51 protein-coding genes and 1 pseudogene (2 of these 52 cut by a window edge) are annotated in these 56,379 nt (G+C 71.1%); 32 read left to right on the forward strand and 20 right to left on the reverse strand.

Going from position 1 to position 56,379, the window contains the following annotated elements; genetic code table 11:
- On the forward strand, positions 1-1,403 hold the 3' portion of the coding sequence (locus L3Q67_RS22285; protein ID WP_499191300.1) for a sensor histidine kinase. It extends 19 nt beyond the left edge of the window; the window shows 1,403 of its 1,422 coding nt (coding positions 20-1,422); its start codon lies beyond the left edge, outside the window; it ends in the stop codon at positions 1,401-1,403.
- On the opposite strand, the gene L3Q67_RS22290 is transcribed toward L3Q67_RS22285, so the two are convergent.
- On the reverse strand, positions 1,393-2,319 hold the full coding sequence (locus L3Q67_RS22290) for a type 2 periplasmic-binding domain-containing protein (protein ID WP_499191301.1): 927 nt from the start codon (positions 2,317-2,319) through the stop codon (positions 1,393-1,395). The genes L3Q67_RS22285 and L3Q67_RS22290 overlap by 11 nt on opposite strands.
- Positions 2,320-2,414: 95 nt before the next feature.
- Here L3Q67_RS22290 and L3Q67_RS22295 point away from each other — a divergent pair, with 95 nt between their 5' ends.
- From L3Q67_RS22295 to L3Q67_RS22315, 5 genes are all read left to right on the forward strand, one after another.
- Positions 2,415-2,639 carry a DUF8778 family protein gene (locus L3Q67_RS22295; protein WP_209668975.1) on the forward strand — a complete coding sequence of 75 codons (225 nt, stop codon included), beginning with the start codon at positions 2,415-2,417 and terminating at the stop codon, positions 2,637-2,639.
- On the forward strand, positions 2,639-2,986 hold the full coding sequence (locus L3Q67_RS22300; protein ID WP_499191302.1) for a type II toxin-antitoxin system PemK/MazF family toxin: 348 nt from the start codon (positions 2,639-2,641) through the stop codon (positions 2,984-2,986). Before L3Q67_RS22295 ends, L3Q67_RS22300 begins: the two co-directional genes overlap by 1 nt.
- Positions 2,987-3,070: 84 nt before the next feature.
- A complete protein-coding gene (gene miaB / locus L3Q67_RS22305) occupies positions 3,071-4,495 on the forward strand; it encodes a MiaB/RimO family radical SAM methylthiotransferase (protein WP_499191614.1) in 1,425 nt (474 codons plus the stop codon).
- Positions 4,492-4,965 (forward strand): Rv2732c family membrane protein, encoded by a 474-nt coding sequence (locus L3Q67_RS22310; protein WP_499191303.1) that lies wholly within the window; start codon positions 4,492-4,494, stop codon positions 4,963-4,965. The genes miaB and L3Q67_RS22310 overlap by 4 nt, the downstream gene beginning before the upstream one ends.
- A 106-nt stretch (positions 4,966-5,071) precedes the next feature.
- Complete coding sequence (locus L3Q67_RS22315; RefSeq protein ID WP_499191304.1) at positions 5,072-5,533, forward strand: GntR family transcriptional regulator; 462 nt, start codon at positions 5,072-5,074, stop codon at positions 5,531-5,533.
- A gap of 572 nt (positions 5,534-6,105) precedes the next feature.
- On the opposite strand, the gene L3Q67_RS22320 is transcribed toward L3Q67_RS22315, so the two are convergent.
- Positions 6,106-7,440 carry a DUF349 domain-containing protein gene (locus tag L3Q67_RS22320; RefSeq protein WP_499191305.1) on the reverse strand — a complete coding sequence of 445 codons (1,335 nt, stop codon included), beginning with the start codon at positions 7,438-7,440 and terminating at the stop codon, positions 6,106-6,108.
- Between the two features lie 183 nt (positions 7,441-7,623).
- Between L3Q67_RS22320 and L3Q67_RS22325 the strand changes: the two genes are divergently transcribed.
- The 3 genes from L3Q67_RS22325 to dapF are packed head-to-tail and all read left to right on the forward strand — an operon-like array spanning position 7,624 to position 10,122.
- Positions 7,624-8,334, forward strand: coding sequence for a class III extradiol dioxygenase subunit B-like domain-containing protein (locus tag L3Q67_RS22325; protein ID WP_499191306.1), 711 nt, complete (start codon positions 7,624-7,626; stop codon positions 8,332-8,334).
- Positions 8,331-9,260: a tRNA (adenosine(37)-N6)-dimethylallyltransferase gene (gene miaA, locus L3Q67_RS22330; protein WP_499191307.1), complete on the forward strand. Its 930-nt coding sequence runs from the start codon at positions 8,331-8,333 to the stop codon at positions 9,258-9,260. The genes L3Q67_RS22325 and miaA overlap by 4 nt, the downstream gene beginning before the upstream one ends.
- Before the next feature lie 37 nt (positions 9,261-9,297).
- On the forward strand, positions 9,298-10,122 hold the full coding sequence (gene dapF, locus L3Q67_RS22335; RefSeq protein WP_499191308.1) for a diaminopimelate epimerase: 825 nt from the start codon (positions 9,298-9,300) through the stop codon (positions 10,120-10,122).
- Positions 10,123-10,126: 4 nt separating this feature from the next.
- Here the strand turns inward: dapF and L3Q67_RS22340 are convergent, their stop codons facing one another.
- The gene (locus L3Q67_RS22340) at positions 10,127-11,368 is read right to left on the reverse strand and encodes an MFS transporter (protein ID WP_499191309.1); all 1,242 of its coding nucleotides are present in this window, start codon (positions 11,366-11,368) and stop codon (positions 10,127-10,129) included.
- A 64-nt stretch (positions 11,369-11,432) separates the two neighbouring features.
- On the opposite strand from L3Q67_RS22340, the gene L3Q67_RS22345 reads away from it, so the two are divergent.
- The 3 genes from L3Q67_RS22345 to L3Q67_RS22355 all read left to right on the forward strand — a co-directional run bounded on the left by L3Q67_RS22345 (position 11,433) and on the right by L3Q67_RS22355 (position 14,519).
- On the forward strand, positions 11,433-11,933 hold the full coding sequence (locus tag L3Q67_RS22345; protein WP_499191310.1) for an ArsR/SmtB family transcription factor: 501 nt from the start codon (positions 11,433-11,435) through the stop codon (positions 11,931-11,933).
- A 43-nt stretch (positions 11,934-11,976) separates the two neighbouring features.
- On the forward strand, positions 11,977-13,422 hold the full coding sequence (gene hflX, locus L3Q67_RS22350) for an HflX GTPase family protein (protein WP_499191311.1): 1,446 nt from the start codon (positions 11,977-11,979) through the stop codon (positions 13,420-13,422).
- A gap of 89 nt (positions 13,423-13,511) precedes the next feature.
- Positions 13,512-14,519, forward strand: a complete 1,008-nt coding sequence (locus tag L3Q67_RS22355) for an SdiA-regulated/phytase-like domain-containing protein (protein ID WP_499191615.1) — start codon at positions 13,512-13,514, stop codon at positions 14,517-14,519.
- 26 nt (positions 14,520-14,545) lie between these two features.
- Here the strand turns inward: L3Q67_RS22355 and lexA are convergent, their stop codons facing one another.
- Complete coding sequence (gene lexA / locus L3Q67_RS22360; RefSeq protein ID WP_499191312.1) at positions 14,546-15,229, reverse strand: LexA family protein; 684 nt, start codon at positions 15,227-15,229, stop codon at positions 14,546-14,548.
- 291 nt (positions 15,230-15,520) lie between these two features.
- Between lexA and L3Q67_RS22365 the strand changes: the two genes are divergently transcribed.
- From L3Q67_RS22365 to L3Q67_RS22385, 5 genes are all read left to right on the forward strand, one after another.
- Positions 15,521-16,027 (forward strand): LysM peptidoglycan-binding domain-containing protein, encoded by a 507-nt coding sequence (locus tag L3Q67_RS22365; protein WP_499191313.1) that lies wholly within the window; start codon positions 15,521-15,523, stop codon positions 16,025-16,027.
- Between the two features lie 304 nt (positions 16,028-16,331).
- Positions 16,332-16,808, forward strand: coding sequence for a transcriptional regulator NrdR (nrdR, locus tag L3Q67_RS22370; protein ID WP_206809657.1), 477 nt, complete (start codon positions 16,332-16,334; stop codon positions 16,806-16,808).
- A 35-nt stretch (positions 16,809-16,843) separates the two neighbouring features.
- Positions 16,844-20,371 (forward strand): vitamin B12-dependent ribonucleotide reductase, encoded by a 3,528-nt coding sequence (locus L3Q67_RS22375; protein ID WP_499191314.1) that lies wholly within the window; start codon positions 16,844-16,846, stop codon positions 20,369-20,371.
- Between the two features lie 105 nt (positions 20,372-20,476).
- Complete coding sequence (locus L3Q67_RS22380; RefSeq protein WP_499191315.1) at positions 20,477-21,199, forward strand: ferritin-like domain-containing protein; 723 nt, start codon at positions 20,477-20,479, stop codon at positions 21,197-21,199.
- Between the two features lie 34 nt (positions 21,200-21,233).
- Entirely contained in the window at positions 21,234-22,031 is a 798-nt protein-coding gene (locus tag L3Q67_RS22385) for an SDR family oxidoreductase (RefSeq protein WP_499191316.1), read from the forward strand.
- Here the strand turns inward: L3Q67_RS22385 and L3Q67_RS22390 are convergent.
- Positions 22,003-22,545: a CGNR zinc finger domain-containing protein gene (locus L3Q67_RS22390; protein WP_499191317.1), complete on the reverse strand. Its 543-nt coding sequence runs from the start codon at positions 22,543-22,545 to the stop codon at positions 22,003-22,005. The two genes, L3Q67_RS22385 and L3Q67_RS22390, sit on opposite strands and share 29 nt — an antisense overlap.
- 93 nt (positions 22,546-22,638) lie before the next feature.
- Here L3Q67_RS22390 and L3Q67_RS22395 point away from each other — a divergent pair, with 93 nt between their 5' ends.
- Together L3Q67_RS22395 and L3Q67_RS22400 are read left to right on the forward strand one after the other, a co-directional pair.
- Entirely contained in the window at positions 22,639-23,274 is a 636-nt protein-coding gene (locus L3Q67_RS22395) for a pyridoxine/pyridoxamine 5'-phosphate oxidase (RefSeq protein WP_499191318.1), read from the forward strand.
- Positions 23,265-23,942 carry a DinB family protein gene (locus tag L3Q67_RS22400; RefSeq protein ID WP_499191319.1) on the forward strand — a complete coding sequence of 226 codons (678 nt, stop codon included), beginning with the start codon at positions 23,265-23,267 and terminating at the stop codon, positions 23,940-23,942. The genes L3Q67_RS22395 and L3Q67_RS22400 overlap by 10 nt, the downstream gene beginning before the upstream one ends.
- On the opposite strand, the gene L3Q67_RS22405 is transcribed toward L3Q67_RS22400, so the two are convergent.
- The gene (locus tag L3Q67_RS22405; RefSeq protein WP_499191320.1) at positions 23,913-24,620 is read right to left on the reverse strand and encodes an SWIM zinc finger family protein; all 708 of its coding nucleotides are present in this window, start codon (positions 24,618-24,620) and stop codon (positions 23,913-23,915) included. The genes L3Q67_RS22400 and L3Q67_RS22405 overlap by 30 nt on opposite strands.
- Entirely contained in the window at positions 24,617-27,598 is a 2,982-nt protein-coding gene (locus L3Q67_RS22410; protein ID WP_499191321.1) for a DEAD/DEAH box helicase, read from the reverse strand. Before L3Q67_RS22410 ends, L3Q67_RS22405 begins: the two co-directional genes overlap by 4 nt.
- A 49-nt stretch (positions 27,599-27,647) precedes the next feature.
- Here L3Q67_RS22410 and L3Q67_RS22415 point away from each other — a divergent pair, with 49 nt between their 5' ends.
- Positions 27,648-29,129: an amidohydrolase family protein gene (locus tag L3Q67_RS22415; RefSeq protein WP_499191322.1), complete on the forward strand. Its 1,482-nt coding sequence runs from the start codon at positions 27,648-27,650 to the stop codon at positions 29,127-29,129.
- Positions 29,130-29,162: 33 nt separating this feature from the next.
- Here L3Q67_RS22415 and L3Q67_RS22420 read toward each other — a convergent pair whose 3' ends face one another.
- Complete coding sequence (locus tag L3Q67_RS22420) at positions 29,163-29,747, reverse strand: TetR/AcrR family transcriptional regulator (protein ID WP_499191323.1); 585 nt, start codon at positions 29,745-29,747, stop codon at positions 29,163-29,165.
- 92 nt (positions 29,748-29,839) lie between these two features.
- Between L3Q67_RS22420 and L3Q67_RS22425 the strand changes: the two genes are divergently transcribed.
- Together L3Q67_RS22425 and L3Q67_RS22430 are read left to right on the forward strand one after the other, a co-directional pair.
- The gene (locus L3Q67_RS22425) at positions 29,840-30,481 is read left to right on the forward strand and encodes an FMN-dependent NADH-azoreductase (protein ID WP_499191324.1); all 642 of its coding nucleotides are present in this window, start codon (positions 29,840-29,842) and stop codon (positions 30,479-30,481) included.
- A gap of 135 nt (positions 30,482-30,616) precedes the next feature.
- Entirely contained in the window at positions 30,617-30,850 is a 234-nt protein-coding gene (locus tag L3Q67_RS22430) for a DMT family transporter (protein WP_499191325.1), read from the forward strand.
- Here the strand turns inward: L3Q67_RS22430 and L3Q67_RS22435 are convergent.
- On the reverse strand, positions 30,834-32,861 hold the full coding sequence (locus L3Q67_RS22435; protein WP_499191326.1) for a prolyl oligopeptidase family serine peptidase: 2,028 nt from the start codon (positions 32,859-32,861) through the stop codon (positions 30,834-30,836). The two genes, L3Q67_RS22430 and L3Q67_RS22435, sit on opposite strands and share 17 nt — an antisense overlap.
- Positions 32,862-32,915: 54 nt before the next feature.
- Here L3Q67_RS22435 and L3Q67_RS22440 point away from each other — a divergent pair, with 54 nt between their 5' ends.
- The 4 genes from L3Q67_RS22440 to L3Q67_RS22455 all read left to right on the forward strand — a co-directional run bounded on the left by L3Q67_RS22440 (position 32,916) and on the right by L3Q67_RS22455 (position 36,748).
- Positions 32,916-33,830: a neutral zinc metallopeptidase gene (locus L3Q67_RS22440; RefSeq protein WP_499191327.1), complete on the forward strand. Its 915-nt coding sequence runs from the start codon at positions 32,916-32,918 to the stop codon at positions 33,828-33,830.
- An 8-nt stretch (positions 33,831-33,838) separates the two neighbouring features.
- Positions 33,839-35,239 carry an aminotransferase-like domain-containing protein gene (gene pdxR / locus L3Q67_RS22445; protein ID WP_499191328.1) on the forward strand — a complete coding sequence of 467 codons (1,401 nt, stop codon included), beginning with the start codon at positions 33,839-33,841 and terminating at the stop codon, positions 35,237-35,239.
- 101 nt (positions 35,240-35,340) lie between these two features.
- Positions 35,341-36,219: an alpha/beta fold hydrolase gene (locus L3Q67_RS22450; RefSeq protein WP_499191329.1), complete on the forward strand. Its 879-nt coding sequence runs from the start codon at positions 35,341-35,343 to the stop codon at positions 36,217-36,219.
- 97 nt (positions 36,220-36,316) lie between these two features.
- A complete protein-coding gene (locus L3Q67_RS22455) occupies positions 36,317-36,748 on the forward strand; it encodes a CBS domain-containing protein (RefSeq protein ID WP_499191330.1) in 432 nt (143 codons plus the stop codon).
- Positions 36,749-36,792: 44 nt separating this feature from the next.
- Here L3Q67_RS22455 and L3Q67_RS22460 read toward each other — a convergent pair whose 3' ends face one another.
- The 5 genes from L3Q67_RS22460 to L3Q67_RS22480 all read right to left on the reverse strand — a co-directional run bounded on the left by L3Q67_RS22460 (position 36,793) and on the right by L3Q67_RS22480 (position 42,120).
- Complete coding sequence (locus tag L3Q67_RS22460) at positions 36,793-37,857, reverse strand: DUF2293 domain-containing protein (protein WP_499191331.1); 1,065 nt, start codon at positions 37,855-37,857, stop codon at positions 36,793-36,795.
- Between the two features lie 15 nt (positions 37,858-37,872).
- Positions 37,873-38,805, reverse strand: coding sequence for a serine hydrolase (locus L3Q67_RS22465; RefSeq protein ID WP_499191332.1), 933 nt, complete (start codon positions 38,803-38,805; stop codon positions 37,873-37,875).
- Between the two features lie 63 nt (positions 38,806-38,868).
- The gene (locus L3Q67_RS22470; RefSeq protein ID WP_499191333.1) at positions 38,869-39,894 is read right to left on the reverse strand and encodes a CU044_5270 family protein; all 1,026 of its coding nucleotides are present in this window, start codon (positions 39,892-39,894) and stop codon (positions 38,869-38,871) included.
- Positions 39,895-39,946: 52 nt separating this feature from the next.
- Positions 39,947-40,513 (reverse strand): RNA polymerase sigma factor, encoded by a 567-nt coding sequence (locus tag L3Q67_RS22475; protein WP_499191334.1) that lies wholly within the window; start codon positions 40,511-40,513, stop codon positions 39,947-39,949.
- A 32-nt stretch (positions 40,514-40,545) separates the two neighbouring features.
- On the reverse strand, positions 40,546-42,120 hold the full coding sequence (locus tag L3Q67_RS22480; protein ID WP_499191335.1) for a DUF4139 domain-containing protein: 1,575 nt from the start codon (positions 42,118-42,120) through the stop codon (positions 40,546-40,548).
- Positions 42,121-42,300: 180 nt separating this feature from the next.
- On the opposite strand from L3Q67_RS22480, the gene L3Q67_RS22485 reads away from it, so the two are divergent.
- The 3 genes from L3Q67_RS22485 (at position 42,301) to L3Q67_RS22495 (ending at position 46,292) form a co-directional block, all read left to right on the forward strand.
- Entirely contained in the window at positions 42,301-44,067 is a 1,767-nt protein-coding gene (locus L3Q67_RS22485; RefSeq protein ID WP_499191616.1) for a Xaa-Pro dipeptidyl-peptidase, read from the forward strand.
- Between the two features lie 113 nt (positions 44,068-44,180).
- The gene (locus tag L3Q67_RS22490; protein ID WP_499191336.1) at positions 44,181-45,038 is read left to right on the forward strand and encodes a M23 family metallopeptidase; all 858 of its coding nucleotides are present in this window, start codon (positions 44,181-44,183) and stop codon (positions 45,036-45,038) included.
- Between the two features lie 183 nt (positions 45,039-45,221).
- Complete coding sequence (locus tag L3Q67_RS22495) at positions 45,222-46,292, forward strand: DUF4192 domain-containing protein (protein WP_499191337.1); 1,071 nt, start codon at positions 45,222-45,224, stop codon at positions 46,290-46,292.
- Between the two features lie 444 nt (positions 46,293-46,736).
- On the opposite strand, the gene galE is transcribed toward L3Q67_RS22495, so the two are convergent.
- The 3 genes from galE to L3Q67_RS22510 all read right to left on the reverse strand — a co-directional run bounded on the left by galE (position 46,737) and on the right by L3Q67_RS22510 (position 49,705).
- The gene (gene galE / locus L3Q67_RS22500) at positions 46,737-47,738 is read right to left on the reverse strand and encodes a UDP-glucose 4-epimerase GalE (protein ID WP_209668901.1); all 1,002 of its coding nucleotides are present in this window, start codon (positions 47,736-47,738) and stop codon (positions 46,737-46,739) included.
- Positions 47,739-47,828: 90 nt separating this feature from the next.
- A complete protein-coding gene (gene galK / locus L3Q67_RS22505) occupies positions 47,829-49,013 on the reverse strand; it encodes a galactokinase (RefSeq protein ID WP_499191338.1) in 1,185 nt (394 codons plus the stop codon).
- Positions 49,010-49,705: an iron-dependent transcriptional repressor DtxR gene (locus L3Q67_RS22510; protein WP_209668897.1), complete on the reverse strand. Its 696-nt coding sequence runs from the start codon at positions 49,703-49,705 to the stop codon at positions 49,010-49,012. Before L3Q67_RS22510 ends, galK begins: the two co-directional genes overlap by 4 nt.
- A gap of 126 nt (positions 49,706-49,831) precedes the next feature.
- Between L3Q67_RS22510 and L3Q67_RS22515 the strand changes: the two genes are divergently transcribed.
- From L3Q67_RS22515 to L3Q67_RS22525, 3 genes are read left to right on the forward strand one after another with little or no spacing between them, the layout of a single operon-like run.
- Positions 49,832-50,680 carry a sulfurtransferase gene (locus tag L3Q67_RS22515; protein ID WP_499191617.1) on the forward strand — a complete coding sequence of 283 codons (849 nt, stop codon included), beginning with the start codon at positions 49,832-49,834 and terminating at the stop codon, positions 50,678-50,680.
- A gap of 29 nt (positions 50,681-50,709) precedes the next feature.
- Complete coding sequence (locus L3Q67_RS22520; RefSeq protein WP_499191339.1) at positions 50,710-51,882, forward strand: acetoin utilization protein AcuC; 1,173 nt, start codon at positions 50,710-50,712, stop codon at positions 51,880-51,882.
- A 2-nt stretch (positions 51,883-51,884) separates the two neighbouring features.
- Positions 51,885-54,587, forward strand: a complete 2,703-nt coding sequence (locus tag L3Q67_RS22525) for a bifunctional acetate--CoA ligase family protein/GNAT family N-acetyltransferase (RefSeq protein WP_499191340.1) — start codon at positions 51,885-51,887, stop codon at positions 54,585-54,587.
- Here the strand turns inward: L3Q67_RS22525 and L3Q67_RS22530 are convergent.
- The 3 genes and pseudogenes from L3Q67_RS22530 to L3Q67_RS22540 all read right to left on the reverse strand — a co-directional run.
- Positions 54,568-55,524: an isopenicillin N synthase family dioxygenase gene (locus L3Q67_RS22530; protein WP_499191341.1), complete on the reverse strand. Its 957-nt coding sequence runs from the start codon at positions 55,522-55,524 to the stop codon at positions 54,568-54,570. The genes L3Q67_RS22525 and L3Q67_RS22530 overlap by 20 nt on opposite strands.
- Positions 55,491-55,568, reverse strand: a pseudogene (locus L3Q67_RS22535) (hypothetical protein); the annotation flags it as partial. The gene L3Q67_RS22530 and the pseudogene L3Q67_RS22535, both read right to left, overlap by 34 nt.
- A gap of 56 nt (positions 55,569-55,624) precedes the next feature.
- Positions 55,625-56,379, reverse strand: partial view of an acyl-CoA dehydrogenase family protein gene (locus L3Q67_RS22540; RefSeq protein ID WP_499191342.1) — the 3' portion only. 307 nt of this gene lie beyond the right edge of the window; the window shows 755 of its 1,062 coding nt (coding positions 308-1,062); its start codon lies beyond the right edge, outside the window; it ends in the stop codon at positions 55,625-55,627.

Raw genomic sequence — 56,379 nt, forward strand, 5'->3', positions numbered from 1 at the left:
CCACGGTGCTCTCGCTGGTCGCGTTGCTCGTTTTCGGGCTGGGTGTGCCGCTGGCGCTGAGCGTGGCGGGCAGTGCCGGGCAGACGCTCTTCCTCGACCGGCTCACCGACACCGCGCGGTTCGCCTCGCTGGCGCAGCGGCCGCTGATCCAGGGGCAGCCGGACCTGATCACCGCGGAACTGCGGCGCTACGCCGAGGTCTACGGCATCGCCGTGGCGGTGCTGAACCAGGACGGCCGCCCGACGGTGACCTCCGGCACGGTGCCCGGCGCGGTCAAGCTCGACCTGGCCGACACGCGGGTCGCCGGGCAGGTGCAGTCGGCGCTGGCCGGTCGGCATTCGGAACCGGGGCCGATGCTGGTGCCGTGGGACGAGGGCACGCTGGTGCTGGCCGAACCGGTGCTGATCGACGGGGACGTGCGCGGTGTGGTGGTCACCGAATCGCCGACCGCGCAGGCGCGTCAGGAGGTGACGCTGTGGTGGGTGCTCATCGCCACCGTCGGCATGATCGCCTTCTGCCTGGCGCTGCTGGTCGCGCTGCCGCTGGTGCGCTGGATCCTGCGCCCGGTGCGGCGGCTGGACGAGGCCACCGGCACGCTGGTCGAGGCCGTGGTGAGCGGCCGTGAGGTGGCCAGGGTCGGTGAGGAGAGCGGACCCGCCGAACTGCAGCAGCTCGGCCGCTCGTTCGACATGATGGCGGCGAGCGTGGGGGAAGCACTGGCCGCGCAACGCGCCTTCGTCGCCGATGCCTCACATCAGCTGCGGAATCCGCTGACCGCGTTGAAGCTGCGGTTGGTGAATCTCGAAGGGCACGTGGACACCGAAGCCGAGGAACACCGCGAGGCCGCGGTCGCCGAGGCGGACCGGCTCAACCAGGTGCTCGACGGCCTGCTGTCCATGGCGCGAGCGGAGGCGTCGGCGGGCCAACTGGTCGCGGTCGACGTGGACACCGTGGTGGCCGGGCGTGCTTCGGACTGGAACGTGGTCGCGGTGGCGCGTGAGGTGAGCCTCGAAGTGGAGGGTTCGACCGACGGCGTGCGCGCGCTGGCCCCGCCGCGCGGGCTGGAAGCCGTGCTGGACGCCCTGCTGGACAACGCCCTCAAGTTCACCGGCGCCGGTGAGTCGGTCCGGGTGGAAACCTCCACAGTGGACGACAAGGTCCGGCTGACCGTGCGCGACCACGGGCCGGGACTGCGGGCCGAGGAACTGGAACGCGCCACCGACCGGTTCTGGCGCAGCACCGCGCACCAGAACGTGGCTGGCTCGGGGCTGGGGCTGTCCATTGTGGCGGAGATCGTGGCCAGGGCAGGCGGCTCGCTGAAGCTCGACCTGCCCGAGGGCGGCGGGCTGCGGATCACCGCGGAGCTGCCCCGGTCCGGTTCTGGGGCGATCGCTAGTTCTTGAGGTTGCGGTAGTACCGCATGGCACCCGGGTGCAGGGCCATCGGCGCCGTCTCGATCGCCGGGCGCAGGTCGATGGACAGCGCGGCGGTGTTCGCCTTGGCCAGCTCCGGGCGCGCGTCGAAGAGCCCGCGGGTGAGTGCTTCGGCCACGTCGTCGGGCATCGTCGTCGGCACCACCAGGAAGTTGGGCACCACCAGGGTGGTCACCGGCCCGCCGGACTGCGGGTAGGTGGACCCGGGGATGGTCGCCGAGCGGTAGACCGCGTTGGCCTGGCGCATCGCGGGCATGGCCTCGCCGACGTCGATCAGCCGCAGCGGGATCCGGTTGGCCAGCGTGCTGATCGAGTTCGTCGGCAGGCCGCCGGACCAGAAGAAGGCGTCGATCTCCTGCCGCTGCAGGGCGCCCAGCGACTCGTCGAGGCCGAGGTAACGCACGGTCAGCGAGCTCGGGTCGCCGAGGCCGCTGGCGTTGAGCAGCAGCTGCGCGATCACCGCCACCCCGGACTCCGGGGAGCCGATCGCCACCCGGCGCCCGCGCAGGTCGGCCAGCGAACGCACCGGCGAGTCGGCGCGGACCACCACGTGCAGGTAGTCGTCGTAGATCCGGGCCAGCGCGGCGAGCTTGGGCTCCCCGCTGGGATCGGTGGCCACGTCGGCCGCGCTGAACGCCACGTCGGCGGTGCCCGCGCGCAGGCGCGCGAGGTTGTCGGGGGAGCCGCGGGTCTGCTGGACTTCCGGCCGCTCGATCGCCAGCCCGGCCGCCCACGCCCCCGCCAGCGGCTGCGCGAGCTGGTAGTAGACGCCCCGGTCGTTGCCCGCGGCGATTCGCAGCCGGGTGCCGGAGAAGTCCGGTCCGCAGGCGGTCAGCGTGGTGAGCAGCAGGAGCACGGCGGCGGTCACCCGTGTCAGAGCTGTCACGACCGCAGATGGTGCCAGCTCCGCGACCGGAATTGTCGTACATCCCGGTTACGATCCGGTAGTGCCGCAGTGGCACCCCCAGTAGCATAGGAGGTATGAAATTGAGCGTCAGCCTGTCGGACGAGGATGTGGCCTTCATCGATCACTACGCCGCCGCGGCGGACGTGCCTTCGCGCTCGGCGGTGGTGCACCGGGCGCTGGAGCTGCTGCGGGCCTCCCAGCTGGAGGACGACTACCGCGCCGCGTGGGACGAGTGGACCGCGCACGGGGACGAGGCCGAGTGGGACGCGGCCACCGGTGACGGAGTGCTGACGCGCTGATGCGACGGGCCGAGGTCCGGCTGGTCGACTTCGACCCCGCGCGGGGCAGCGAGTCGAACAAGACCAGGCCGGCGGTGATCGTGAGCAACGACGGCGCCAACGCGGTGGCCGGGCGGCTGGGCCGGGGTGTGGTCACCGTGGTGCCGGTGACCTCCAACGTGCGCCGGGTGTTCCCGTTCCAGGTGCTGCTGCCCGCGGCCGAGTGCGGGCTGGCGATGGCTTCGAAGGCCCAGGCCGAGCAGGTCAGGTCGATTTCGGTGGAGCGGGTGGGCCGCCGGGTCGGCAAGCTGACGCCCGCGCTGATGGAGCGGCTGGAGGCGGCGCTGCGCCTGCATCTCGGCCTGTGACCGGCGGGGCCTACCCTGGGGGGAGATTCGCCTAAGGAGCAATTCGTGTCCCGCACCTTCCAGATCCGCACGTTCGGCTGCCAGATGAACGTCCACGACTCCGAGCGCCTGGCCGGGCAGCTCGAGGCGGCGGGCTACGTGCCCGCCACCGACGACGCGCCGGACGTGGTGGTCTTCAACACCTGCGCGGTGCGGGAGAACGCCGACAACAAGCTGTACGGCACGCTCGGTCACCTGCGCCCGGCCAAGACCGCCAAGCCGGACATGCAGATCGCCGTCGGCGGCTGCCTGGCGCAGAAGGACCGCGGCGAGATCGTCAAGCGGGCGCCCTGGGTGGACGTGGTGTTCGGCACGCACAACATCGGCGCGCTGCCGGCGCTGCTGGAGCGCGCGCGGCACAACACCGAGGCCCAGGTCGAGATCCTCGAGTCGCTGGAGACCTTCCCGTCCACGCTGCCCGCGCGCCGCGATTCGGCGTACTCGGGCTGGGTGTCGATCTCGGTGGGCTGCAACAACACCTGCACCTTCTGCATCGTGCCCTCGCTGCGCGGCAAGGAACGGGACAGGCGGCCGGGGGAGATCCTGGCCGAGGTCGAGGCGCTGGTCGCCGAGGGCGTGCTCGAGGTGACCCTGCTCGGGCAGAACGTGAACTCCTACGGCGTCGAGTTCGGTGAGCGCGACGCGTTCTCGAAGCTGCTGCGCTCGTGCGGTTCGGTGGCCGGCCTGGAGCGGGTCCGGTTCACCTCACCGCACCCGGCCGCGTTCACCGACGACGTGATCGACGCGATGGCCGAGACGCCGAACGTCTGCCCGCAGCTGCACATGCCGCTGCAGTCCGGTTCGGACCGGGTGCTCAAGGAAATGCGCCGCTCCTACCGGTCGGCCCGCTTCCTGTCCATTTTGGACAAGGTGCGCGCGGTCATGCCGGAGGCGGCGATCACCACCGACATCATCGTCGGCTTCCCCGGCGAGACCGAAGAGGACTTCCAGGCCACGCTCGACGTGGTGCGCCAGGCGCGGTTCTCCAGCGCGTTCACCTTCCAGTACTCGAAGCGGCCCGGTACGCCGGCCGCCGATATGCCGGGGCAGCTGCCGAAGGCGGTCGTGCAGGAGCGTTACGAGCGGCTGGTCGCGCTGCAGAACGAGGTGGCGTGGGAGGAGAACAAGAAGCTGATCGGCCGGAAGGTCGAACTGCTCGTCGCCGCCGGTGAGGGGCGCAAGGACGCCGAGACGCTGCGCATGAGCGGGCGGGCGCGGGACGGCAGGCTGGTGCACTTCACGCCGAACGAGCTGAACGTGCGGCCGGGCGACGTGGTGGAGACCGTGATCACCTACGGCGCGCCGCACCACCTGGTGGCCGACGGCGAGCTGATCTCGCACCGCCGCACGCGCGCCGGTGACAACGCCGAGGCCGGGCTGCGGCCGAAGACCAACGGGGTGAGCCTGGGCCTGCCGAGCATCGGCGCGCCGGCCCCGCTGCCCGTGACCACCGGGGGGTGCGCGCTGTGAGCACGCCGGAATCCGCCGACTCCGTCAACGAGCTCGCCGCCGATGTGGACCAGGTGGTGAGCCGGGCGTCCCGCACGATCGACCTCGGGCACCGCGGACTGGTCGTCTCGGTCAGCGTGTTCGTGCTGATCGTCGGCATGTTGCTGCCGTGGGCCGGTGAGCACGTGGGCTGGGAGGTGCTGGGCGGGCAGGCCGGGGCGATCCCGCAGCTGTTCGCGGTGACCTCGACCGGGTTCGGCGTGCTCGGCTCGATGCTGGTGCTCATCACCCGGCGGTGGTGGATCACCTGGGTCTGCGCCATCGGCGGCTGGTTCGCCTCGGTCGACGGCATGCTGGCGATCTGGTCGCAGCAGTCCTCGCAGGCCAGCGGCGCGGTCGGGGGCGGGCCGGGGTTCGGGCTGATCCTCGCGGTGATCGCGACCGTGGTGATCGCCGTCCAGTGGATGCGCGCGGCCTGGTCGCGCGGCTGAATCCGGGCGCCGCTAGTAGGGTTCACCCAAAGTGTTGTTCACGCACCCGAACGTGTGGGGGTCCCGCATGCACCCGACCGGTCACGAGGTGGAGCAGCTACTGGCCGTGAGGGCTGTGCTGGCGGCGGAAGCCGCCCGGCTGGCTGCCCAGCACGCCGGTGAGGACGAGGTGCGGCGGCTGCGCCGCCTGTGCGCCGACGGCGAAGCCGCGACCGCCGCCGGCGACGTCGACGGCATGGTCGCCGCGAGCACCACGCTGCACGAATGCGTCACCGAACTGTCCGGCAACCCGGCGCTGCTGGACTTCGTCGGGCAGGTCGACCTGCGCGTGAGCGCCCACTACCCGGCGATCACCCGGCAACGCGGGGCGCAGGCGTGGCAAGAACACCACGCCCTGGTCGACGCCATCGAACGGAAAGACCCGGAGTCGGCGGCCCGCATCATGCGGGACCACGTGGACCACACCCGGGCCGCCTACCTGCAAACGCACCAGCCCACCCCCACCCCCTCGCGCACCCGCCCAGCCCCCGTCCCCGCCCGCCGCCGCCGAACCCTCCCCCGCCCCTAACCCCACCCTCACGCACCCGAGTTCCACGTTCAGGCACCCGAACCCCGCGTTCAGGCACCCGAGTCCCACACTCAGGCACCCGAGTTCCACACTCGGGCACCCGAACCCCGCGTTCGCGTACATGAGTTCTGCATTCGCAGCGGGCGGGTCCCACGTCCGCATGGCCGAGTTCCCCGTTGAGGCACCCGAGTTCCACACTCAGGCACCCGAGTTCGACGTTCGGGCACTTGAACTCGTCCGCCCGAACGCGGAAACTCGCGCCCCGCCACTGTGGATTCCGGCCGCCCGAACGTAGAACTCGGCTACCTGAACGTGGGATTCGGCTGCCTGAATGTAGAACTCAGCTGTCTGAACGTGGGACTCGCTGTCTGAGTGTGGGATTCGGCTGCCTGAGTGTGGAACTCGGCTGTCTGAACGTGGGACTCGGCTGCGCGAATGTGGGACTCGCGCTCGCGAACGTGGAGTTGGCGGGAGTGCGGGTAGGTTGCACATCGATCGGCGGGGCCAGAGGGCTGGAAAGCGTAGTGGGGCATTACTTGTGCGAGTAATGCCCCACTACGACAAAAGCGGGCTCAGCGGTCGGCCAGGGCCTGTTCGGCGGCGTCCAGCCATTCCCGCCATTGGGCGGCCTGTTCGTCCGCCTTCTTGGCGCGGCGTTCGTCGCCGGCGGCTCTGGCTTTGGCTGCCTGCGACTCGAACTGTTCGACCCGCTCCCGGAACTGGGCCGCGCGGGCCTGGGCTTCCGGGTCCGTGCGGCGCCACTTGCTTTCTTCGGCGCCGCGCACGCGATCCTGCACGGCCTTCAGCCGGGCATCGAGGTCGCGGATGCGTTCCCGCGGCACCTTGCCGATCTCGTCCCACCGCTCCTGGACCTTGCGCAGCTGCGACTTCGCCGCCTCCAGGTTCGCGCCCGGGTCGATCTTCTCGGCTTCGGCGAGCAGCTCCTCCTTCTTCGCCGCGTTGCCGGAGAACTCGGCGTCACGCTCGGAGAACGCGGCCGAGCGGCGGGCGAAGAACGCGTCCTGCGCGGCCCGGAACCGCTGCCACAGCGCGTCGTCGCTGTCCTTGGGCGCGCGGCCGGCGGCCTTCCACTCGCCCATCAGTTCCTTGTAGCGGGCGGCGGTGGGGCCCCAGCTGTCCGAGTCGGCCAGCGACTCGGCCTCGGTGATCAGCTCCTCCTTGCGCGCCTTCGCTGCCGCGCGCTGCTTGTCCAGCTCGGCGAAGTGCGACCCGCGGCGGCGGTTGAACCCCTCGCGTGCCTTGGAGAACCGGCGCCACAGCTCGTCGTCGGTCTTGCGGTCGACGCCCTTGATGGCCTTCCACTCGTCGAGGATGGTGCGCAGCCGATCGCCCGCGGCCTTCCACTGGGTGGAGTCGGCGGCGATCTTCTCCGCCTCGTCGGCCAGCGCCTGCTTGCGCGCGACCGCGACCTCGCGGGCCTGCTCGCGTTCCTGCTTCGCGTCCGCGAGCGAGCGTTCGGCGTGGGCGATCACCTGCTCGATGCGGGCGCCGAGCGCGGCGAGGTCGCCGACCACCGCCGCGTCGGCCAGGCCGTCGCGCAACTGGGTCGCGCTGGCCAGTGCGTGCTTCGGGTCACCGGCTCCCGAGGCCAGCCGGGTCTCCAGCAGCTCCACCTCGGTGCGCAGGTCGTCGAACCGGCGCGCGAAGTGCAGCAGGCCCTCTTCCGGGGTTCCCGCCTGCCACACGCCGATGGCGCGTTCGCCGTCCGCCCCGCGGACGTAGACCGTGCCCTCCTCGTCCACCCGGCCCCAGCGGTCCGGGTGTGGTTCCGCCGGCGGAACCGGCGGGACCGGCTGGCCGACGGTGTGCGCGTGCGGCACCGGGTGTGGTGCCGGGGCTTCCGGGGCTGGGGTTTCGTGCGCGCCCTCAGTTGTGTTCTCCGCCATGGCAGGCTCCTTATCGCCTGTACGCCCGCTCGCGCGGGCGCCCCACCAACCGGTGGGGCCGGGTCGTGCCGCTGCCGGACCACGCTCGTGTCCGTCGTGGCATTCAAACAGGTCAAGGCGCGTCGTGGTACATGGTGCTCGCATCAGGACCCGCTTTCGGGTGGCGGGGTAACGTCGGACAGCGTGATCACACGTGCCGTCGTGGTGCCGCAGCCGCCGCTGCTGGTGCCCGGAATCGCCGCAGGGGCGCGCGAATCGACCGCCGAACTGCGGGCCGCGTGCGTGGCCGCCGCGGGCAGGCTCGCCGAGGTCGCGAGCCGCTGGGTCGCCGTCGGCACCGGCGAGGACACCGTCTCGGTCACGCCGCCGGCTGCGTGCGGTTCCTTCCGCGGTTACGGCGTCGACCTGGGCGTTCGCCTCTCCGAGACACCGGGCGCACCGGGTGCACCGGCCGAGTTGCCGCTGTCCGCGCTGATCACCGGGTGGCTGCGCGAGCAGTCGGGCGCCGCCGAAGCCACCGTGCACACCTTCCCGGCGGACACCCCGGCCGACCGTGCCGCCAAGACCGCCGCGCTGCTCGCCGAACGGCATTCCGGCCACGGACTCCTCGTGCTCGGCGACGGCGCCAACCGGCACGGCCCCAGGTCACCCGGTGGGGAACACGACCGCGCCCCCGCCTTCGATGCCGCCGTCGCCGAAGCGCTCGGTTCCGCCGACACCGCGGCGCTGCTGACCCTGGACGCCGACTTCTGCACCGAACTGGGCGCGGGCGGCCGGTTCCCCTGGCAGGTGCTCGCCTCGCTGGCCGAGGGCGCCACCTGGACCGCCGAACTGCTGTACTCCGCCGCGCCGTTCGGCGTCGGCTACCACGTCGCGGTCTGGACCCGGGCGTGACGCGGCCGATCGCGGTGGTCGGCCCGACCGCCACCGGCAAGTCCGAACTGGCCGTCACGCTCGCCCTCGCACTGGGCGGCGAGGTGATCAACGCCGACGCGATGCAGTTGTACCGCGGCATGGACATCGGCACCGCGAAGGTGACCGCCGAGGAACGCCGCGGCGTGCCGCACCACCTGCTCGACGTGCTGGACGTGACCGAAACCGCGTCCGTGGCGGCCTACCAGCGCGACGCCCGTGCCTGCGCGGAACGGCTCATCGCCGAGGGCAAGGTGCCGGTGTTCGCCGGGGGATCCGGGCTCTACGTGCAGGCGATCGTCGACGAACTGCGGTTCCCCGGCACCGATCCGGCGGTGCGCGAGCGGCTGGACGCCGAGGCCGCCGAGGTGGGCGCGGCCGTGCTCCACGACCGCCTCGCCCGCGCCGATCCCCAGGCGGCCGCGGCGATTCTGCCGACGAACACCCGCCGGATCGTCCGTGCACTGGAGGTCATCGAGATCACCGGGGAGCCGTTCTCGGCGAACCTGCCCCAGCCCGGCGAGCCGCGCTACGGCACCACGCTGATCGGCGTCGACCGCGAAGTCGCCGAACTCGACGCGCGGGTCGATCTGCGGGTGGAGCGCATGTTCGCCGCCGGCCTGGCCGAAGAAGTGCGGGAACTGGAACGGCACGGGCTGCGCGAAGGGAAGACGGCCTCACGCGCGCTGGGCTACCAGCAGGTCCTGGAACACGGCGACGACCTCGAAACCGCCGCGGCGGCGACCGCGCAGGCGACCCGGCGGTTCGTGCGGCGGCAACGGTCCTGGTTCCGCCGTAACAAGCGGATCCACTGGGTTCCCGGCGCCGCGCCGGATCTGGCCGACCGGGTGCTGGAACTCGTTGCCGGGCAAGGAAAAGACCAGGCCGGACGCGAAGCGCTCCGCTGACGGTGGTGGCCGGTGGTGGCCGGGATACTCTTTGACCATGGGCGGTATCGAGTTTCTCAAGGGGCACGGCACGCAGAACGACTTCGTGCTGCTCCCCGATCCGGCCGCACGGCTGGACCTGACCCCGGCGCGGGTCGCTGCCCTCTGCGACCGCCAGCGCGGTCTCGGCGCGGACGGCGTGCTGCGCGTGGTGCGTGCGGCCGATTTCGGGGTCGAGTCGGCGGGCGAGTGGTTCATGGACTACCGCAACGCCGACGGATCGCTCGCCGAGATGTGCGGCAACGGCGTGCGGGTGTTCGTCCGCTACCTGGTCGACACCGGGCTGGCCGAGGGCCCGGAGTTCGTGATCGGCACCCGGGCCGGCGACCGGCCGGTGGTTTCGCACCCCGACGGGTCCGTGACCGTCCGAATGGGACCCGCCACGATCACCGGTGCCTCGGTGACCATGGTCGGCCAGCGGTCCTTCTCCGGGGTGGCGGTCAACGTCGGCAACCCGCACCTGGTGTCGTTCAGCGACGAAGACGTGGCCGGGCTCGACCTGCGTGACCAGCCCGCCTACGACCGCGACTTCTTCCCCGACGGGGTGAACCTCGAGTTCGTCAACACGCTCGGCGAGGGGCGTCTGCGCATGCGGGTGCACGAGCGCGGCGTGGGGGAGACCCGGGCGTGCGGCACCGGCACGGTGGCCGTGGTGGCCGCCGCGCAGCACCTGGCCGGTCTCGACTCGGGTGAGTCCGTAGTGGACATCCCGGGCGGCAGCGTGGTGGTCACGGTGGCGCCGGGCGAATCCACGCTCACCGGACCGGCGGAGATCGTCGCCAGGGGAGAGCTGGACGAGGCCTGGTGGGCGGCCAACGCCTGAGCGCCTACGAAACCGCCGCGGTCTCGGGGATGTCACGCAGGCGGCGAAGTGGTGAGGTGACGACCCAGAGCACGGCCAGCGCTTCCAACGCACCGGCGATCCACAGCGTGTTCCGGATCCCCACGACTTCGCCGAGCACCCCGCCGAGCACCGAGCCCAGCGGCAGCACGCCCCAGACCACGAACCGCACGCTCGCGTTCATCCGCCCGAGCAGCCGGTCCGGGCAGATCGCCTGCCGGTAGCTGACCTGCGCCACGTTGTAGACGATGACGCCGTAGCCGAACAGCGCCAGGCCGGCCACCACGAAGGCGATCCGCCAGCCGGGGGCGGCGAGCGGTACCAGCAGGTGCGCGGGCCAGGTCAGCAGCGGGATCAGCCAGATCGCCCGTGCCTGCCCGATCCGCCGGTTGACCAGGCCGGAGGTGAAGGCGCCGAGCACGCTGCCCGCGCCGCCGATCGCCAGTAGCGCGCCGACCGCGGCCGCCGACAAGCCCAGCGTGCGGGTCAGGAACAGCATCTCCACGGCGAGGAAGATGCCGTTCGCCAGGTTGGCCGTCGCGGTGGCCGAGGTGATCGCGCGCAGGGTGGGGTTGCCGAAGACGAACCGCAGGCCTTCGGCGATCTGGGCGGACAGCTTCGGGTTCTCGTGCGGCACCGGTTCGGGTTCGACACGCCGGATGCGCAGCAGGCACAGCGCGGAGGTGAGGAAGCCGAGTCCGGTCATGAGCACCGCGTTCGCCGGGCCGAGCAGTTGCGCGAGCACGCCGCCGATCCCCGGCCCGGCCACCTGCGACACCGACTGGCTGGACTGCAGCTTCGCGTTGCCCTCCAGCAGCTGGTCACGGCCGACGAGCGAGGGCAGGTACGACTGGTAGGCCACGTCGAAGAACACCGTGCACACCCCGGTCAGCAGGGCGACCACCACGAGCTGCGTCAGCGTGAGCACGCCCGCCCACCAGGCCAGTGGCACCGACAGCAGCAGCGCCGCACGGGCGAAGTCGGCTCGCAGCATCAGCGGGCGCCGCCGGAAGCGGTCCACCCAGGCGCCGGCGGGCAGGCCGAGCAGCAGGAACGCCAGCGTCTCCGCGGCGGTCAGCACGCCCATCTCGAACGGGCTCGCGGCCAGCACGGTGGCCGCGAGCAGGGGGAGCACGGTGTGCCCGACGAAGGTGCCGAGCTGACTGGCCGTGTCGCCGGCCCACAACCGGCGGAAGTCGGCATGCCGCCACAGGGAGTTCTCACGCACCCCGGCAGTCAAGCGGAAGTGATTGGAAAGTGTCAATCACTTCCGCCGTCGTAGGCTGATCGTCGTGGGTGCGGAACGACGGAACGCGACCGAGGCCGAGGCGAACGCGCTGGCCTCGGGAATACGCCTGCGCATCATCCGGTTGACCTTCAAGGAAGCGCTGACGAACAAGGAACTGGCGAGCCGGCTCGGCAAGGACCCGGCCACCGTGCTCCACCACGTGCGCAAGCTGGTCGACACCGGCTTCCTGGCACCGCAGCCCGCCCGCCGCGGCAACCGCGGCGCGAAGGAGATCCCGTACCTGTCGACCAGGCTGTCCTGGAACCTGCGGCTGGACGACACCGAAGAACTGGGACAGGCCTCGCTGGAGGCCTACCTCGCCGAAGTCGGTGAAGTCGGCACGGCGAAGGTCGAGCAGACCCGCCTGGTGGTGCAACTGCCCGAAGCCGAGCAGGCGGAGTTCAAGCGCCGCCTGTACGAGCTGATCGAGGAGTACGCGGAACGGCCGATCGACCCCGGTGCCGAGCGGACCGCGATCTACCTCGCGCTGTACCCGAGTGCGTAATCCATTCGGCACATCCCGCGGATCGTGGGACCATGGAAGGACGATGACGGAACTGACACACACTGATATGGCAGCCGAACTCGACGGCGAGGAGCTGTCGATCGGCGAGCTGGAACTGGAAGACCGCGCCTCGCTGCGCCGCGTCGCCGGGCTCTCCACCGAGCTCGAGGACGTCACCGAAGTCGAGTACCGGCAGCTCCGCCTGGAGCGGGTCGTGCTGGTCGGCGTCTGGACCGAAGGCACCGCCGCCCAGTCGGAGGCCTCGCTGGCCGAACTGGCCCGGCTCGCCGAGACGGCGGGCTCGGAGGTGCTCGAAGGCATCGTCCAGCGCCGCACCCGGCCGGACCCGGCGACCTACATCGGTTCGGGCAAGGTACGCGAGCTGCTCGACATCGTGCGCGCCACCGGCGCCGACACGGTGATCTGCGACGGCGAGCTCTCCCCCGGCCAGCTGCGGCAGCTGGAGGCGAAGCTCAAGGTCAAGGTGGTCGACCGGACCGCGTTGATCCTGGACATCTTCGCCCAGCACGCCAGCTCCAAGGAGGGCAAGGCCCAGGTCGAGCTGGCCCAGCTGCAGTACCTGATCCCGCGGCTGCGGGGCTGGGGTGAATCGCTGTCCCGGCAGGCCGGTGGCCGTGCCGGTGGCGCCAACGGCGGTGTGGGCCTGCGTGGTCCCGGTGAGACCAAGCTGGAAACCGATCGGCGGCGGATCAACAAGCGTGTGGCCAAGCTACGCCGCGAGATCGCTTCGATGGACACCATCCGCGAGACCAAGCGCGGGCGCCGCGTGGCCAACGAGGTGCCCAGCGTTGCCATCGTCGGCTACACCAACGCCGGCAAGTCGAGCCTGCTCAACGCGCTGACCGGGGCCGGGGTGCTGGTGGAGGACGCGTTGTTCGCCACCCTCGACCCGACCACCCGCCGCGCGGACACGCCCGATGGGCGCACCTACACGCTGACCGACACCGTCGGCTTCGTGCGGCACCTGCCGCACCAGCTGGTCGATGCCTTCCGCTCCACGCTGGAGGAGGCGGCCGACGCCGACCTGCTGCTGCACGTGGTGGACGGCGCCGACCCGGCGCCGGAGGAGCAGGTCAACGCGGTGCGCGACGTGCTCGGCGAGATCACCCGCAAGCGCAGCGAACCGCTGCCGCCGGAACTGCTGGTGATCAACAAGGCCGACGCCGCCGACGAGGTCACCCTGGCCCGCCTGCGGCACCTGCTGCCCGGCGCGCTGGTGGTCTCCGCCCAGACGGGTGAAGGCATCGAAGCGCTGATCACGGAGATCTCCGAGCGCGTGCCGCGTCCGGACGTGGAGGTCGACGCGGTGGTGCCGTACACCCGCGGCGAGCTCGTGGCCAGGGTGCACGCCGATGGCGAGGTGCTCACCGAGGAACACATCGAAGAGGGCACGCACCTGCGCGCCCGGGTCCACCCGGACCTGGCCGCCGCGTTGCACACCTTCGCGGTCGACGGCTCGCCCGCGTAACCCAGTACCTTCGACGGCGAGGGGATCTTTCTTTCGCTGACGGAGGTGTGCGGGTGCGCGGTCGTGCGTGCGCGGTGGTGCTCGCGGGAATGCTGGCGGTGGCGCCGGTGCTGGTGACGGCACCGGCCGCCGTCGCGCAGGAGGTGCCCGCGCCGGAAACGCTGTGCACGGTGCGCGACGCGAAGCTGGCCGAGCTGTCCGGCCTCGCGGCCGATGGTGACCGCTGGTACGCCATGGGCGACGGCGGAACCAAGCTGCAGGTCGTGGTGCTCGGCCGGGATTGCAGCACCCAGAAGGTGATTTCCGCGTCGGTCGATCCGTACGACGTGGAAGACCTGGCCCGCGCGAAGGACGGCACGCTCTGGCTCGCCGACACCGGCGACAACCGCAAGCAACGGGAAACCGTGGCGCTGCACGCGCTCACCCCGGCGGGCAAGGCCACGCTCTACCGGCTCACCTACCCGGACGGCCAGCACGACGCCGAAGCGCTGCTGCTCGACGGCTCGGGTACGCCGTTCGTGGTCACCAAGAACGTGCTCGGAAAGGCCGAGGTGTACAAACCCGCCGCCGAGCTGAAGAGCCCGGGCCCGAACGCGCTGGAAAAAGTGGGTTCACTGGACATCTCCACCACCGACACGCCGGGAGGCCCGGTCGGCGGTGTCGGCTCCATGCTGGTCACCGGGGGCGCGGTGAGCCCGGACGGCAAGACCGTCGCGTTGCGCACCTACACCGACGCCTACCTCTACCCGGCACCCGACGGCGACGTGGCGGCCGCGCTCAAGCGGAACCCCGTGCGGGTGCCGTTGCCGAACGAACCCCAGGGCGAAGCGATCGCCTTCGAGCCGGACGGCACGCTGCTCTCGGCCAGTGAAGGCACCGGCCAGCCCGTGCGCGCCGTCCGCGGTGCGGCCGCGCTGGCCGCGGGCGCGACCCCGGCGGCGGACGAGCAGGAGGGCTCGCCCGGACCCACCGGTGACCCCGCAACCGGCGGATCCGAGTCCCCTGTGCCCTTGCTGCCCGCGGCCGCCATCGCCGTGCTCGCCGCGCTCGGGCTGGTCTTCGTCGTGAGCCGCGTGTGGCGGGCGCGGCGCGGGTGAACCAGCCGGTTCGAGCGGGCTAGCGGCTAGAGGCGGCGCAGTACCGCCACCACCTTGCCCAGGATGGTCGCGTCGTCCCCGGGGATCGGGTCGTACGCCTCGTTGTGCGGCATCAGCCAGACGTGCCCGTCCTTGTGCTTGAACGTCTTCACGGTGGCTTCGCCGTCGATCATCGCGGCGACGATCTCGCCGTTGTTCGCGGTGGGCTGCTGGCGCACCACGACCCAGTCGCCGTCGGTGATCGCCGCGTCGATCATCGAGTCACCGGTGACGCTGAGCAGGAAGACGTCGCCTTCGCCGACGATGTCCTTCGGCAGCGGGTAGACGTCCTCCACCGACTGCTCGGCCAGCACCGGGCCACCGGCGGCGATCCGGCCGACCAGCGGCACGTAGGCCGGCTTGGGCATCTGCTCGATCGGCGAGCCCGGCTCGGCGTCCGCGGCCAGCACGCCCACCGCGCGCGGGCGGTTCGCGTCACGGCGCAGGTAACCCTTGCGCTGCAGTGCGCGCAGCTGGTGGGAGACCGAGGACGTCGAGTTCAGGCCGACCGCTTCGCCGATCTCGCGCACGCTCGGCGGGTAGCCGAAGCGTTCGACCCAGGCCCGGATCACCTCCAGGACCTGCGACTGCCGGACGGTCAAGCTCTCGTCCTGGTCTTCCGGTTCGCGCAGGGCGGGTATCTTGCCCGGCACGGCCTTCCTGACACTCACTGTGGTTCGCCTCCCAGGTGCTGGAGGCCGGTGGACGGGGTCTGCCACCGGCCCGGTTCGGTTGCCGGGGCCCTGGTCGCCGCGCACAGCGCGGACACCGGTGGGCCCTGCATGCGACGCTAGCCCGCCACGGGGTGGAGATCAAACATTTGTTCGACCGACACGCCGGGCGCCGCTCGATTTTGTCGGTCCTGGGTGGTACACATTCGCACGGGAGTTCGATAGAACGCCTGTTCGAGGGTCGGTGCCAGCGTACCGCGCCCCGGAGGACGGCCGCGAGGAGGTTCCGTGATGTCGGTGCTGGTCGACGTGAGCGAGTTGCGGGGAGTGGTGGTCAGGCGGGGGGTCCTGATCGACGAGAACGTGACGGTCGACGAGGCGCCCCCGGCGGCTCCCGTGCGGCCGGGGGCGCGCAAACGGCCCCAGGGCGAGGTGCGTCGCCCGTCGAACCGGCCGCGGGTGGTGGCCGGGCTGCGCGCGGTGCCGGAGGTGCGCTGCGCACCGGCTCGAGCTGGCGCGCGCTGGCCGTGGCTGGCCGCGATGGCGGTGACCGCGGGACTGGTGGTGGCCGGCTTCGGCTTCCTCGCCGACGCGATGGCCGCGCCGGTGCCCACGCGGACGGCCGTGGTCTCGGTCGCGCCGGGGGAGTCGTTGTGGGAGGTGGCCGAACGCATGGCGCCGAGCAGTGATCCCGCCGCCGTCGTCGACCGCATCCACGAACTGAACCGGTTCGACGGCGCCGGACTGGTGCCGGGCCTGCCGATCGAAGTGCCCGCCGAGACCGCGCCCTCCCGCTGAGCCGCCGTTCGTGATGGACCACCCCTGGTGAGGGCGGTGAGTCCGGGAATTCCGAGGTGAGTCCGAAGTGGACGTGCAACAGGACGACGGCGGTGATCGACGCCGGGACGCGGGGCGGGGAAGCACCGCGCGGCATTCACCCGGTCCGGCGGCGTTGCGCGGTTGCGGACCGTCCGGCGCGCTCCTAGAGTCCACCCCCACATCTAGTGGTAACACGCCTGTAGTCGGTCCACAGCTTGGGGTAGAATCGGAGTCGGTTGTCCCTGGTGTGCACACCTGCCGCGGAAGGAAGGGTGGTCTGCTCATGCGGTGCCCGTTCTGCCGTCACGCGGACTCGCGCGTGGTCGATTCGCGCGAAGTGGACGAGGGGCAGGCGATCCGCCGTCGCCGCTCGTGCTCGGAGTGCGGCCGCCGGTTCACCACCTCCGAGACGATGGTGCTCGCCGTGGTGAAGCGGTCCGGGGTCACCGAGCAGTTCAGCCGGGACAAGGTGGTGCGCGGGGTTCGCCGCGCGTGCCAGGGCCGGCCCGTCGACGACGACGACCTCCAGCAGCTGGCGCAGCGGGTCGAGGAGTCGATCCGGTCCGCCGGGCTCGCCGAGATCCCGAGCCACGAGGTCGGCCTGGCCATCCTGGGCCCGCTCCGTGAACTCGACGAGGTCGCCTACCTGCGCTTCGCCAGCGTCTACCGCTCGTTCTCCTCGGTCGAGGACTTCGAGAAGGAGATCGCGGACCTTCGCCAGGCCATGGCCGGTAGCGAAGAGAGCGCGAACGACGAGTAAGGCTCGCCGTTCCGTGCCGGAACGAGGGAGTACCCATGACCGAGACCGTGGGAACCGGCGCGGACGCCGTGGAGGAACGGCGACCTGACCGGCTGGGCATCCGCCGCGTGTTCACCACCGAGGGCGTGCACCCGTACGCCGAGGTCGAGTGGGAACAACGCGACGTCGTGATGACCAACTGGCGCGACGGCACGGTGAACTTCGAGCAGCGCGGCGTGGAGTTCCCCGCGTCCTGGTCGGTGAACGCCACCAACATCGTCACCAGCAAGTACTTCCGCGGCGCGGTCGGCACGCCCCAGCGCGAACGCAGCCTCAAGCAGCTGATCGACCGGGTCGTGGGCACCTACGTCCGGGCGGGCACCGAGCACGGCTACTTCGCCACCCCCGCCGACGCGGAGGTCTTCGAGCACGAACTCACCTGGATGCTGCTGCACCAGGTATTCAGCTTCAACTCCCCGGTCTGGTTCAACGTCGGCACCGCGTCGAAGCAGCAGGTCAGCGCCTGCCTGCCCTACCACTCCCTGGTCAGCACGCCGGGCGGGCTGGTGCCGATCGGTGAGCTGGTCGAGAACGACGCGGTGGGCGCGAAGGTCTACGACGCCCAAGGCGTGACCGGGGTGGTCGCCACCAAGGCCAACGGCCGCAAGAACGTACACCGCGTGCACACCGAGGCCGGGTACACCCTGGACGTCACGGCCGACCACCTGGTGTGGAAGCGGACGAGCGCCACCGGCGGCCGGTTCGTCGAGGCCGGCACGCTGCGCCCGGGTGACCAGCTGGAATGGCACCGGGTCCGCTCGTTCGGTGAGCGGGAGATCGACCAGCGCGAGATCGCCGAGGCGGCGCTCGCCGGGCAACTGCGCACGGGGGCTCCGGCGCACCTGCACACCGCACCGCTGCCGGTGGTAGCCGCGTACCTGCGGAGCCTGTTCCAGGCGCCGGACGGGGAACGGCTCGGAACGGGCGGCGAGCGGCTGATCCGCGAGGTGCAGAACCTCCTGCTGCGGTTCGGCATCTTCTCCCGGATCTCGCCCGACGCCGAGGACGGTGGCTGGTCCCTGCGAATCCCGGCTCGCGGTGACCGGGAGGTCTTCGCCGCCGAGATCGGTTCCCTCGACGAGTACGAGTCGGCGAGCCTGGAGCCGGCGAAGTGGCTGGAGATCGAGCGCATCGAGGACCTCGGCCCGATGGAGGTCTACGACATCCAGACCGAGAGCGGGGAGTTCCTCGCCGGGAACCTGCGGGTGCACAACTGCTTCATCCTCGCCGTCGACGACTCGATGGAGTCGATCCTGAACTGGTACCGCGAGGAAGGGCTGATCTTCAAGGGCGGCTCCGGCGCCGGGCTGAACCTCTCGCGCATCCGCTCGTCGAAAGAACTGCTGTCCTCCGGTGGCACGGCCTCCGGGCCCGTTTCGTTCATGCGTGGCGCGGACGCGTCCGCGGGCACCATCAAATCCGGTGGCGCCACGCGCCGGGCGGCCAAGATGGTGGTGCTCGACGTCGACCACCCCGACGTCGAGGAATTCATCGAAACCAAGGCACGCGAGGAAAAGAAGATCCGCGTGCTGCGTGACGCCGGATTCGACATGGACCTCTCCGGCGCGGACATTTCCTCGGTGCAGTACCAGAACGCGAACAACTCGGTGCGCGTCTCCGACGAGTTCATGCGGGCCGTCGAGTCCGACAACGCCTTCGGGCTGCGGGCCAGGCAGACCGGCGAACTGGTCACCGAGGTCGAGGCCAAGAAGCTGTTCCGCTCGATGGCGCAGGCCGCGTGGGAGTGCGCCGATCCCGGCATCCAGTACGACGACACGATCAACGACTGGCACACCTGCCCGGAATCCGGCCGGATCACCGCGTCCAACCCGTGTTCGGAGTACATGCACCTGGACAACTCCAGCTGCAACCTGGCCTCGCTGAACCTGCTCAAGTTCCTCACCGGCGAGGGCGTGTTCGACGCGAACCTGTTCGCCCGCGCGGTCGAGTTCGTGATCACCGCGATGGACATCTCCATCTGCTTCGCCGACTTCCCGACCGAGCCGATCGGCGACACCACCAGGAAGTTCCGCCAGCTCGGCATCGGTTACGCCAACCTCGGCGCGCTGCTGATGGCGATGGGCCACGCCTACGACTCCGACGGCGGCCGCGCGCTCGCGGCGTCGATCACCTCGCTGATGACCGGCGTCTCGTACCGCCGTTCCGCCGAACTCGCCGGCGTGGTCGGCCCGTACGAGGGGTACGCGCGCAACGCCGAGGCGCACCAGCGGGTCATGCGCAAGCACGCCGCCGCGAACGAGCTGATCCGGACCCACCACACCACCGACGCCGCCGTGCGCGGACTCGCCTCCGACGAATGGCACCGGGGCATCGAACTCGGTACGCGGCAGGGCTGGCGCAACGCGCAGGCGAGCGTGCTGGCCCCGACCGGGACCATCGGCTTCATGATGGACTGCGACACCACCGGCATCGAGCCGGACTTCTCGCTGGTGAAGTTCAAGAAGCTGGTCGGCGGCGGGTCGATGCAGATCGTCAACCAGACCGTGCCGCGGGCGCTTTCGGTGCTCGGGTACCAGGGTGAGCGGGCCGAGGCGATCGTCGAGTACATCGCGCAGCACGGGCACGTGGTGGACGCGCCGGGCCTGCGGGCCGAGCACTACGAGGTGTTCGACTGCGCGGTCGGCGAGCGGTCCATCGCGGCGATGGGTCACGTGCGGATGATGGCCGCGGTGCAGCCGTTCCTTTCCGGCGCCATCTCGAAGACGGTGAACATGCCGGAGTCGGCGACCGTCGCCGACGTCGAGGAGATCTACTTCCAGGGCTGGAAACTCGGCCTCAAGGCACTGGCGATCTACCGCGACAACTGCAAGGTCGGCCAGCCGCTGTCCACCGGCAAGTCGGAGCAGCCCGCCAAGGTCGAATACCGGCCGGTGCGCAAGCGGTTGCCGAAGAAACGCCCCAGCCAGACCGTTTCGTTCACCGTCGGCGGCGCCGAGGGCTACCTGCACGCCGGTTCCTACCCGGACGACGGGCTCGGCGAGATCTTCATCAAGCTCGGCAAGCAGGGCTCCACGCTCGCGGGGGTGATGGACGCGTTCTCCATGTCCATCTCGGTCGGCCTGCAGTACGGGATCCCGCTGGAGTTCTACATCTCGAAGTTCTCCAACCTGCGCTTCGAACCGGCGGGGATGACCGACGACCCGGACGTCCGGATCGCCACCAGCGTGCTCGACTACCTGTTCCGGCGGCTCGCGCTGGACTACCTGCCGTACGAGAAGCGCTCGCAGCTCGGCATCTTCACGGCCGAGGAACGCGCGGCGCAGACCGACGCGGACTACGGCACCACCACCGCCGAACCACCCCGCGTCGACCTCGACGAGTTGCGCAGCAGCGTCTACGCCGAAGAACCCGACGACCGCCCGCACTCCTCCACCGAGCTGATGGAACTGTACCTCGGCAAGGTGGCCGACGCGCCCCTGTGCATGACCTGCGGCACGAAGATGCGCCCGGCGGGCTCCTGCTACGCCTGCGAAGGCTGCGGTTCGACCTCGGGGTGCAGCTGAGGTCCACAGGATCTCCACACAAGGTCCACCGGACCTCCCGCCGCGCCCGGCCAACGCACTCCGCGCACCACCCGTCTTCCAGGATGGAAGGAAAGGAGTGGTGAGTTGAGCGAATTCACCGGATGGGTCGAGCACTTCGAGGCGGAAGCCGGGCGGCGCGCGGAGCGCGGTGATCCACAGTGGACCCAGGGCGCCGAACTGCCCGCCGCGGTGGTGAAGAGCGTGCAGCGGTTCCAGGTGGGCGAGGCGGGTGACGGGGCGAACCTGATCTCGAAGGCCGAGGCCGCCGGGGACGAGGCGTACACGGCGGCGGTGCGGTTGTTCGTCGACGAGGAACGCAACCACGCCCGCCTCCTGGAGCACCTGCTCACCGCGGCGAACGCGCGGACCATCGGCGGCCACTGGACCGACGCGGTGTTCGTCCGGCTCCGGCGGGCGCTGGGGCTGCGCCTGGAACTGATGGTGCTGATGATCGCCGAGGTCGTCGCGCTGCGGTACTACCGCGCCCTGCGCGACGGCACCTCGGATCCGCTGACCACCGAGGTCGCCGGGCGCATCCTCGCCGACGAGGAGCGCCACGTGCCGTTCCACCTGCGGCGCCTCGGTGCCGCGTTCGCCCCGCTGTCGCCGGTGACACGGCGGGCGGTGCATGCGGTGTGGTGGGTGCTGCTGCTCGGTGCGGTGGTGGTCGTCGCGCACGACCACGGGCCCGCGCTGCGCGAGCTCGGCCTGACGCGACGCCGGTTCGTCATCGACGTGCTCAGGACGTGGGTGCGCACGTCGGAGCTCCCCGACCCGGTGCCTGTCACATCCGGGCCCGCTGTGTAGTCCATCGGGTGAACGCCGACGAGGAGGGATGGCGATGAAGCCGATCGTGGTGACCGGGGGTACCGGTTCGCTGGGCAGGCGCGTGGTGCGGGAGTTGCTCGACGCCGGGCGCGAGGTGGTGGTGCTGAGCAGGCGGGCGCGGCCGGTGGCCGGGGGCAGCCGGTTCGTCTCGGTGGACCTGCGCACCGGCGACGGGCTCGACCAGGCGCTGGCCGGGGTGGACACCGTGGTGCACTGCGCGTCCACGCTGACCGGCGGGGACGAGCAGGCCGCGCGCACGCTGATCGACGCGGCGAAGCGCGCGGGCGTGGCGCACCTGGTCTACGTCTCGATCGTCGGCATCGACCGCATCCCGTTGCCCTACTACCGGACGAAACTGGCTGTCGAGCGGCAGCTGGAGGCGTCCGGGCTCGGGTACACCATCCTGCGCGCGACGCAGTTCCACGAACTGGTCCAGAGCATCTTCTCGCTCCTCGGGCGTTCGCCGATCGTGCCCGTGCCGACGATGCGGTTCCAGCCGGTCGACACGCGGGACGTGGCGGGCAGGCTCGCCGAACTCGCGCTCGGCGAGCCCGCCGGGCGCGTACCGGACTTCGGCGGCCCCGAGGTCCGGGACGCGAAGAGCCTCGCCCGGGCCTACCTCGCCGCCACCGGACGGCGGCGGCTGCTCGTGCCGGTGTGGGTGCCCGGCCGGATCATGGCCGGGTTCCGGCGCGGGGAGAACCTGGTCGGCGACCGGTTCGACGGCGAGCGGACCTTCGAGCAGTTCCTCGCCGAGTACGCCACCCGGCGGCCGAGCCGATTCACTGATGCCGGTGGTAGTGGCGGCTGACCCGGGCGCGGTTGCCGCAGGACGGCTTGCACCACGCCTGCCGCGGGTGGTCCTGCACGAAGTAACGCACGCAGCGCGGTGCCGGGCAGGCCCGCAGGCGCTCGCGGTCGGGTCCGCTCAGGAACTCGATGCCCGCTTTCGCTAGTTCCGCGGTGAGCAGGACGGCCGGGTCGGCTTCGGTCGGCTGGTAGCGCATCCGGCCGTCGGGCCAGTCCAGCACCGGCACGCGGGGGACCGCGGCGGCTGCCTCGTTGAGCTGCCGCGCGGCGGTGGCCGGGTCCAGTAGCCGGTTGGCGTCGGCCTTGCTCGGCGGGCCGGGGCGCACGGCGTCGGCGAACAGCGACCGGAGCGCCTTGCGCACGGCGACCACCGACTCACGCACCCGCTCGTCGACGGGCACCTCGGGCAGGTCCTGCTCGCGAAGCCAGTCCGCCAGGCCGTCGACGGTCTCCAGCACGTCGAGCACGCCGTTCGGCCCGTAGCGCACGGTGGTGGCGAGTTCGAGGGCGAGCACCTGCCCAGCCTAATGCATCAGGTGCTTGCTCTCATTAGGTTGGTCGGCTAGCTTGCCTAATGGATCGGCTGGATCAATCCATTAGGAGACCGGATGCGTGAACTCCTGCGCGCCCTGCCGTCGCTGGCCGGGCCGTTGCCCGCGTTCGACCCGGACACGGCCCCGGAGGGCCCGCTCGAGTTGTTCGCGGACTGGCTCGAAGCGGCGATCGAGGCGGGCGTGCGCGAGCCGCACGCGATGACCCTGTCCACTGTGGACGAATCGGGACGGCCGTCGGCGCGGGTGCTCATCCTCAAGGACCTCACGGAAAAAGGCTTCCAGTTCGCGTTCGGTTCGGCCGGGCGCAAGGGGAAGGAACTGGCGCACACGCCGTGGGCGGCGCTGACCTTCTACTGGTCACCGCTGGGCAGGCAGGTGCGGGTGCGCGGCCGGGTGGAACCCGCCGACGGCGGCCGCGATTTCCTCGCCCGGAGCGAGGACGCTCGCGCGGTCGCGTTGACCGGTAGGCAGAGCACACCGCTGGCGGACCGCGCCGAGTTGGCCGCGGCCGTCGAAAGTGCCCGTGAACGCGTCCGGCGGGAACCGGATCTGGTCGCGCCGGACTGGGTGATCGGCACGGTGGTCCCCGGCGAAATCGAGTTCTGGCAAGGAAACGACGAGCGGCGGCATGTCCGGGTGCAGTACCGCCGGGCGGCCGAAGCGTGGACGAAGGAGCAGTTGTGGCCCTGACCTCGGAAGAACTGCGGGCGAACATCGCGGCCGGGCACGAACGGCTGGCGAAACGCCTCGTCGAGCTGACCGACGACGAGGCACGCGGACCGTCGGCGTTGCCCGGGTGGTCGCGCGGCCATGTGCTGACCCACCTGGAAAACCTCGGGCGCGCGTTCCGCAGGCAGGCCGAGTACGCCTTGGCGGGCAAGACGATCGAGGTCTACGACGGTGGCAGGCCCGGTCGTGACGCCGGGATCGAAGCAGGCGCGGGACGCTCGGCCGCCGAGTTGCGCGAAGGCGTGCTCGACTCGATCCACGGGCTCGAAGAAATCTGGGCGCAGGTGCCCGAAGACGGCTGGCAGCGTCCGGTCCGGTATCGCGAAGGCCCGTTGCTGGGCACGGTGTTCTGCTGGTGGCGCGAGGTGGAAATCCACTTCGCCGACGCGGACCTCGGTTACCGGACGGACGACTGGAGCCCGGAGTTCTGCGCGCACGTGCTCGAATTCCTCGCCCCGCGGGCACCCGAGGGCGTCCGCCTGGTGCTCCGGCCGGTGGACGATCCGCGGGAATGGGCGTGGGGGAGCGGGCCGGAGGCCGAGGCACGCGGCAAGCTCACCGACCTGACCGCGTGGATGGCGGGCCGCCGGGAGGACGGGTCACTGCCCGCCCTCGGCCCGTGGCCGTGAGGTCATCGCGCGGTACGCCGGTCGCAGCAGGTCGGTGACCGATCCCATCGGGTCCAGCTGGTCCAGCACCGGAGCCGTCGCTCCACCGGTGACCGCGACCTCGGTTCGCTCGCCCCAGAAGGAATCCAGCTGGTCGGCGAGCGTGGGCGGGCCGGTTTCCCGGTCCGCGGCGTGGATCCGCAGCGCGCGAAGCCGGTCCAGCAGGTCCTCACGCGTGCGCCCGCGCCAGGCGAGGTAGGTGAACGGATCGGCGTCGAAGGAGTCGGCGAGCACCTGGCAGGCGGCGGCCAGGTGCCGGCACGGCACCTCCCAGCCGGGGCAGGAGCAGTCCATGGTGATCTCGCGCAGGGTCCGCGGGAACAGGCTCAGCCCCAGCTTCGTGAACACGCCTTCGAGATCGGCGGGCAGCTCACCGGCGAGCAGCTTCGCCGCGAAGACCGCCTGAGCCGCGAGTTCCTGCTCGATCCGGGCCCAGTCCGCCGACTCGAAGGCCTTGACCGCGATCCGCGTGCGGTGGGAATCGGGCCCGGAGTCGCGGACCAGCGCGGTCACCAGACTGGTCGACACCGACAGGCTCAGCACGTTCCCGGCGCGGGCGGAGCGCTGCCCGCTGGTGCGGTAGCCGCCGAGGCCGAGCCCGTCGAGCGCCTCGAGGAAGCGCCGGGACCACCAGGTCACGACGCCTCCAGGGTGAGCAGTTCACGCAGGCGCTCGGTGGACAGTTCGGTGAGCCAGTGCTCCCCGGCACCGACCACCAGCTTGGCCAGCGACGCCTTCTCCGCCAGTATCCGGTCGACCTTCTCCTCCAGCGTGCCGGCGCAGGCGAACTTGCGGACCTGCACGTCGCGCCGCTGCCCGATGCGGAAGGCGCGGTCGGTGGCCTGGTCCTCGACGGCCGGGTTCCACCAGCGGTCGATGTGCACCACGTGGTTGGCCGCGGTCAGGTTCAGCCCGGTGCCGCCCGCCTTGAGCGAGAGCAGGAACAGCGACGGGCCGCCGGGCGACTGGAAGCGTTCGACCAGCCGGTCGCGTTCGGGCTGGCTGGTGCCGCCGTGCAGGAACAGCACCTCGGTGTCGAACCGCTCGGACAGGTACGGCACCAGCATCGCGCCGAACTGCGCGAACTGGGTGAAGCAGAGCGCCTTGTCGCCTTCGGCCAGCACCTCTTCGAGGATCTCCTCCAGCCGGGTCAGCTTGCCGGAGCGCCCGGCGAGTTCCGAGCCGTCGCCGAAGAACTGCGCCGGGTGGTTGCACACCTGCTTCAGCTTGGACATCGTCGCGAGTACGAGACCCTTGCGCTTGATGTCGCGCGCCTGGTCGATCTGGTCGAGCATGTCGTCGACCACCGCGCGGTAGAGCGTCACCTGCTCGGCGGTGAGCGTGCAGAGTTGCTTGAACTCCAGTCGTTCCGGCAGGTCGTCGATCACCGCCGGGTCGGTCTTCAGGCGCCGCAGCACGAACGGGCCGGTGGCGTGGCGAAGCCGGGCGGCGGCTTCGTGGTCGCCGTGGCGTTCGATGGGCACCGAGAACCGGGCGCGGAAGGTGTTGGCCGTGTCCAGGAAACCGGGGTTGAGGAAGTCCATGATGGACCAGAGTTCGGCGAGCCGGTTCTCCACCGGCGTGCCGGTCAGCGCCACCCGGTGACGGGCCTTGAACCCGCGCACCGCCTTCGCCTGCTGGGAAGCGCTGTTCTTGACGTTCTGCGCCTCGTCGAGCACCACGCGGTCCCACTCGATCTCGCCCAGCGCTTCGGCGTCCCTGGCGGCGAGCGCGTACGTGGTGATCACCAGGTCGTGCTCGGCGGCGGTGGTGGTCACCGACAGCCGGTCGGCGCCGTGGTGGAGGTGCACGCGCAGGTCCGGGGTGAACCGCGCGGCCTCCCGCTGCCAGTTGCCGACCACCGTCATCGGGCAGATCAGCAGCGTCGGCGGCCGGGGGAAATCCTTGCGGCAGAACGCTTCCAGTGCGAGCAGTTGCACGGTCTTGCCGAGGCCCATGTCGTCGGCGAGGCAGGTGCCCAGCCCCAGTTCGTCCAGGAACGCCAGCCAGGCGAGGCCGCGACGCTGGTACGGCCGGAGCGTGCCGTGGAAGCCCGGCGGGGCGTCGATCCGTTCGACGTGGCGATCGGCCTTGCCCGCCAGCAGGTCGCCGAACCGCCCGTCGCCGCTCACCTCGGACACGGGCAGCGGGGCCTTGCTCGCGCCCAGGTGCCGGATCGCCTGGCTCACGGTCATCTCGCCGCGGCGGTGGGCGTCGAGGAAGGCCAGCCCGGCGGCGAGCCCGCGCTGGTCGATGCGGGTCCACTGGCCGCGCAACCGGATCAGCGGCACCTTCGCGGCGGCCAGCGAGGCGAGCTCGGCCTCGGACAGCCGCTGCCCGCCGATCGAAAGCTCCCACCGGTAGTCGACGAGCTGCTTGAGGTCGAGCGGCCGGTCCCTCGTGACCACGCCGGTGGCCGACTTGCTGTGCGTGTCGAGCCGGAGGGTCACGTCACCGGGACGGCGCCAGGCCTTGGGCAACAGCACGCCGTAGCCCGCTTCGTCGAGTGCCGGGGCCTGGGTGAGGAAGTCGTAGGCACCTTCGGCGTCGAGGTCGAGCCCGGCCGGGTGGGCTTCGGCGAGGGCGCCGTCCAGGCGCTTGAAGATCCTGCTCGCCCGGCCGAGTTCGGTCAGCAGCAGTTCCTGCGGGCGGTGGACCCACCGGCTGAGCACATCGTGCTGCCCGGACCGCCAGACCTGGGCCGCCGGGATCAACACGGACGGGTCCTCGACCGCCTGGAGCAGGAAGTCCAGCCGCCAGTCCTCCCGCTCGTTCTGCTCCGGGGACAGCAGCCGGAAGCCGAGCCGGACGGCGGCGTCGTCGGCGGCGCTCGCGTGCCAGGCGTCGATCCGGTCGCGCAGCTCACGGGCTTCGCGGCGGTCGGCCTCGAACCCGGGTTCGCCGGTGAGCGCCTTCAGCCAGGACTCGACCGCACCCGAACCGGTGGTCAGCTCCAGCCCGTCGAGCCGGGCGCGGACCTCGTGGTCGACCAGGGCGTCGAGCAGGGATCGGAGCACCTCGGTGGCGGCCCGGCCGTCCACGTCCTCGGGGCGAGCGGGCTGGGCACGGCAGACGGGCGGCATCGCGGCGGCCAGCTTCGCGAACCGGGCGGAGTCCATTCCGGACAGTGCGGGCCGCCACCGGGCCCGCAGCCCGCCGACGCCGGCACCCAACCCGGGCAGCACGCGCCCGCGGTCGACGAGGTCCGCGGCGAAGGCGGTCACCTGGCGCAGGTAGTGCGGGGAGGTACCGAGGCGGACCTGGGCTTCGGTGAGCCCGCCGAGGACGTCGGCGGCCGCGCCTGGGGAGAGCACGACGGCCGGGACGAGCCACGGCTCCAGGTGCACGTCGGTGGCGGGCTCCGGCTCGGCCAGCGGGTCGCGGACCAGCTCGGGTGAGGCGAGCGGCCCATCGCCGGTCGACGGCAGCAGCAGCGCCACGACCTCGGGACGGCCGTCGGGGACCAGCGCGGACAGGTCTTCGACGGCGAACGGGTGGGCCACGGCGGCGCCGGGCAGGGGACCGCCCACCGAAGCCGGGAGGGTCGAGTCCTCAGCCCACAACGCGACTTCTCCGGCCGTGGTGCCCAGGCCGTGCAGGACCAACACCCGTCCCACGCTAGCCGAGCTTGACCCTCACGCTGCGTCAAGGTGCACGGTGGCGGCCATGCCCACTCGACGTGACTTCTTCAAGGGCGGTGCGGTCGTGGCAGGCGGCCTGCTCGCCACCGCCGGGACCGCCTCGGCTTCGACCGCGCCGCTCGTGCTCACCGGCGCCACCCTGATCGACGGCACCGGCGGCAGGCCGCGGCGCGACAGCACGATCGTGCTGGCCGGTGACCGGATCGCGGCGGTCGGCTCGGTCGCCGCCGCCGGGGCCCGGGTGGTCGACCTGCGGGGCAAGTTCGTCATCCCGGGCCTCTGGGACATGCACGTGCACACCGTGCCGCTGGACGCGATCTACCCGCCGCTGTACGTGGTCAACGGCGTGACCGGCATCCGGGAGATGTACGGCTACTTCCATCCGCAGCTACCCGACCTGCGCGAACGCATCGAAAACGGCGTGGTGACCGGACCGCGCATGGTGATCGCGAGCAACATCATCGACGGCCCGCATTCGGTCCACGGCCCGACCGGCGCGGTGACCGCCGGCACGCCCGAGGAGGCGCGCGCGGCCGTGCGCACGATGAAGGAGCAGGGCGCGGACTTCATCAAGGTCTATTCGATGCTGACGCGGGAGACCTTCACCGCGGTGGCCGAGGAGTCGCGGCGCGTCGGCCTCCGGTTCGTGGGCCACGTGCCCGAGCGGATGTCGGTCTTGGACGCCGCCGACGCCGGGCAGCACAGCATGGAGCACCTCTACGGCTTCTTCACCGCGACCTCGACCCGGGAAACCGAGCTGCGCCAGCGGCTTGCCGCGACGCCGATCGACCCGGCGAACCTGCAAGCCTGGTACACGGTCGCTCGCGCGCTCGAACGGGAAGCCGCGACCACACACGACCCCCGGCGTGCGCGCCGCCTCTTCGACCGCCTGCGACGCAACGGCACGTACGCGTCACCGACCCTGAGCGTGCTGCGAGCGCTGTCCCTGCCCGCCAGCGGCTTCGACCGGGATGACCCGCGTCTGCGTTACCTGCCGAAGTCGATCACCGACTACTGGTGGCTGCAGATCGAGCACACGGGACCGGCCACGCCTGCCGAGATCGAGGAACACCGGCGGTTCTTCGAGGCCGAGCTGCGGATGACCGGCGACCTGCACCGCGCGGGCGTGCCGGTGCTCGCCGGAACGGACTCCAACAACGCCTTCTGCTTCCCGGGTTTCTCCCTACACGACGAGCTGGCGCTGCTGGTCCGGGCAGGACTGTCCCCGATGCACGCGCTGCAGTCGGCGACCAGGGACGCCGCGCGCTTCCTCGGCCGCGAACGCACCGCGGGCACGGTCGAACCCGGCAAGGTGGCCGATCTGGTGGTGCTCGACGAGGACCCGCTCGCCGACATCACGAACACCAGCCGGATCCACGCCGTGGTGCACCGCGGCCGGTACCTCGGGCCCGCCGAGCGCACGCGACTGCTGGCCGGTATCGAGAAAGCCGCCGCCGAGCAGCAGTTCCCGGAACCGCCGGTGTCCGGCTGTGGCTGCCGCGGGTAATACGCCCGGGCGATCTTGGACCGGCCCTCGGCTTCACGCGTGATCGCCGGCGTCGCCAGGGAGCCCGCAGAGCCGTAGCGCGAGTTCGCGCAGGTTCACCTTGAGCCGGTCCAGGCCCACCCCGCGTTCGCGCTGGTAGCGGAACAGTTCCGGGGCCAGCGGCGCGAGCACCGCGTCCACCATTCCGTCGGGGTCGGGCGACCCGGCCTCGGTCAGCAGCGCGTGCACGTGGACGCGCCAGAACCCGTAGGCGCCGGTGCCGAAGCGCTGGTGCCCGATCTCGCTGCCCAGCACCAGGTGCCCGTGATCGGCGAGCAGGTCGAGCATCGCGGCGTAGAAGGCAGCCAGGCGTTCGTCGGGTGGGGCGCCCGGCCCGAGCGGCGGAGCACCGCGGATCAGCTGCTCCTGGAGCTCGCGCTCGTGCTCGTCCAGCAGGGCGACCGCGATGGCCGCGCGGTCGGGGTACCGCCGGTAGAGCGTGCCCCGGCCGACTCCCGCCGCCTTCGCGATGTCGTCCATCGTGACGTTCTCGGCGCCCTTGTCGGCGAACAGCGTTTCCGCCGCCGACAGCACCTTGGCGCGGTTCCTCGCGGCGTCGGCCCGCTCCCGTGTGCTCACCCCTCGAACTGTAGTGGACAGCGTGTCCACTTGGCGCGTACGGTCGATTAAAGTGGACACGATGTCCACTTCGCTTCTTCCGGAGGCTTGTCATGGCCCACTTGCTCCACCTCGACTCCAGCGCCCGCCGCGACTCCTTCTCACGGCAGCTGACCGCGCGCTTCGCCGAGTCCTGGCGCGCCGCCCGCCCCGGCGCGAGCTACACCTACCGCGACCTCGCGGCCGAACCGGTGCCGCTGATCGGCGAGGCGTGGACCGAGATCTGCGACTACCTGCTGGCACACGGCATCACCGACCCGGCGCGGTACGCCGAGGCCGTGCGCACCGACGAGCAGCGCGCGGCCTGGGCGGTCATCTCGCCGTTGCTTGACGAACTGCTCGCCGCCGACCTCGTGCTGATCGGCGCGCCGATGTACAACTTCTCCGTACCCGCGGCGCTCAAGACCTGGATCGACCAGGTCACCTTCCCGCGCATGTCGCTGGCGGGGCGGGCGTTCGTGGTGGTCAACGCGCGCGGCGGCGCGTACGGGCCGGGCACCCCGCGCGAGGCGTTCGACCACCAGGAGCGGTACCTGCGCGACTTCTTCGCCGGTCACTACGACGTCACCGACGTCACGTTCGTCAACACCGAGCTGACCAACGCCGTGGTCGACCCGTCACTGTCCGAATTGGACGGCAAACGGCGTGACTCGCACGCCGCCGCGCTGGCCGCGGTCGACCGGCTGGCGTCGTGAGCTGGGTGCTGCTGGTGGCCGCGGGCCTGGTGGAGATCGTCTGGGCGCAAAGCATAAATCCCACCCGCCAGCCCACCACCACCCTCAACGGACGCGCTGCGCGCGCGGTCTAGTCCGCGGAACTTCACCAGGCCCTTGCCCACCCTGGTGTGCTTCGTGCTCGGTGTCGCCGCGGTCTACCTGCTTTCCCGTGCGATGAACGGGCTGCCGGTCGGCACCGCCCACGCGGTGTTCACCGGCATCGGCGCGGTCGGCGCGATCGCCCTCGGCGTCGCCGTGCACAAGGATCCGCTCAGCGCGGGCAGGCTGGCCGCGCTGAGCCTGATCGTCGGCGGCATCGTGCTGGCCAGGCTCACCGAGCCCGGGTGAGTTGCTGCCACAGGAATTCGAAGACCAGCGCCGTCTTGAAGGCCAGCTGCTCATTGTCGGCGGCTGCGCCGTGCCCGCCTTCGATGTTCTCGTGGTAGCGCACCGGATAGCCCAGCTCACGCATCCGCGCCACCATCTTCCTGGCGTGCGCCGGGTGCACCCGGTCGTCCCTGGTGGAGGTGACGAACAGGATCGGCGGATAGTCGCGTCCACCGTGGACGTTCTGGTACGGGGAGTATTCGCCGATGAACGCCCACTCGTCCGGCTCGTCGGGGTCGCCGTACTCGGCCATCCACGAGGCCCCGGCCAGCAGTTTGTGGTAGCGCCGCATGTCCAGCAGCGGCACCTGGCAGACGATCGCGCCGAACAGCTCGGGGTAGCGGGTGAGCATCACGCCCATCAGCAGGCCGCCGTTGCTGCCGCCCTGGATGCCCAGCCGGTCCGGGGTGGTGATGCCGCGGGCGACGAGGTCCTTCGCCACGGCGGCGAAGTCCTCGTAGACCAGGTGCCGCTTGGCCTTCACCGCCTGGGTGTGCCAGCCGGGGCCGTACTCGCCGCCACCGCGGATGTTGGCCACCACGTAGGTGCCGCCGCGCGAGAGCCACGCGCGGCCGGTCGACCCGCTGTAGGACGGGGTGAGCGAGACCTCGAAACCGCCGTAGCCGTACAGCATGGTCGGCCCGTCCTCGGCACCTTCCGGGCGGACCACGAAGTACGGGACGGCGGTGCCGTCGTCCGAAGTGGCGAAGTACTGCGTCACTTCGATCCCGGCGCTGTCGAAGAAGGACGGTGCCGAGCGGATGGGCTCGGCCTGCTCGCCGATCACCCCGCGCACCAGCGTGGACGGCTGGGTGTAGCCGCTGGTGTCGAGGAAGTACTCGTTGCTGTGGTCGGGATCGGTGTCGACGATGTCCGCGCTGCCGACCTCCGGCGCGCCCGGCAGCGGCTCGTCGGCCCAGCCGTCCGGACCCGGCGTGAGCACCCGCAACCGGGCCTTCACGTCGGAAAGCGTGCCGAGCAGCAGGTGGTCGCGCGTCCAGGTGTAGTACTCGAGCGAGGTGTGCGCGTCGGGCCGGAAGAGCACGGTCAGTTCGCGCGAGCCGGCGAGGTAGGCGTCGAAGTCGGCGGCGAGCAGGGCACCCGCCGGGTACTCGTGGCCACCGGTGGTCCACGGCGAGCGGGTGCGGATGAGCAGCCAGTCCCGGTGGACCGACGGCTGGGCGTCGTCGGGGACCTCGACCCGGGTGAGCGTGCCGTCGGCGGCACGGAGGTAGCGCTCCGAGCGGTAGAAGTCCATGCTGCGGCCGACGAAGTCGCGTTCGTAACCCTCGGTGGCGTCGTGGTAGGCGAACACCGCCACGTCCTCGGACTTGCCCTCGTAGGCGATCGGGGCTTCGCCGACCGGGGTTCCGCGCCGCCACTCGCGCATCACCCGCGGGTACCCGGAGGCGGTCAGCGAGCCGGGGCCGGTGTCGGTGCCCACGTACACGCGGTCGTGGTCGATCCAGCTGATGCGGGTCTTCGCCTCGGGCAGCTCGAAGCCACCTTCGACGAACTGGCGGGTTTCGAGATCGAATTCACGCACGACCGTGGCGTCGGCGCCGCCGCGCGAGAGCGAGATCAGGCCGCGCCGGTAGTCGGGACGCAGCATGTTCGCGCCGTGCCACACCCAGTTCTCACCTTCGGCCTCGGCGAGCGCGTCCACGTCGAGCAGCACGTCCCACTCGGGCTTCGGGGCGCGGTACTGCTCCAGCGTGGTGCGCCGCCACAGGCCGCGCGGGTGCCGCGCGTCACGCCAGAAGTTGTAGAGGTACTCGCCGCGCCGCCGGACGTACGGAATGCGGTCGTCGGCGTCGAACACCTCGCGCACGCGGTCGCGCAGTTCGCCGAACCGCTCGCCGCCGGTCAGCTCGGCCACCGTCTCGGCGTTGCGGGCACGCACCCAGTCGAGCGCCTGCTCGCCGGTGACGTCCTCCAGCCAGAGGTACGGGTCGTCGTCGATCTCGGTCATGCCCTCCAGTCTCGCTTACCGGTATCCTCCTCACAGCTGCCGAGGGTGGGGGAAATGAACATCGAGCCGACGTCGGGCTGGCCGCCACCTGCGCCGCCGCCACCGAAGAACTCACCCGTCCGGGTGCTGGGTGTGCTGGTGCTGGTGGTCGCGATCGTGGCCGCCGTCGCGCTGCCGGGGCTCGGCGTGATCAGCTTCGGCGAGACGGTCATCGCCGGCGAGGCCCGGCCCGCCGGATCGGGCGTCGCCTCGCAGCGGGAGCCGGGCAAACCGGCACCGGTGCTCGCGACCGCGGAGAACCCGCTGCTCGCCGAGGGGGTCGAGCTGCCGCAGACCAACTGCCAGCTGCCCTCGCTGCGCCGCTCGGAGGAGCAGCTCCAGGCCTACTACGAGGCAGCCATGCGCTGCCTGGACGCGGCGTGGAGGCCGACGCTGGAGAGCGTGGGAGAGCCGTTCTCCACCCCGGTCCTGCAGATCAAGGACGAGTCCGAGAGCTCGTGCGGCGGGCTGCCGCCGAAGGAGGAGGCCACCGCCTTCTACTGCCCGGCCGACAACGCCATCCACATGCCGCGCAAGCGTTTGCTGGAGACCGTCGGCACGGTGCAGGCGGCACACCTGGCGGTGCTCGCGCACGAATACGGCCACCACGTGCAGTCGCTCAGCGGCATCATGGAGGCCGCCTTCGAGGAGATGTCGGCCTACAACGAGGACAGCCCGGAGGAACTGGGGGTCACGCGGCGGATGGAGCTGCAGGCGAACTGCTTCGCCGGGCTGTTCCTGGCCAGCACCAACGGCCGCGGCTCGGTCAGCAAGGCGCTCGCGCAGCAGGGGGTCAAGGAGTTCGAGAACTCCATCGCCAGCGACAGCCACGGCACCGTGCCGAACCAGGTCAAGTGGGCCAAGGCAGGCTTCCAGAAGTCGACCTCGGCCTGCAACACGTTCAAGGCCGGCGAGGCCGAGGTCCGGTAGGCGGCCGCGTGGAGATCCACATCGACACCGAGGCGGGCCGCGGGCGTCGGGAGGAGATCTACCGGCAGATCCGCGAGGCCATCCTCGACGGACGGCTGCGGGCGGGCGAGGCACTGCCCCCGACGCGCGAGCTGGCGGAACGGCTCGCCGTCTCCCGGAACACGGTGAGCGCCGCGTACGACCGGCTCACCGGCGAGGGCTTCCTCGAAGGCCGGGTGGGCGCGGGGACCTTCGTGCGCACGAGTCGCGGTTCGGCTCGCGCGGCTCGTCCTGCCGAGTTCCCGATCGAGACGGTTCCGGTGTGGGAACGCGTTCGGCTGCCGTCGCTCACCGGGGTGCAGGCGGAGTTCGACTTCCAGGCCGGGATCCCGGACGTCGGCATGTTCCCGTTCGACACCTGGCGCCGGTTGCTCGGCGGAGAGATCCGCGCGTCGGCGGCCTCGCTGGGGTACGGCGACCCGGCCGGACACGCCGGGTTGCGTGAGGGAATCGCGCGGCACATCGCGGTCTCGCGGGATGTTCGGGCCGCGCCGGATGAAGTGGTGGTGACCAGTGGCGCGCAGCAGGCGCTCGACCTGATCGGCCGAGTCGTGCTCCGGCCGGGTGACCGGGTCGCCGTCGAAGATCCCGGCTACCCGCCGGCGCGGCTGGTGTTCGAGGCGCTCGGTGCCGAGGTGGTCCCGATCGGGGTGGACGCCGAAGGCATCCGGGTGGCGGACCTCCCGCGCGGCACGAAACTGGTGTACGTCACGCCGTCGCACCAGTTCCCGCTCGGACTGCCGATGTCGCTGGACCGCCGGCTGGATCTGGTGGCGTGGGCCGGGAAAACCGGCGCGGTGCTGGTGGAGGACGACTACGACACCGAGTTCCGGTACCACGGCAGGCCGCTGGAACCGTTGCACAGCCTCGATCCCACCGGCCGGGTGGTCTACGTCGGCTCGTTTTCCAAGGTGCTCTCGCCGGGGCTGCGGCTGGGTTTCCTGGTGGGCTCGGCCTCTTTGTGCCGCGTGGTGGCGAAAGCGCGGTTCGTGACCGACTGGCATTCCGCGGGTCCGGTGCAGGCGGCGCTCGCGCGGTTCATCGACGACGGCGGCCTGGTCGCGCACATCCGGCGCATGCGGCGGGAGTACCGGCGACGGCACGAGCTGGTGGTTTCGGTGCTGGAGCGGGATTTCGCCGAGGTGCTGACGCTGATCCCGTCGGCGGCGGGCCTGCACGTGAGCGCGTACAGCTCGGTTCCGGCCGAGCCGGTGGCCGCGCTCGCTCTGCGTGCCGGGGTGCTGGTGAACACGCTGGACGAATACGCGGTCCTGCCGGGACGACGGCCGGGGCTGGTGTTCGGCTACGGCGGCATCCCGTTCGCGAAGGTCGAAGCGGGCCTGGGGCGGTTGCGCGACATCCTGCGCTGATCCCGCGCTGGTTCTGGACTGGATCTGGACTGGATCTGGACTGGTTCTGCGCTGGTTTCGGCTGGTCGGAAACTGTCGTACCCGCGTGCCACCTTGGTTCCATGACCACCCGCATCCCCGGATTCACCACCCGCCGCGTCTCCGTCGACGGCACCGAACTGCACTTCGCGATCGGCGGCAAGGGCCCGCCGCTCCTGCTGCTGCACGGATTTCCGCAGACGCACCTGACCTGGCGCTCGGTCGCGCCCGCGCTCGCCGAGGCGTACACCGTCGTCTGCCCGGACCTGCCCGGGTACGGCGACAGCGGAGAGCCGGGGGAGGGCGTCGAGCACTACTCGAAACGGGCGATGGCGGCCACGTTCGCCGAACTGATGAGCACGCTGGGCCACCAGCGGTTCGCCGTCGCCGGGCACGATCGCGGCGGTCTGGTCGCCTTCCGGCTGGCACTGGACCACGCCGAGCGGGTGACGCACGTGGCGGTGCTCGACGTGCTGCCCGCGGTGGACATCTTCGCCGCACTGGCCGGTCCGAGCGGGGTGTTCGCCTTCCACCTGTACTTCCTGGCGCACCCGGAACCGTTGCCGGAGCGGGTGATCGGCGCGGATCCGGCGGCGTTCTTCGGGCACTTCCTGGATTCGTGGACCAAGGTGCCCGGCGCGCTGCCCGACGCCGTCCGGGCGGAGTACCTCCAGGCGCTGAAGAGCCCGTCGGTGGTCCACGCGATCTGCCAGGACTACCGCGCCGGGGTGTTCTTCGACCTGGAACACGACAAGGAGGACAAAGCGCTCGGCCGGACGCTGGACGTGCCCGTGCTGGCGATGTGGCAGGACCCCGGTGAGGCGCCGCTGCCGTTCGACCCGGCGGCCGTGTGGCGGTCGTGGGCACCGGGCGCGACGACGAAAGCGTTGGCGTGCGGGCACTTCCTGCCCGAAGAACGGCCGGAGGAGGTGGTCGCCGCGCTGCGTGGGCTGCTCCGCTGAGACGCGTCCACCCCGGTGGTGTCCGGTTCGCGACTTTCGTACCCGGCCCGCTGGCCCTAACCTGGGGTGAGCCGGGTCACCAGCGAAGGGAACGGACATGCGGATTGCCGACGTGTTGCGGAGCAAGGGAACGCTGGTGGCCACGGTGGCGCCGGACGCCAGTGTGACCGAGCTGCTGGCGGGGCTCGCTGAACACAACGTCGGCGCGATGGTCGTGCTCGGCGCCGATGACGCCGTCGTCGGCATCGTGTCCGAACGCGACGTGGTCCGCCGCCTGCACGATCGCGGCCCGGAGCTGCTGAGCCGGCCGGTGTCGGAGATCATGACCACCCTGGTGGCCACCTGCACCCCGGAGGATTCGGTGGACCACCTGAGCGTCGTGATGACCGAACGCCGCATCCGGCACGTCCCCGTGGTCGTCGACGACCGGCTGGCCGGCATCGTCAGCATCGGCGACGTGGTGAAGACCCGCCTCAACGAACTCGAAGAACGCCACGACCAGCTCCAGGCCTACATCTCCCAAGGCTGACCCCCCGGACCAGAACACGCCTCAAAGGACTCGCGGTGTCGCGGTCAGCCGCGCCACTGGGCGAGTACGCGGTCGATCGCGGGCCGGATGCGTTCGCGGGCATCGGCTCGGGGGACGCCGGACATGAGCAGGTCGTCGTAGTCGGTGTCCAGGTGGCGGATCGAGGCGACCACGGCGGCCCGCACGGCGTCTTCGTCGAGCGCTCGCCCGGCGGCCGACCGCCCCACCCGGCCGCTGCCGCGCACGCCCGCGTGCTCCGCGATGGTCTGCGCCCGTTCCGCGGGGCAGTGCGGGAAAGCCAGCCGGATGGCCGCCGCCAACTCGGCCTGGAACTCCCCATCCGCGTGCACCCGGCGTTCGGCATCGCGGTCCCGGCGGCGGGCGCGCACGTCCTCGTCGGCGAGGCAGCGCTGCTCGGCCCGTTCGAGCGCGTCCTCCTCGACGAGCGTGCCGACGCGCTGGTACCGCTTGCGCCGCCGGTTGAATTCCACCACCACCGCGGACAACTTGCTCTCGGTCTTCGCCCGCCGCGACAGCGCCGCGTTGCCCGAGGCCAGGAAGTGCAGGTGGTCGAAGTCGGCGCACGCCAGGCAGAGCGAGGTCTTGTCCTCTTCGTACACGAGGTCGCCGACCTCACCCCGGACGCCGCAACCCCCGCACACCCACGCCTTCACCGCGCGCACGACCACGAGGTCCGGGGCCTTGCTCTGCCGTTCCCGCAACCGTTCGAGCCGCTTCTCGGACAGGTCGGCGGAAACCCAGTGCGTGCGGAAGAGCTGTTCGAGGGTTTCGTCGCCGTCCGCGGTGAACCGCAGCGGACGGCGATCGCGCGTGGCGGCGAGGTAGCTCGCTTCGGTGGCCCGCAGTCCACGTTCGGCTGCCCACGTGCGCAGGTAGTCCAGCGCCGTGCGCACTTTCGCGGTGTCGACGGCGATGCTGCCGCCGAGGTGCGCGGCTTGACCACGCCGCCATTCGTCCACCCGCGCCGACGGCAGCCAGCCGAGCGCGTTGAGCACCTCGAGCGGCACGACCTGGTTCTTCGTCTTCAACGCGATGTCGGCGGCCGAGATCACCCGGCGCTGGATCTTGGGCGGCTCTGGCGTGACCACGGAGAGCGAGCTTACTTACCCCTTCTCCGCGCCCGACAACACCGGCGCCAGTGCGGCGACGCCCGCGGTGAGAGCCTGCGAAGCCGAGTCGTAGCTCAGCCGCGACGGCTGGTGGGTCAGCAGCGCGACCGAGTAGCGATCGCCGACCACGCCGGTGGTGTGCAGCACGACGTGCCCCGCCGCCCGCATCCAGCCCTGCTTGACGCCCCAGTTGGTGCCGGGCAGCGCCGCCGGGATGCCGAAGAACTGGTCGAACCCGTCGGCCGCCCGGTCGTCCGGGCCGGTGAGTGCGGCCAGCAGCACGTCGCGTGCGGTCTCCGGGAGCTGGCGGTGGATGTACTCGTAGGTGGTGACCACATCCTGCGCGCTGATCCGCGTCATTTCCCACTCGTCCGAGACGTTCGGGGGAGTGGTGCTCACCAGCCCCATCAACGCACTGGCTTGACGCACGATGTCGCGTCGCCCACCGGCCGCCCAGAGCGCGTCGGCCACGCCGTCGTTGCTCGCGCCGAGCAGTTGCGCCAGGTTCTCCTTGGCGCTGTCGTCCGCGTTCCAGCCCGCGTCGTGCAGGAGGTCGATCGCGATCAGCAGTTTGACCACCGAGGCCGAATAGAACTGCGTGTCGGCGTTCTTGAGGGCCACCGCCGAACGGGCCACGCGGTCGTACACCGCCAGCCCGAGATCGGTACCGGGTGCGGCGGCCTCCACCGCCGCGACCACGGCCGAGGCCAGTTCGGCCTGCTCCTCCTCGGTCAGCGGCACCTCCGGCGCCGGCGCACTGGGCGACGGCATCGACAGGGCTTCCGGCAGCTGCTCGGACGACGGCGACGCCATCGCCACCTGGTGCTTCGCGACCCCGTCCGGCCCACTGACCACGGCCAGCGAAACCAGCCCGCTCGCCACCGCGAGGGTGGCGACCAGCCCGTAAACCACTGACCGGGACCGCATACCTTCGATATAACCCGACCGGAGGTTTTCCTGCGGTTACCACTTGCTGTCAGTTGCCTGTCGTCAAGGACGCACGCCTTCGCCGCTCACCACGGCGGTTTCCGACGAAATGGCGGTCACCGAGGTGTGGCCGGGCGACAGCTGGGTCGTGCGATAGCCGATGACTTCCCCGCTCTCCGGATCGATGAGCAGTTCCTGCCTGGACGAATCCCCGGTCACCGAGACCGCGGTGCCCACCCGTCCCTCGCTGTTCGCGACGCCTTCGGTGAAGTCGACTCCGGGCAGCATGGTGATGACCCGGAACGCCGCCGCCCGTTCCTTCGGCGGCGTCTGGGCCAGCCGGGTCAGGATGACCGCGATGTCGAAGGCGCGCTTCGTGTCCGTTCCGCGAACCGACTGAAGGGTCCGGTGGATCTCGGTCAGCAATTCCTCCGGGTCGTAGACCCACAGCTGAGCGAGCGTCTGGGACCTCGTCATCTCGTCGGTGTCCTGGTCGCCCGGCCTGGACGGGAATTGGCCCCACGTGGCTCGTTGCTCGACTTCCGGGAAAACGGAGGCGTCGGACGGCAGCGAGGCCTCCACCGCACGGCCTTCCTCTTCGGTGCAGCCCGTCCACTTCCTCGGCAGTACGTTCTGTTTCCGGAGCCAGGTGCTTGCCGGGTCGTCGGGCCGCCAGATCTCCTCCACGGTGATTTCCTCGTAGTCGCAGGGCTTCAGGCCGCTGTCGGGAGACGGGGAGAGCGAGGAGTCCCGGGTTGTCGTCGTCCGGACGTATTCGAAGGTGCCCGGTGCCAGCGGTGGTTCCTGCTCGGCGGCGAGCGCCGCGCGTTCGAGGATGCCACCCGCCGCGACGGGAGCCGTAGGAGATCCGCCGTCCTGCCACAGCACCGGCGTCACCACCCCGGCGGCCAGCAGCGCGCTCGCCGCCACCGGCACCCACCACCGCTTCGACGGCCGCCGCTGTCGTCGCCGTTGCAGTTGTCGTTGCGGTTGCCGTTGCGGCGGAACCACTTCCGCCGTCCCCACCGTGGCGTCCGTGGTCAGCGCGAGCACCTTCGCGTAGCCCGCTCGGTAGGCTTCTTCGCTCATCGCCGGGGTGTCTTGCCGGATTGCCCGAAGCGCTTTGTCGACAAGCTCGTCGTCACGCATTTTCGTCCCCTTCCTGGTGGGAGGTGTGGGCTTCGGACCGGTATGACCGCGCGCTTTCCCGCAACCGGGCCCGCGCCCGGAACAGCCGGACGCGCACGGTCGCCACCGCCACTCCGGTCGCCTCGGCGATCTCCGTCGGGCTGAGGTCCGCCCACGCGGTGAGCAGCAGGACGTCCCGCTCCTCGGGGCGCAGCGCCGCCACCTCGTCGGCCAGTTGATCCGCCAGCGCCTGCGCGTCCACGGTTTCGACGGCTCGCGTTCCCACGTCGTCGAGGGGAACGGACCGGGCTCCGTGCTTGGTCCACGCCCGCAGCCGGCGTTCCTCGGCGCGGACGTGGTTCCGCAGCAGGTTGGTGGCGATCCCGTACAGCCAGGATTTGGCGGACGCCCGGCTCGGGTCGTAGTCGCCGCGCTTCTCCCAGAAGACGAGGAAGGCTTCGGCCACCAGGTCGTCCGCGATCTGCGTGCCGACCCGGCGGGCGAGGTAGTGGTGCAACTGCCGGGCGTGGCCGGCGTACAACTCGGCGAGCGGCGGCATCGTGCCGGTCAGATTGTGCACACCGGTTCTTGGTCGCGGCCGCCCGCCGCGTTTCACTCGCGCCAGCCGCGCAGCTCCACACCCTTCGAAACATCCACCCGAAACGACAGCGCCGCCTCGGCCGAGGCGGCGGGCGCCAGGTCGAACCGCCAGGTGGCCTCGCCGAGCGAACTCAGTTCCTCCGGCTCCGGTGAGGTGCGGACGTCACGCACCACGATCGCCTCGTCACGGGAGACCGGCGCCTGGTCCAGCACGGTGATCGGCACGGTCCGCGGCCCGTGGTTGGTCACCGTGATCCGGTACTCCAGCTCGCGTCGCCGGGTTCCGGTCAGTGCCGTCTTCGTCGCGCTGCGCCGCCGCAGCTCACGCTTCACCCGGATCCGGTCGTCCACGCCGAGCGCCAGTTCGACCTCTTCGCCCGGCGCCCAGTTGTCCAGCCGGGTGGTGCCGACGAACTCGTTGTCGTGGAACACCGACGCCTTGCCCGGCCGCAGCGTGTGCTCACCGCCGTTGGTCACCGTCGCGCGCAGGTACGCCTCTTCCGCGAGCACCGGCGCGGTCACGTAGCTCAACTCCGCCTCAAGACCCAGCGTCGTGATCGTCGTGCGATGAGCACCGCCGTCCGACGGCACCCCGACCGGCCGCGCGGGCCGATAGGAGGCCGCGGCGGCGCCCTGCTCGACCTGAGCCGTCAGGTCCGCCATCGGCGGTGCCGCGGCCGGCGCGGCGGCGGCCATCTCCGGCATCGCACCGCCGTACCCGCCACCGTGACCACCGACGGCGGCGTTGCCCCTGAGCAGCGCCGTGGGCCTCGCGCGGTCGAGGTACCAGGGCTCCGGCTCCGGTACGTGCACGGTGGCCGCCGGGCGTGCGGTCGACAACGTCAGTTCGCATTCCGGCCAGTCCTCACCGGTCTGCTGCGTGACCAGGCCGTACCAGGTGAGCTTCACCCGGTCCTCGTCGAGCCGGATGTCGTACCCGGACTCCCAGCGAGCGTCAGTGACCACATAGGACAGTTCCAGTTCGACCTCGGCCGTTCCGGCGCCCTCGGCCGGTTCGAGTTCGATCACCACTTCGGTGCGATCGGGCGCTTGCGCGGCCTGCCGCAGCGAGACTTCCCGGTCGACCGCGTCCAGTTCCGCCGCCAGCCGCGCATGCCGGTCCGCCAGTTCACGACGGCTGGCCAGCACATCGGACAGTTGGGCCGCGAGCGCGTCACCGATCTCGGCCACCCGCGACGGCTGTGCCGTGCCGGCGGCGAGCGCGTCGGCGAAGGCACGGCCGGAGCGCTGCGCCAAGGTGTTCAACAGGTCCGCGCGCCCGGTCTCCACGGCCTCGGCGTCAGCCACCTCGTCCAGCTTGCGCTTGGCCACGCGACGGCGTTCGAGCAGCTCGTCCAGTTCCCGTTCGGTCGGCCGCGCGAGGTACTGCGGCCGCACGTCCACCCCGACGATCGAAGCGGGCCCGGTGCCCGAGGCACGCACGGAGTCCGGCAGCAGGCCGCGGGGCAGCCCGCCCACCGCGAACCGGCCGTCACCGCCCAGTTCGGCCCGTGCCCGGCGGACGATCCTGGCGTGCTGGGGGTACACGGTGACGGCGACGATCGGGGCGCGCACGGGGGTCGGCATGAAACCCGACGCTAGTCCAATCGCCCAGGTGCCGTGCCGTCTTTCGTCGGTTAACGCCGGGAAGGGCTTGACACCCCTGTCAGCCGGAGCAAGTGTCATCGCAGTCCTTTCACCACACCTTCACAGGGGGTCCGTGTGAGATCCGCACGCCTTGCCGCTGTGCTCGTCGGCCTGCTGCCGATGGCGCTGGTAGCGCCGGTAGCCGCCCAGGCCGCTCCGCCCACCGGGCCGGTCTTCGAGAACGGACAGGCGCAGCCGGTGTTCGACCCGGCCGACATCGTCCGCGACAACGTCTGGGTGACCGCGCCGGTCGACAGCGACCGGGACGGCAAGAACGACGAAGTGCACGTCGAGGTGGTCCGGCCGAAGGCCACGCAGAACGGGCTCAAGGTGCCGGTGATCTACCAGGCCAGCCCGTACTACGCCGGCGGCAACGACGTGGCCAACCACAACGTCGACGTCGAGCTGTACGTGCCGGGCCAGGCCGCGCCCGCCGCCGGTCCCCGTGGCCGCACCAGTGACGTCGGCCCCCACGCGGCGCCGATCACCTGGCGCTACGAGTCCTACTTCACCTCGCGTGGATTCGCCGTGGTGTACGGCGAATCGCTCGGCAGTGGCCAGTCCACCGGCTGCCCGACCACCGGCGGCGAGAACGAGACCATCGGCGCCCGGTCCGTGGTCGACTGGCTGAACGACCGGACTTCCGCGCGCGACGCCGCCGGTACCGCCGCGAAGGCGGACTGGACCACCGGGAAGACGGCGATGATGGGCGTGTCGTACAACGGCACCCTGCCGAACGCGGTGGCCAGCACCGGCGTCGAGGGCCTCGAGACGATCATCCCGATCGCGGCGATCTCCAGCTGGTACGACTACTACCGCGAGGACGGTGCCGTGGTGGCGCCCGGCGGTTACCAGGGTGAGGACGCCGACGTGCTCGCCGAGTACGTGCACACGCGCGCCGATCGCGCGGTGTGCCGCCCGGTGCTCGACGAAGTGGCCGCCGAGCAGGATCGCGTCACCGGCGACTACAGCCAGTTCTGGGACGAGCGGAACTACCTCAACGACGTGGACCAGGTGCGCGCCTCGGTGCTGGCGGTGCACGGCCTCAACGACTGGAACGTGACCACGAGCCAGGTGAGCAAGTGGTACGAGGCGCTCAAGGCGCACGGCGTCGAGCACAAGATCTGGTGGCACCAGTCCGGTCATGCGGACCCCTACTCCCTTCGCAAGGACGAATGGCTGGCGACGCTGAACAAGTGGGTCTCCCACTACCTCTACGACCTGGACAACGGCGTCGAGCGGGAGCCGAAGTCGACCGTTCAGCGCGAGAACGGCTCCTGGACCGACGAGGCGGAGTGGCCGGCGCCCGGCACCTCCGACGCGACGATCCACCCGTGGCCGGGCGGCAGCGCCCGCGGCAAGCTCGACGTGCGTCACTCGCTGCCCGGCCGTTCGCAGGTCGAGCGGCTCGCCGATGACGCCACCAAGACCGTCCAGCAGCTCGCCGACCTGCCCAGCTCGGGCAACCGGCTGGCCTACTCGACCACCGGGGCGCGGCAGCCGGTGCGGCTGAGCGGCACGGCCGAGGTGAACCTCAGCGTGTCGTTCGACCGTCCCGCGGCCAACCTGACCGGCGTGCTGCTCGACCGGGCACCCGGCGGCAAGTCCACGGTGATCACCCGTGGCTGGACCGATCCGCAGAACCGGACCGACCCGGCGACCACCCAGCCGATCGAACCGGGCAAGTCGTACCAGTTGTCCTTCGAGCTGCAGCCGGACGACTACGTGCTCGCCACCGGGCACAAGCTCGAGTTCGTGCTGCTGTCCAGTGACCACGACTTCACGTTGCGGCCGAAGCCGGGCGCCGGGGTGGCGATCGACCTGACCAAGACCTCGATCACGCTGCCGGTGCAGGGCGGTAAGCAGGCACTGCGCGCCGCCTTCTAGGGGTTTCCCTGCAAAACGGGCCGTTCCGCTGCGGAGCGGCCCGTTTTGTACGGAACGTGTACGCGCGATCGCTTGGCTGATCGCCGACACATCCCCGTACCCCGGAGGTATCGATGTCAGTGTGGAGACGGCTCGCGGTGGTGACCGCCACGATCGCGTTGCCGGCGCTGGGCCTGGTGGCGACGCAGGGCACCGCCTCGGCGGCGCCCAATTTCCAGGTGCCGTTCAAGTGCGGCGTCACCGTCACCGCGGCCACGTTCAGCGGGCACAGCCCGGCGAACTCGGTCGACTTCCAGAAGTCGGGCATCACCGGCATGCCGGTGGTCGCCTCGGCGGCGGGCAAGGTGACCGTGGTCGGCAACACCGGATCCACCAGTTACGGCCGGTGGATCGAGATCGATCACGGGGGTGGCTGGCGTACGAGGTACGCACATCTTTCCTCCCAGGAGGTGTCGGTCGGCCAGCAGGTGGCGCTGGGCAAGCAGATCGGCAAGGCGGGCGCGACCGGCGGCGTGACCGGCCCGCACCTGCACTTCGAACAGCGGCTGAACGGGGTGGCGCAGAAGGCGAAGCTGAACGGCGTCGCGGTGCCGTACTACGGCCACACGAACTTCACCAGCAAGAACAACTGCGGTGGCGGCGGGAACAACCCGTACACCCCCGAGCAGGTCTGCGGCACGGGCTTCGACGTGGTCGACTCCGCCAATCTGGGCACCTCGGGCACGGCGTATCTCCTTTACAACGCGGGCAATTCGAACAACTGCGTGGCTACGCTGAAATCGGTCTTGCTCGGCACGGCATCGGCCACCTCGGCGTTCCTCGAAGTCGAAGGCTCGGCCAGGGTGACCGATTCGGGCAACTTCACCTACTACGCGGGCCCGGTGAAGAAGGCCGCTGAGAAAACCTGCGTCAAATGGGGTGGCTCGGTCGGTTCGGCCAGCTACACGAGCCCCTTCGAGCACTGCGGCTGACATTCTCGAGCAAAGTCCTGAGTGGGGCATCGTTCGCGTTCATCGCGGCCGGTGCCCCACTCACATTAATACGGCCGGCGCCGGATGGCGAACGGCGTGGCCGAGTTGTCCACAACGACGCCACCTGTCCACAGATCGCCCGCTCCCGCCCCACAGCGCGGACGGCAGGTGCACAGTGGACCCATGGCCACTTCCACGAAACCCGCAGCCCAGAACGACATCCGCCTCAGCCTCGGGGAAGATCCCGGTGAGCTGATCGCGGCCATCGCCCCGTTGCTCGGCTTCCGCCCGGCGGACTCCGCGGTGCTCATCGTGCACAAGCGCGACAAGGGCGGAGAACCAGGGATGATCGAGCAAATGGTCAGATGTGACCTGCCTCCGCCCGAATTCGCCCGGCTCGCTGCGGGCCGATTCGGCCCGCTCGTCCGCGGTCACGCGGGCGCCACCGTGGTCGTCATCGGCGGTGGTACCGAATTGGCCTCCCCGGAATTCGTCGAAGCATTGCGCGCGACGTTCGCCGCGGCCGGCGCCGAGGAGGTGCATTGCCTGTGGACTCAGGAAATGCGCACCGGTGCGCCCTGGCGGTGTTATCGGGATTCCGATTGCCGTGGTGCATTACCCGATCTCGAGGGCGGCCGGGTCGCGGCTGTGGCGGCCCGGGCGGGTCTGGTCACCTACAGCAGCCGGGAGGCCAGTGCGGCCAGGTTGAACGCGGCCGATCCGGCGGCGATCGAGCGCCGGTCGCGCCTGTTCGACGAGGTGGCCGACAAAGCCGAGCCGGAGTCGTCCGCGTTGAGCGTGGAGCAGGGTTTCACCGTGGTGCGGGAGGCGATCCGCCGCACCCACCGCGGCGATCTCACCCTGTCCGATGAGGACGTTCTCCAGCTGGTTTTCGCTTTGCAGCAGACCGAAGTGCGAGATGCCTGCCTCGCGCTGGCCGTGCCACCGCGGAACAACACCACGGAGGCGGCCGAGCGGCTGTGGCTGACGCTCGTCCGCGAGTGCCCGCCGCCGGAACGCGCGCAGTTTGGCACCCTGCTCGCGTTCAGCGTCTACCTGCGTGGCGATGGGACCTTCGCCGGTATGGCCATCGACAACGCGCTGTCCGCCGACCCCGGCTACCTGATGGCCGGCCTGCTTTCCCGGGCGATCGACGCCATGCTGCCACCGGAGCGCCTCGCCGACCTGGGCCGAGCGGACCCGGCTCTCGACCTCGACCTGCCGGACGACCCGAAGGAGCCGCGAATGTCTTGACCACCGCGGAATCTGGACACGAGCGATCCTGCGCGTGGTGCTCCTGCTCACCGGTGAGCAGGCGTGACTGGGCGTTCGTGGCGGGCGCTCGTCGGCACCCATCGCCGGTGATCTGGTCAGCATGGTGGCGGTGTCGCCGTGGTCGGTGTCTGCCGGACGCGGCGAAGGTGGTGTTCGATCCCAGCCGCGACCCCGGCGGCCCGGGTTCGCGTCGACCATCGAGCGCCTACGCCGTGTGCGGACTGGGGGACCGGCTTCATCAACCCGATCACCGGGCCGATCCAGTTCGAGCGGGTGCCGGAGGGTTGTACAGGCGGGTACGCACGTTCGTTGTGGCCGTTGCCTGCGTTCGGTGCTCACCGTCCACAAAGGACAAATTCCGACCGGGCACGGTGGTGGACTGAACCCGGTGCCACCGCGGTCGCGATGGCACCGGTCAGGTGATCAGGCGGGGTTCGCGGCGCCCCGGCGTTCCTGGGTGAAGCGCCAGGCGTCGGCGACGATGCCGGTCAGGTCGGCGCGCTGCGGCTGCCAGCCCAGCTCGGCGCGGGCCCGGTCGCTCGCGGCGACCAGGACGGCGGGGTCACCGGCGCGGCGCGGGGCGACCACCGCGGGCACCGGGTGGCCGGTCACCTCGCGGCAGGCCTCGATCACCTGCCGCACGGAGAAGCCGGTGCCGTTGCCGAGGTTGTAGATGCGGTGTTCACCGGCGGTGGCGTGACGGAGAGCGAGGAGGTGGGCGTCGGCGAGGTCGGCGACGTGGATGTAGTCGCGCACGGCGGTGCCGTCTTCGGTGGGGTAGTCCTCGCCGTAGATCTGGATGCGCTCGCGGTCGCCGGTGACCACCTGCAGCACCAGCGGGATGAGGTGGGTCTCGGTGCTGTGCCGCTCGCCGATGCTGCCGTAGGCACCGGCCACATTGAAGTAACGCAGGCTCACCGCGGCCAGGCCGTGGGCCCGCGCGTAGGTGGTGATCGCGTTGTCCACGGCCAGCTTGGTGGCGCCGTAGGTGTTCGTCGGCTGGGTGGGGGCGGTCTCCGCGATCGGCGACACCTCCGGCTCGCCGTAGGTGGCCGCGGTGGAGGAGAAGACCAGCCGGGGGGTGCCGTGCTCGCGCATGGCGTCCAGCAACTTCAGGGAGGTGACCACGTTGCCGTGCCAGTAACGAGCCGGGTCCTGCATGGACTCGCCCACCAGTGACTTCGCGGCGAAGTGCAGCACGCCGTCGAAGCCTTCGGCGAGCAGGGTGCGCAGGGTGTCCGCGGCGTCGCCCTCGATGAAGCGGGCGCCGTCCGGGACCGCGTCGGCGTGGCCGGTGGACAGGTCGTCCACCACCACGACCTGGTGGCCTGCCTCGAGCAGCCGCTGGGTGCAGACGCTGCCCACGTAACCGGCGCCGCCGGTGACGACCAGCTTCAGTGGCGTGTTCGGGTTGTCGGTAGGCATCTGCTCGGTGGCCCTTCCAGTACGGCGGCTAGGAATCAGGTGGCGAAAAGTCTCCACCCTGACCGACGTCCCAGCGCGGGCGGGGTTGCCTTACCCCCAGGTACCGGGTGGGTCCTGGCGCGCGCCGGGCGAGGGCACGGCGACGAACGTGCGGGGCGCCTTCAGCTCCGCGCGTTCGAACTCGGCCTTGACGTTCGCCTCGACCTTCGCCAGGTCGTCGGCGGGCACCAGGGCGATCGCCGAGCCGCCGAAACCGCCGCCGGTCATGCGGGCACCCAAGGCGCCTGCCGCGCGGGCCGCTTCGACGGCGACGTCGAGTTCCCGGCACGAGATCCGGTAGTCGTCGCGCATGCTCACGTGGGAAGCGTCGAGCGAAGGGCCGATGTCGGCCAGGCGACCCGCCTTGAGCAGGGCGACCACGTCCAGCACGCGCTGGTTCTCGGTGACCACGTGGCGGACCAGCGGCCGCAGTTCCTCCGGCAGCCGGGCCGACGCGTGGTCGAGATCGTCGAGCTCGATGTCGCGCAGGGCCTTGAGGCCGAGCAGGTCGGCGGCGCGCTCGGTGCCGCGGCGGCGATCGCCGTAGCCGGACTCGGCGAGGGTGTGCTTGGCGCGGGTGTCGATCACCAGCACCCGCAGCCCGGCGGCTTCGGCGTCGAACGGGACCTGCTCGATCTCGCCGGAGCGGACGTCCAGGAACAGGGCGCAGCCGTCGACGCAGCGCATCGAGGCGGTCTGGTCGAGCACGCCGGTGGGCACGCCGACGAACTCGTTCTCGGCGCGCTGGGCCAGCCGGGCGATCTCGGTGCGGCGGCGCTCGTCGGGGTCGGGTTCACCGGCCGCGCCGAGCAGGGCGAGTGCCACGGCGCATTCCAGCGCCGCGGAGGAGGACAGCCCGGCACCGGTGGGCACGTCGCCGGCCAGCACGATGTCGGCGCCGCGGTCATGGCCCTGGGACCGCAGTACCCAGGCGACACCGGCCGGGTAGGCGGCCCAGCCTTCGAGCTGCCCCGGCTCCAGCGCGGCGATGTCCATCGGGTCCGCCTGCTGCACGCGGCCGTCCGAACCGAGGGTCGCGACGGTGAGCCGCTGGTCGTCCCGCGGCGCGACGGCGGCGGCGAGCCGGTGCGGCAGGGCGAACGGCAGCACGAAGCCGTCGTTGTAGTCGGTGTGTTCGCCGATCAGGTTCACCCGGCCGGGGGCCGAGAAGACCCCGAGGGGCTCCTTGCCGTGAAGCGAGCGGAAGGTGGCAGCGGCGTCGGTTGCCGCGCTCACCGGGCCTGCGCCAGAACCGCGTGCAGCACCGAGGGGGCGACCTGGACGCTGATGCTCTCGCCGGTGATCTCGATCGTGGAACCCATGCCGTTGGACCGGCTCACGCTGACCGTCTGACCGGGGACCAGGCCGACGGAGTTCAGCTCGGTCATCAGGGTCTCGTCCTGCTGGACGTGCTCGGCGATGCGGCGGATCTCCACCTTGCCGCCGCCGGCGCGGGCGAACTCGTCCAGGCGGACCAGGTCGGACTCGGCGTCGGGCGCCGGGTCACCGGCACCCAGCTTGTCCAGGCCGGGGATGGGGTTGCCGTACGGGGACGTGGTGGGGTTGTTGAGCAGCTTGACCAGCTTGCGCTCGACCGCCTCGCTCATCACGTGCTCCCAGCGGCACGCCTCCTTGTGCACGTGCTCCCACTCGAGACCGATCACGTCGAGCAGCAGGCGCTCGGCCAGCCGGTGCTTGCGCATGACCGCGATGGCCAGCTCACGGCCGTGGTCGGTGAGCTTGAGGTGCCGGTCGTCGGCGACGATGACGAGGCCGTCGCGCTCCATCCGGGCCACCGTCTGGCTGACCGTGGGGCCGCTCTGCTGGAGACGCTCGGCGATGCGGGCGCGCAGCGGGACGACACCCTCCTCCTCGAGCTCGTAGATCGTGCGCAGGTACATCTCTGTGGTGTCGATGAGCTCGTTCACGTCTGTCCCCTTCGTCCGCGTCTCTCATGGTAGTCGCTTTCACCGGCGACTACGGCAGGTGAGGTGGAAAACCCCGCTCGGGCGACCGGGCTGCGCGAGCGGCCCGGCCTGCTGGAAGATGGCCGCATGTCCCCCTTGATCACGACCGCGGAGCTGGCCGGGCTGCTGGACGGCCCGCCGGATTCGCGACCCACCGTATTGGATGTCCGCTGGCGCCTCGCCGGGCCTCCCGGGGTCGAGTCGTTCCGTGCCGGGCACATCCCCTCGGCGGTCTTCGCCGACCTCGACACCGCGCTCGCCGGACCGCCGGGAGAGGGCGGGCGGCACCCGCTGCCGGAGCCCGCCGCGCTGCAGGAGGCGCTGCGCCTGGCCGGCGTGGACGAAGGCAGGCTGGTGGTCGCCTACGACGACGCCGATTCGTCGGTGGCGGCCAGGGCGTGGTGGCTGCTGCGCTGGGCCGGGCACGCCGAGGTCGCGGTGCTCGACGGCGGGTTCGCCGCCTGGGAGGCCGAGGGCAGGCCGGTCACCACCGAGGAGGAGGTGCCCGCGCCGGGCAACATCGAGGTGCGGCCCGGCGGTATGCCGGTGCTCAACGCCGACGAGGCCGCCGAACTGGCTCGTGACGGTGTGCTGCTCGACGCTCGCGCTCCGGAGCGGTACGCCGGGGAGACCGAGCCGATCGACCCCCGCGCCGGGCACATCCCGGGCGCGCGCAACGCGCCGTTCAGCGCGCACGCCGGTGGCGACGGTCACTGGCGAGCACCCGAGGACCTGGCCCGCCACTTCGCCGGGGTGGGTGTCGACGCGGCCACGCCGGTCGGCGCGTACTGCGGTTCCGGGGTGACCGCCAGCTCGGTGGTGCTCGCGCTGGAGATCGCCGGTCACCCGGCGCCGGCCTCGCTCTACACCGGCTCCTGGTCGCACTGGTCACGTGATCCGGAACGCCCCGCGGCCACCGGTCACGAGCCCGGCTGAGCGCCGCCGGACGCACTAGGGTTTCGGGCATGCACCCCTCCGCCGTCGTCTGGGATCCCGCGCTACTGGGCTACGACCTGGGCGGGGACCACCCGTTCAACCCGGTGCGCCTCGAACTGACCATCCGGCTCGCCCGCGAACTGGGTGTGCTGGAGGACGTCGAGCTGCTGGTTCCCGAGGCGGCGACGGAGAAGGAGCTGTACCGGGTGCACGTGCCCGAGTACCTGGAGGCGGTCAAGCAGGCCCCGATGGTGGGCTGGGACGTCGGCCACGGGCTCGGCACCACGGACAACCCGGTGTTCTCCGGCATGCACGACTCGGCGGCGCTGGTGGTCGGCTCCACCCTGCTCGGCGCACGCAAGATCGCCGAGGGCGAGGCCGATCGCGCGGTCAACATCGCGGGCGGGCTGCACCACGCGATGCCCGACCGTGCGTCCGGCTTCTGCGTCTACAACGACTGCTCCATCGCCATCTCCTGGCTGCTGGACCACGGTTTCGACCGCATCGCGTACGTGGACACCGACGTGCACCACGGCGACGGTGTGCAGGCGGCCTTCTACAACGACCCGCGGGTGCTGACGGTCTCGCTGCACCAGCACCCGTTCACGCTGTGGCCCGGCACCGGCTACTCCGGGGAGACCGGGGCCGAGGACGCCGAGGGCACCGCGGTGAACATCCCGCTGCCGCCGCAGACGCGGGACCCGGGGTGGCTGCGGGCCTTCCACGCGGTGGTGCCGTCGCTGCTGGCGCAGTTCGAGCCGCAGATCCTGGTCACCCAGTGCGGGGTGGACTCGCACGACGAGGACCCGCTGGCCGACCTGTCGCTCTCGGTCGACGGGCACCGTGAGATCTACCGCACGCTGCGTGAGCTGGCGCAGCGGTACGCCGGGGGCAAGTGGCTGGCCGTCGGCGGCGGTGGCTACCAGCTCATCCGCGTGGTGCCGCGGTCGTGGACGCACCTGCTGGCCACCGTGCTCGACCGCGACATCAGCCCGGAGACGCCGGTACCGCCGAACTGGCGGGAGACCGTCGGCCGGGCCGCGCCGAACGCCGAACTGCCGCGCAAGATGAGCGACGACGCCGAAACCACCTACCGCCCGTGGGGCGACGGGCAGGACGACCCGGTGGACATCGCCGTCCGCGACACCCGGCGCGCGGTCTTCCCCTCACACGGTCTCGACCCGGACGATCCCAGGGACTGAAGATGAGCACCGAGAACGAGCCCGACCTGCGGGAGTCCTACGACTACCCGCGGCACTGGGAAGCCGACGTCCTGCTCTCCGACGGCGGCACCGTCCACCTGAGACCGGTGGTGCCCGACGACGCGGACGGCCTGGTCGCCCTGCACGGCAGGCTGTCCGAGCGCACCCGGTACCTGCGGTACTTCGGCGCGTACCCGCGCATCCCGCAGCGCGACCTCGACCGGTTCTCTCGCGTCGACCACCACGACCGGGTCGCCTTCGCGGCGATGCTGGGCGACAACATCGTCGCGGTCGGCCGCTACGAGCGGCTCGACAAGGGGCCTTCGGCCGAGGTCGCCTTCGTCGTCGACGACGCGCACCAGGGGCGTGGGCTCGGCTCGATCCTGCTGGAGCACCTCGCCGCGGCGGCTTCCGAACGCGGCCTGCGCCGGTTCGTCGCCGAGGTGCTCGCCGAGAACCCGCAGATGGTGCGCGTGTTCCGCGACGCCGGTTACCAGGTCAGCCGCGCGATCGAAGAGGGCGTGCTGCACCTGGAGTTCGACATCGACCCGACCGAGGAGTCGCTCGAGGTGGCGCGCTCGCGCGAGCAGGCCGCCGAGGCGCGCAGCGTGCACAACCTGCTGCACCCGCGGTCGGTGGCGGTCATCGGTGCGTCCACCGACCCGACGAAGATCGGGTACGTGGTGCTGACGAACCTGCTCTCCGCGGACTTCGCCGGCACCGTCTACCCGGTCAACTCCGAGCACCGGTCGGTGCGCGGGGTGCGGGCGTATCCATCCGTTGTGGACATTCCGGATCCGGTGGACCTGGCCGTGGTGGCGGTGCCCGCGGACCAGGTCGAGTCGGTGCTCGACGGCGCGCTGGAGAAGGGCGTGAAAACGCTGCTGATCGTCTCCGGCGGTTTCGCCGAGGCGGGTCCGCACGGGCTGCACGCCGAGCTGCGGCTGGTCGGCGAAGCCCGGGCGCACGGGATGCGCGTGGTCGGGCCGAACGCGCTCGGCGTGCTCAACACCGACCGGGGCGTCCGGCTCAACGCCACCCTCGCGCCACGCCTGCCCGCACGCGGGCGCGCGGGGTTCTTCTGCCAGTCGGGGGCGCTGGGCACCGCGATCCTGGCCGACGCCGAAGCACGCGGGCTCGGCCTGTCGACCTTCGTCTCGGCGGGCAACCGCGCCGACGTCTCGGGCAACGACCTGCTGCAGTACTGGGAGACCGATGCCGGGACCGACCTGGTGCTGCTGTACCTGGAGTCGTTCGGCAATCCGCGCAAGTTCGCCAGGCTGGCCCGGCGGCTCGGCCGGACCAAGCCGATCGTCGCGGTGAAGTCGGGTCGCCACGCCGTCCGCCCGCAGCTGGCGGCGACTTCGGCGGAGGTCGACGAATCGAGCGTGCAGGCGTTGTTCGAGCAGGCCGGTGTGGTCCGCGTGGACACGCTCGCGCAGCTCTTCGACACCGCGCTGATCTTCGCGCACCAGCCGCTGCCCGCCGGGTCGCGGGTCGGCATCGTGGGCAACTCCAGCGCGATCGGGCTGCTCGCCGCGGACACCGCTCGCGCGCAGGGGTTGCGGCTCGCGTTCGACCCCGTGGACGTCGGCCCGCAGGCGTCACCGGAGGAGTTCGCCGGAGCCGTGCGCGAGGCGCTGAACTCGCCGGAGACCGACGCGCTCGTGGTCGTCTTCGTGCCCCCGCTGGCGATCCCGGGCACCACCTACGCCCGTGCGCTGCGCGACGTGGTGCAGGAACTGCGCAAGGAGAAGCCGATCGTCTCGACCTTCCTCGCCGCGGAAGGCGTGCCGGACGAATTGGCCGTGCGGACGGACGACGGTGCGCCGACGCGGGGTTCGGTGCCGTCCTACGCGAGCCCGGAGCGTGCGGTCAACGCGCTGGCGAGGGTGGTCCGGTACGCGGCGTGGCAGCAACGGCCGCAGGGCACGCTGACCCGGCCCGCCGGGCTGCACGTCGAACAGGCGCAGGTGATCGTGAACGAGATCCTCGCCGCCGAAGAGGCACACACCACGGTGCTCTCCGACGAGGACGTGGTGCGGCTGCTCGGTTGCTACGGCATCGGCGTGGTGCCGTTCCGGGTGGTGTCGAACGCGGACGAGGCCGTCGAAGTGGCGGCCGAGCTGGGGTACCCGGTGGTGCTCAAGGCGGTGGACGAGCGGCTGCGTGGACGGCCGGACCTGGCCGGGGTGCGCCTCGACCTGGCCGCCGAAGCCGCCGTACGCGCCGCCTACAGCGATCTGCGCGAGGTCTCCGGCGAGGACGACATGTACGTGCAGGCCATGGCGCCCAAGGGGCTTTCGTGCGTGATCGGGCTGCAGGACGACCCGTCGTTCGGCACGCTGGTCTCGTTCGGTCTCTCGGGGTTGATCAGCAACCTGCTGGGGGACAGGGCGTATCGCGCGGTGCCGTTGACCGACGTGGACGCGGCGACGCTGATCCGCGAGCCGCGCACCGCGCCGCTGCTGACCGGCTACCGCGGCGACGAACCGGCGGACCTGGCCGCGTTGCAGGACCTGGTGCTGCGGGTGGCCGCGCTCGCCGAGGACAACCCGGAGGTCCGGTCGCTCGTGCTGGACCCGATCCTGGCTTCCCCGGACGGCGCCTTCGTGGTCTACGGCCGGGTGGTGCTCGGGCCGCCGCCGTCGCGTCCGGACACCGGCCCGCGCCGCCTGCGGCCGATCAACGCTCCGCCGTCGTGAGCCACCAGCGCTCGGCGACGCGCGGGTGCGAACGCAGCCAGCCGAGCAACGCGTTCTCCCCGTAGGCCGCCAGCAGCGGGTTGTGCTCGTCCTGGGTGACCCCGGGTGCGACGGCGGCCAGGTCCGGTGGCAGGTCGATCGGCTCGATCACCGCGTCGAGGCGGGGTGCGAGGAAGAACGGGATGGAATAGCGGTCGACCCCGGGAGGCGGGCTCAGCACGCGGTGCTGGGTCGCGCGCAAGTAGCCGTCGGTGGCGATTTCCAGCATTTCCCCGATGTTGACCACGAAACTGTCCGGGATCGGGGAAGCGTCGAGCCAGGAACCGTCGGTGGCCCGCACCTGTAGCCCGCCGATTTCGTCCTGTTGCAGCAGGGCGAGGAAACCGTAGTCCTTGTGCGAGCCGACGCCCTGGTCGGAGCCGCCCGGTTCGCGCGGCGGGTAGTGCACCACTTTCAGGTGCACCGCGGCTTCGGCGTCGAACCAGCGGTCGAAGTGGGTGAGTTCCTGGCCGAGCGCGGCGGCCAGTGCCCGCAGCACCTCACGGGCGACACGCAGCGCTTCGCATTGCCAGAGCAGGACGACGTCCCGCAATTCGGGAAGTGCCGTGGGCCATTGGTTCGGGCCGATCAGGCGCAGGTACCGCGGATCGCCCGCGGCCAGTTTCCGCACGGGCCGCTCGGGGCCGATGTCGAGCTGCTCGCGCCAGTCCGCACCACCGGCGGTGTGCTCGGTGCCGGTGCGGGTGTAGCCGCGGAACTGCGGGGAACGCACATTCTCGATTTCCAGCCGCTGGGCCAGTGGCAGGGCGAAGAACCGCCGCGCGGAATCGACGATCCCCTGGGTGGTTCCGGCGCGATCCCGTGCCCGACGAGGTAGAAGAAACCGACCTCGTGCGCGGCGTGCCGCAGCTCGGCGAGGAACCGCTCCCGCTGCCACGGCACCCGGAAACGGGACAGGTCCAGGATCGGCAGTGTGTTCACCCGGTTCAGCAGAGCACAGGACCGCGGAAACCCGCCACGGCTCCCAGATGCTGGTCTCAGCCCGAAATCAGGTCACCGAGCCGCCGCAGTTGCGCGGTGGCGCCGCCGAGGGTGAATTCCGCGCGTTTCGCCGCCACGAAATACCGGTGCAGCGGGTAGTCCACGTCGATGCCGATACCGCCGTGCAGGTGCACCGCGGTGTGCGCGACCCGGTGCCCGGATTCGGCGGCCCAGAACTTCGCGGTGGCCACCTCTTCGTCCGCGGGCAGTCCTTCGGAGAGCCGCCACGCCGCCTGCCACAACGTCAGGCGGACCGCTTCCACGTCGGTGTAGGCGTCGGCGAGCCGTTGCCGCACGGCTTGGAACGAGGCGATCACGTTGTCGAACTGCTTGCGCTCCTTGGCGTATTCGGTGGTCATCTCGAGCGCGCGTTCGACCGTGCCGAGCTGGTACGCGCACAGGCCGGTGGTGCCGCGCAGGCGGATCCACTCGACGACTTCGGGCCCGCCGAGCCGCGCCGAGCCGTCGACGCGCACGCCGTCGAGTTCGACCAGACCGGCGTCACCGCGGTCGACGACCTCCTGCGCGGAAATCTCCGCGTCCTCGCGGTCGACCACGAACACCGCGTCTCCGGCGGCGATCAGCAGCGCGTCGGCGAAAGCCGCGGCGGGGACCGCGGTCTGCGCGCCGGTGAGCCGCCAGCCGTCGCCGTCGGCTTCCGCGGTGAACGCGCAGGGGTTACCGGCGTCCGGCACCGCCGCGGTCAGCACCTTTTCGCCTCGCAGGACCGGGACCATGGTTTCCAGTTGCC

This window comes from Saccharothrix sp. AJ9571 (genome assembly GCF_021725495.1).
Classification (GTDB): Bacteria; Actinomycetota; Actinomycetes; order Mycobacteriales; family Pseudonocardiaceae; genus Amycolatopsis; species Amycolatopsis magusensis.

Excerpts from the sequence above, each read along its gene's own strand:
- L3Q67_RS22520 (WP_499191339.1), top strand. The coding sequence starts at position 50,710 with ATGCACCCCTCCGCCGTCGTCTGGGATCCCGCGCTACTGGGCTACGAC.
- L3Q67_RS22375 (WP_499191314.1), top strand. The coding sequence starts at position 16,844 with ATGACCGAGACCGTGGGAACCGGCGCGGACGCCGTGGAGGAACGGCGA.
- L3Q67_RS22320 (WP_499191305.1), bottom strand. The coding sequence starts at position 7,440 with ATGGCGGAGAACACAACTGAGGGCGCGCACGAAACCCCAGCCCCGGAA.
- L3Q67_RS22385 (WP_499191316.1), top strand. The coding sequence starts at position 21,234 with ATGAAGCCGATCGTGGTGACCGGGGGTACCGGTTCGCTGGGCAGGCGC.
- nrdR (WP_206809657.1), top strand. The coding sequence starts at position 16,332 with ATGCGGTGCCCGTTCTGCCGTCACGCGGACTCGCGCGTGGTCGATTCG.
- L3Q67_RS22355 (WP_499191615.1), top strand. The coding sequence starts at position 13,512 with ATGCTGGCGGTGGCGCCGGTGCTGGTGACGGCACCGGCCGCCGTCGCG.
- L3Q67_RS22365 (WP_499191313.1), top strand. The coding sequence starts at position 15,521 with ATGTCGGTGCTGGTCGACGTGAGCGAGTTGCGGGGAGTGGTGGTCAGG.
- L3Q67_RS22415 (WP_499191322.1), top strand. The coding sequence starts at position 27,648 with ATGCCCACTCGACGTGACTTCTTCAAGGGCGGTGCGGTCGTGGCAGGC.
- L3Q67_RS22425 (WP_499191324.1), top strand. The coding sequence starts at position 29,840 with ATGGCCCACTTGCTCCACCTCGACTCCAGCGCCCGCCGCGACTCCTTC.
- L3Q67_RS22495 (WP_499191337.1), top strand. The coding sequence starts at position 45,222 with ATGGCCACTTCCACGAAACCCGCAGCCCAGAACGACATCCGCCTCAGC.
- L3Q67_RS22455 (WP_499191330.1), top strand. The coding sequence starts at position 36,317 with ATGCGGATTGCCGACGTGTTGCGGAGCAAGGGAACGCTGGTGGCCACG.
- L3Q67_RS22515 (WP_499191617.1), top strand. The coding sequence starts at position 49,832 with ATGTCCCCCTTGATCACGACCGCGGAGCTGGCCGGGCTGCTGGACGGC.
- L3Q67_RS22490 (WP_499191336.1), top strand. The coding sequence starts at position 44,181 with ATGTCAGTGTGGAGACGGCTCGCGGTGGTGACCGCCACGATCGCGTTG.
- galE (WP_209668901.1), bottom strand. The coding sequence starts at position 47,738 with ATGCCTACCGACAACCCGAACACGCCACTGAAGCTGGTCGTCACCGGC.
- L3Q67_RS22465 (WP_499191332.1), bottom strand. The coding sequence starts at position 38,805 with ATGCGGTCCCGGTCAGTGGTTTACGGGCTGGTCGCCACCCTCGCGGTG.
- L3Q67_RS22300 (WP_499191302.1), top strand. The coding sequence starts at position 2,639 with ATGCGACGGGCCGAGGTCCGGCTGGTCGACTTCGACCCCGCGCGGGGC.
- hflX (WP_499191311.1), top strand. The coding sequence starts at position 11,977 with ATGACGGAACTGACACACACTGATATGGCAGCCGAACTCGACGGCGAG.
- L3Q67_RS22485 (WP_499191616.1), top strand. The coding sequence starts at position 42,301 with ATGGCGCTGGTAGCGCCGGTAGCCGCCCAGGCCGCTCCGCCCACCGGG.
- L3Q67_RS22295 (WP_209668975.1), top strand. The coding sequence starts at position 2,415 with ATGAAATTGAGCGTCAGCCTGTCGGACGAGGATGTGGCCTTCATCGAT.
- miaB (WP_499191614.1), top strand. The coding sequence starts at position 3,071 with ATGAACGTCCACGACTCCGAGCGCCTGGCCGGGCAGCTCGAGGCGGCG.
- L3Q67_RS22450 (WP_499191329.1), top strand. The coding sequence starts at position 35,341 with ATGACCACCCGCATCCCCGGATTCACCACCCGCCGCGTCTCCGTCGAC.
- L3Q67_RS22525 (WP_499191340.1), top strand. The coding sequence starts at position 51,885 with ATGAGCACCGAGAACGAGCCCGACCTGCGGGAGTCCTACGACTACCCG.
- L3Q67_RS22440 (WP_499191327.1), top strand. The coding sequence starts at position 32,916 with ATGAACATCGAGCCGACGTCGGGCTGGCCGCCACCTGCGCCGCCGCCA.
- L3Q67_RS22395 (WP_499191318.1), top strand. The coding sequence starts at position 22,639 with ATGCGTGAACTCCTGCGCGCCCTGCCGTCGCTGGCCGGGCCGTTGCCC.
- L3Q67_RS22435 (WP_499191326.1), bottom strand. The coding sequence starts at position 32,861 with ATGACCGAGATCGACGACGACCCGTACCTCTGGCTGGAGGACGTCACC.
- L3Q67_RS22470 (WP_499191333.1), bottom strand. The coding sequence starts at position 39,894 with ATGAGCGAAGAAGCCTACCGAGCGGGCTACGCGAAGGTGCTCGCGCTG.
- dapF (WP_499191308.1), top strand. The coding sequence starts at position 9,298 with ATGGGCGGTATCGAGTTTCTCAAGGGGCACGGCACGCAGAACGACTTC.
- L3Q67_RS22480 (WP_499191335.1), bottom strand. The coding sequence starts at position 42,120 with ATGCCGACCCCCGTGCGCGCCCCGATCGTCGCCGTCACCGTGTACCCC.